At 70.0% G+C, this 55,645-nt stretch carries 59 protein-coding genes and 3 pseudogenes (1 of these 62 cut by a window edge); 35 read left to right on the top strand and 27 right to left on the bottom strand.

Annotated elements, in window-relative coordinates; translation table 11 throughout:
• Positions 1-94, top strand: a pseudogene (locus ABT118_RS25090) (IS5 family transposase); the annotation flags it as partial.
• Between the two features lie 43 nt (positions 95-137).
• Here ABT118_RS25090 and ABT118_RS25095 read toward each other — a convergent pair.
• The 3 genes from ABT118_RS25095 to ABT118_RS25105 form a co-directional block, all read right to left on the bottom strand.
• On the bottom strand, positions 138-566 hold the full coding sequence (locus ABT118_RS25095; protein WP_350672993.1) for a DUF4240 domain-containing protein: 429 nt from the start codon (positions 564-566) through the stop codon (positions 138-140).
• Between the two features lie 91 nt (positions 567-657).
• The gene (locus ABT118_RS25100; RefSeq protein ID WP_350672994.1) at positions 658-1,467 is read right to left on the bottom strand and encodes a hypothetical protein; all 810 of its coding nucleotides are present in this window, start codon (positions 1,465-1,467) and stop codon (positions 658-660) included.
• 316 nt (positions 1,468-1,783) lie between these two features.
• On the bottom strand, positions 1,784-2,356 hold the full coding sequence (locus ABT118_RS25105; RefSeq protein ID WP_350672996.1) for a P-loop NTPase family protein: 573 nt from the start codon (positions 2,354-2,356) through the stop codon (positions 1,784-1,786).
• A gap of 163 nt (positions 2,357-2,519) precedes the next feature.
• Between ABT118_RS25105 and ABT118_RS25110 the strand changes: the two genes are divergently transcribed.
• The 3 genes from ABT118_RS25110 (at position 2,520) to ABT118_RS25120 (ending at position 3,734) form a co-directional block, all read left to right on the top strand.
• Entirely contained in the window at positions 2,520-2,774 is a 255-nt protein-coding gene (locus ABT118_RS25110) for a hypothetical protein (RefSeq protein WP_350673000.1), read from the top strand.
• Positions 2,771-3,034 carry a hypothetical protein gene (locus tag ABT118_RS25115; protein ID WP_350673002.1) on the top strand — a complete coding sequence of 88 codons (264 nt, stop codon included), beginning with the start codon at positions 2,771-2,773 and terminating at the stop codon, positions 3,032-3,034. Before ABT118_RS25110 ends, ABT118_RS25115 begins: the two co-directional genes overlap by 4 nt.
• A gap of 67 nt (positions 3,035-3,101) precedes the next feature.
• Entirely contained in the window at positions 3,102-3,734 is a 633-nt protein-coding gene (locus tag ABT118_RS25120) for an SMI1/KNR4 family protein (protein WP_350673004.1), read from the top strand.
• Positions 3,735-3,837: 103 nt separating this feature from the next.
• Here ABT118_RS25120 and ABT118_RS25125 read toward each other — a convergent pair whose 3' ends face one another.
• Both ABT118_RS25125 and ABT118_RS25130 read right to left on the bottom strand, forming a co-directional pair.
• Positions 3,838-4,365: a barstar family protein gene (locus tag ABT118_RS25125; protein WP_350673007.1), complete on the bottom strand. Its 528-nt coding sequence runs from the start codon at positions 4,363-4,365 to the stop codon at positions 3,838-3,840.
• Positions 4,366-4,479: 114 nt separating this feature from the next.
• A complete protein-coding gene (locus tag ABT118_RS25130) occupies positions 4,480-4,743 on the bottom strand; it encodes a hypothetical protein (protein ID WP_350673009.1) in 264 nt (87 codons plus the stop codon).
• Positions 4,744-4,825: 82 nt separating this feature from the next.
• On the opposite strand from ABT118_RS25130, the gene ABT118_RS25135 reads away from it, so the two are divergent.
• On the top strand, positions 4,826-4,984 hold the full coding sequence (locus ABT118_RS25135) for a hypothetical protein (protein ID WP_350673012.1): 159 nt from the start codon (positions 4,826-4,828) through the stop codon (positions 4,982-4,984).
• A gap of 794 nt (positions 4,985-5,778) precedes the next feature.
• On the opposite strand, the gene ABT118_RS25140 is transcribed toward ABT118_RS25135, so the two are convergent.
• Positions 5,779-6,216, bottom strand: coding sequence for a hypothetical protein (locus tag ABT118_RS25140; protein ID WP_350673014.1), 438 nt, complete (start codon positions 6,214-6,216; stop codon positions 5,779-5,781).
• Between the two features lie 229 nt (positions 6,217-6,445).
• On the opposite strand from ABT118_RS25140, the gene ABT118_RS25145 reads away from it, so the two are divergent.
• Both ABT118_RS25145 and ABT118_RS25150 read left to right on the top strand, forming a co-directional pair.
• The gene (locus ABT118_RS25145; RefSeq protein ID WP_350673015.1) at positions 6,446-6,877 is read left to right on the top strand and encodes a DUF6228 family protein; all 432 of its coding nucleotides are present in this window, start codon (positions 6,446-6,448) and stop codon (positions 6,875-6,877) included.
• Between the two features lie 185 nt (positions 6,878-7,062).
• Complete coding sequence (locus ABT118_RS25150) at positions 7,063-7,578, top strand: hypothetical protein (protein WP_350673017.1); 516 nt, start codon at positions 7,063-7,065, stop codon at positions 7,576-7,578.
• On the opposite strand, the pseudogene ABT118_RS25155 reads toward ABT118_RS25150, so the two are convergent.
• The 3 genes and pseudogenes from ABT118_RS25155 to ABT118_RS25165 all read right to left on the bottom strand — a co-directional run.
• Positions 7,545-8,246 (bottom strand): annotated as a pseudogene (locus ABT118_RS25155) (transposase); the annotation flags it as partial. The gene ABT118_RS25150 and the pseudogene ABT118_RS25155 overlap by 34 nt on opposite strands.
• Before the next feature lie 252 nt (positions 8,247-8,498).
• The gene (locus ABT118_RS25160) at positions 8,499-9,548 is read right to left on the bottom strand and encodes a DUF4034 domain-containing protein (protein ID WP_350673018.1); all 1,050 of its coding nucleotides are present in this window, start codon (positions 9,546-9,548) and stop codon (positions 8,499-8,501) included.
• A 349-nt stretch (positions 9,549-9,897) separates the two neighbouring features.
• Positions 9,898-10,026, bottom strand: a pseudogene (locus ABT118_RS25165) (IS630 family transposase); the annotation flags it as partial.
• A 139-nt stretch (positions 10,027-10,165) separates the two neighbouring features.
• Here ABT118_RS25165 and ABT118_RS25170 point away from each other — a divergent pair.
• Positions 10,166-11,116, top strand: coding sequence for an endonuclease/exonuclease/phosphatase family protein (locus ABT118_RS25170; RefSeq protein ID WP_350673020.1), 951 nt, complete (start codon positions 10,166-10,168; stop codon positions 11,114-11,116).
• Positions 11,117-11,280: 164 nt separating this feature from the next.
• On the opposite strand, the gene ABT118_RS25175 is transcribed toward ABT118_RS25170, so the two are convergent.
• From ABT118_RS25175 to ABT118_RS25185, 3 genes are all read right to left on the bottom strand, one after another.
• Positions 11,281-11,979 (bottom strand): hypothetical protein, encoded by a 699-nt coding sequence (locus ABT118_RS25175; RefSeq protein WP_350673408.1) that lies wholly within the window; start codon positions 11,977-11,979, stop codon positions 11,281-11,283.
• Between the two features lie 237 nt (positions 11,980-12,216).
• On the bottom strand, positions 12,217-12,564 hold the full coding sequence (locus ABT118_RS25180; RefSeq protein ID WP_350673022.1) for a hypothetical protein: 348 nt from the start codon (positions 12,562-12,564) through the stop codon (positions 12,217-12,219).
• A gap of 138 nt (positions 12,565-12,702) precedes the next feature.
• Positions 12,703-13,455, bottom strand: a complete 753-nt coding sequence (locus ABT118_RS25185; protein WP_350673024.1) for a hypothetical protein — start codon at positions 13,453-13,455, stop codon at positions 12,703-12,705.
• 270 nt (positions 13,456-13,725) lie between these two features.
• Here ABT118_RS25185 and ABT118_RS25190 point away from each other — a divergent pair, with 270 nt between their 5' ends.
• The gene (locus ABT118_RS25190; RefSeq protein WP_350673027.1) at positions 13,726-14,334 is read left to right on the top strand and encodes an Imm21 family immunity protein; all 609 of its coding nucleotides are present in this window, start codon (positions 13,726-13,728) and stop codon (positions 14,332-14,334) included.
• A 139-nt stretch (positions 14,335-14,473) separates the two neighbouring features.
• On the opposite strand, the gene ABT118_RS25195 is transcribed toward ABT118_RS25190, so the two are convergent.
• The 3 genes from ABT118_RS25195 to ABT118_RS25205 form a co-directional block, all read right to left on the bottom strand.
• Positions 14,474-14,833 carry a hypothetical protein gene (locus ABT118_RS25195; protein WP_350673028.1) on the bottom strand — a complete coding sequence of 120 codons (360 nt, stop codon included), beginning with the start codon at positions 14,831-14,833 and terminating at the stop codon, positions 14,474-14,476.
• Positions 14,823-15,086 (bottom strand): hypothetical protein, encoded by a 264-nt coding sequence (locus tag ABT118_RS25200; RefSeq protein WP_350673030.1) that lies wholly within the window; start codon positions 15,084-15,086, stop codon positions 14,823-14,825. Before ABT118_RS25200 ends, ABT118_RS25195 begins: the two co-directional genes overlap by 11 nt.
• A 243-nt stretch (positions 15,087-15,329) precedes the next feature.
• Positions 15,330-15,911 carry a hypothetical protein gene (locus ABT118_RS25205; protein WP_350673032.1) on the bottom strand — a complete coding sequence of 194 codons (582 nt, stop codon included), beginning with the start codon at positions 15,909-15,911 and terminating at the stop codon, positions 15,330-15,332.
• Positions 15,912-16,125: 214 nt separating this feature from the next.
• On the opposite strand from ABT118_RS25205, the gene ABT118_RS25210 reads away from it, so the two are divergent.
• The gene (locus ABT118_RS25210; protein WP_350673034.1) at positions 16,126-16,683 is read left to right on the top strand and encodes a winged helix-turn-helix domain-containing protein; all 558 of its coding nucleotides are present in this window, start codon (positions 16,126-16,128) and stop codon (positions 16,681-16,683) included.
• 164 nt (positions 16,684-16,847) lie between these two features.
• On the opposite strand, the gene ABT118_RS25215 is transcribed toward ABT118_RS25210, so the two are convergent.
• Positions 16,848-16,997 (bottom strand): hypothetical protein, encoded by a 150-nt coding sequence (locus ABT118_RS25215; protein ID WP_350673036.1) that lies wholly within the window; start codon positions 16,995-16,997, stop codon positions 16,848-16,850.
• 80 nt (positions 16,998-17,077) lie between these two features.
• Between ABT118_RS25215 and ABT118_RS25220 the strand changes: the two genes are divergently transcribed.
• Entirely contained in the window at positions 17,078-17,791 is a 714-nt protein-coding gene (locus tag ABT118_RS25220; RefSeq protein WP_350673037.1) for a hypothetical protein, read from the top strand.
• A gap of 60 nt (positions 17,792-17,851) precedes the next feature.
• On the opposite strand, the gene ABT118_RS25225 is transcribed toward ABT118_RS25220, so the two are convergent.
• The 3 genes from ABT118_RS25225 to ABT118_RS25235 all read right to left on the bottom strand — a co-directional run bounded on the left by ABT118_RS25225 (position 17,852) and on the right by ABT118_RS25235 (position 20,611).
• Positions 17,852-18,595, bottom strand: coding sequence for an SOS response-associated peptidase (locus ABT118_RS25225; RefSeq protein WP_350673039.1), 744 nt, complete (start codon positions 18,593-18,595; stop codon positions 17,852-17,854).
• Between the two features lie 477 nt (positions 18,596-19,072).
• Positions 19,073-19,600: a ferredoxin gene (locus tag ABT118_RS25230; protein WP_350673041.1), complete on the bottom strand. Its 528-nt coding sequence runs from the start codon at positions 19,598-19,600 to the stop codon at positions 19,073-19,075.
• A gap of 264 nt (positions 19,601-19,864) precedes the next feature.
• Positions 19,865-20,611, bottom strand: coding sequence for an NUDIX hydrolase (locus ABT118_RS25235; protein WP_350673043.1), 747 nt, complete (start codon positions 20,609-20,611; stop codon positions 19,865-19,867).
• Positions 20,612-21,169: 558 nt separating this feature from the next.
• Here ABT118_RS25235 and ABT118_RS25240 point away from each other — a divergent pair.
• Positions 21,170-21,499 (top strand): trypco2 family protein, encoded by a 330-nt coding sequence (locus ABT118_RS25240; protein ID WP_350673047.1) that lies wholly within the window; start codon positions 21,170-21,172, stop codon positions 21,497-21,499.
• A gap of 49 nt (positions 21,500-21,548) precedes the next feature.
• On the top strand, positions 21,549-24,746 hold the full coding sequence (locus tag ABT118_RS25245) for a tetratricopeptide repeat protein (protein ID WP_350673049.1): 3,198 nt from the start codon (positions 21,549-21,551) through the stop codon (positions 24,744-24,746).
• Positions 24,747-25,045: 299 nt separating this feature from the next.
• Here the strand turns inward: ABT118_RS25245 and ABT118_RS25250 are convergent, their stop codons facing one another.
• On the bottom strand, positions 25,046-25,612 hold the full coding sequence (locus ABT118_RS25250) for a GNAT family N-acetyltransferase (protein WP_350673051.1): 567 nt from the start codon (positions 25,610-25,612) through the stop codon (positions 25,046-25,048).
• Between the two features lie 11 nt (positions 25,613-25,623).
• Positions 25,624-26,943, bottom strand: a complete 1,320-nt coding sequence (locus ABT118_RS25255) for an NsdA family TPR-like regulatory protein (RefSeq protein ID WP_502884663.1) — start codon at positions 26,941-26,943, stop codon at positions 25,624-25,626.
• 343 nt (positions 26,944-27,286) lie between these two features.
• Between ABT118_RS25255 and ABT118_RS25260 the strand changes: the two genes are divergently transcribed.
• Positions 27,287-28,189 (top strand): TauD/TfdA family dioxygenase, encoded by a 903-nt coding sequence (locus tag ABT118_RS25260; protein ID WP_350673056.1) that lies wholly within the window; start codon positions 27,287-27,289, stop codon positions 28,187-28,189.
• 47 nt (positions 28,190-28,236) lie between these two features.
• Here ABT118_RS25260 and ABT118_RS25265 read toward each other — a convergent pair whose 3' ends face one another.
• Positions 28,237-29,010, bottom strand: a complete 774-nt coding sequence (locus tag ABT118_RS25265) for a glycosyltransferase family 2 protein (RefSeq protein WP_350673060.1) — start codon at positions 29,008-29,010, stop codon at positions 28,237-28,239.
• A gap of 31 nt (positions 29,011-29,041) precedes the next feature.
• On the opposite strand from ABT118_RS25265, the gene ABT118_RS25270 reads away from it, so the two are divergent.
• The 5 genes from ABT118_RS25270 (at position 29,042) to ABT118_RS25290 (ending at position 33,490) form a co-directional block, all read left to right on the top strand.
• Positions 29,042-30,295 (top strand): nucleotide sugar dehydrogenase, encoded by a 1,254-nt coding sequence (locus tag ABT118_RS25270; protein WP_350673064.1) that lies wholly within the window; start codon positions 29,042-29,044, stop codon positions 30,293-30,295.
• A 42-nt stretch (positions 30,296-30,337) separates the two neighbouring features.
• Positions 30,338-31,720, top strand: coding sequence for a hypothetical protein (locus tag ABT118_RS25275; RefSeq protein ID WP_350673067.1), 1,383 nt, complete (start codon positions 30,338-30,340; stop codon positions 31,718-31,720).
• Positions 31,717-32,868, top strand: coding sequence for a glycosyltransferase family 4 protein (locus ABT118_RS25280; RefSeq protein ID WP_350673068.1), 1,152 nt, complete (start codon positions 31,717-31,719; stop codon positions 32,866-32,868). Before ABT118_RS25275 ends, ABT118_RS25280 begins: the two co-directional genes overlap by 4 nt.
• Before the next feature lie 89 nt (positions 32,869-32,957).
• Complete coding sequence (locus tag ABT118_RS25285; protein ID WP_350673070.1) at positions 32,958-33,140, top strand: helix-turn-helix domain-containing protein; 183 nt, start codon at positions 32,958-32,960, stop codon at positions 33,138-33,140.
• Positions 33,141-33,205: 65 nt separating this feature from the next.
• On the top strand, positions 33,206-33,490 hold the full coding sequence (locus tag ABT118_RS25290) for a hypothetical protein (protein WP_350673072.1): 285 nt from the start codon (positions 33,206-33,208) through the stop codon (positions 33,488-33,490).
• Between the two features lie 276 nt (positions 33,491-33,766).
• On the opposite strand, the gene ABT118_RS25295 is transcribed toward ABT118_RS25290, so the two are convergent.
• Positions 33,767-34,582: a hypothetical protein gene (locus ABT118_RS25295; RefSeq protein ID WP_350673073.1), complete on the bottom strand. Its 816-nt coding sequence runs from the start codon at positions 34,580-34,582 to the stop codon at positions 33,767-33,769.
• A gap of 267 nt (positions 34,583-34,849) precedes the next feature.
• Between ABT118_RS25295 and ABT118_RS25300 the strand changes: the two genes are divergently transcribed.
• From ABT118_RS25300 to ABT118_RS25330, 7 genes are all read left to right on the top strand, one after another.
• Positions 34,850-35,643, top strand: a protein-coding gene (locus ABT118_RS25300; RefSeq protein WP_502884670.1) for an IS5 family transposase whose coding sequence is annotated in 2 segments (ribosomal slippage) — positions 34,850-35,183 and positions 35,183-35,643 — 795 coding nt in all. Because the reading frame shifts where the segments join, the coding sequence is not laid out codon by codon here.
• Between the two features lie 384 nt (positions 35,644-36,027).
• Positions 36,028-36,228, top strand: a complete 201-nt coding sequence (locus ABT118_RS25305; protein WP_350673075.1) for a helicase associated domain-containing protein — start codon at positions 36,028-36,030, stop codon at positions 36,226-36,228.
• Between the two features lie 31 nt (positions 36,229-36,259).
• Positions 36,260-36,736, top strand: a complete 477-nt coding sequence (locus tag ABT118_RS25310) for a hypothetical protein (protein WP_350673077.1) — start codon at positions 36,260-36,262, stop codon at positions 36,734-36,736.
• A gap of 282 nt (positions 36,737-37,018) precedes the next feature.
• Positions 37,019-37,510, top strand: coding sequence for a plasmid transfer protein KilB (gene kilB / locus ABT118_RS25315; protein WP_350673078.1), 492 nt, complete (start codon positions 37,019-37,021; stop codon positions 37,508-37,510).
• Positions 37,507-37,968: a helix-turn-helix domain-containing protein gene (locus ABT118_RS25320; RefSeq protein WP_350673081.1), complete on the top strand. Its 462-nt coding sequence runs from the start codon at positions 37,507-37,509 to the stop codon at positions 37,966-37,968. The genes kilB and ABT118_RS25320 overlap by 4 nt, the downstream gene beginning before the upstream one ends.
• Complete coding sequence (locus ABT118_RS25325) at positions 37,965-38,333, top strand: hypothetical protein (protein WP_350673083.1); 369 nt, start codon at positions 37,965-37,967, stop codon at positions 38,331-38,333. The genes ABT118_RS25320 and ABT118_RS25325 overlap by 4 nt, the downstream gene beginning before the upstream one ends.
• A 270-nt stretch (positions 38,334-38,603) precedes the next feature.
• Positions 38,604-39,974, top strand: coding sequence for an SMI1/KNR4 family protein (locus tag ABT118_RS25330; RefSeq protein ID WP_350673085.1), 1,371 nt, complete (start codon positions 38,604-38,606; stop codon positions 39,972-39,974).
• Positions 39,975-39,984: 10 nt separating this feature from the next.
• Here the strand turns inward: ABT118_RS25330 and ABT118_RS25335 are convergent, their stop codons facing one another.
• Together ABT118_RS25335 and ABT118_RS25340 are read right to left on the bottom strand one after the other, a co-directional pair.
• Complete coding sequence (locus ABT118_RS25335) at positions 39,985-40,308, bottom strand: hypothetical protein (RefSeq protein ID WP_350673087.1); 324 nt, start codon at positions 40,306-40,308, stop codon at positions 39,985-39,987.
• Between the two features lie 28 nt (positions 40,309-40,336).
• Entirely contained in the window at positions 40,337-41,155 is an 819-nt protein-coding gene (locus ABT118_RS25340) for a Pycsar system effector family protein (RefSeq protein WP_350673090.1), read from the bottom strand.
• A gap of 6 nt (positions 41,156-41,161) precedes the next feature.
• Between ABT118_RS25340 and ABT118_RS25345 the strand changes: the two genes are divergently transcribed.
• Entirely contained in the window at positions 41,162-41,632 is a 471-nt protein-coding gene (locus tag ABT118_RS25345) for a hypothetical protein (protein ID WP_350673092.1), read from the top strand.
• Between the two features lie 375 nt (positions 41,633-42,007).
• Here the strand turns inward: ABT118_RS25345 and ABT118_RS25350 are convergent, their stop codons facing one another.
• On the bottom strand, positions 42,008-42,622 hold the full coding sequence (locus ABT118_RS25350; protein WP_350673094.1) for a hypothetical protein: 615 nt from the start codon (positions 42,620-42,622) through the stop codon (positions 42,008-42,010).
• A 286-nt stretch (positions 42,623-42,908) separates the two neighbouring features.
• Between ABT118_RS25350 and ligA the strand changes: the two genes are divergently transcribed.
• The 3 genes from ligA (at position 42,909) to ABT118_RS25365 (ending at position 48,122) form a co-directional block, all read left to right on the top strand.
• Positions 42,909-44,957 carry an NAD-dependent DNA ligase LigA gene (gene ligA, locus ABT118_RS25355; protein WP_350673099.1) on the top strand — a complete coding sequence of 683 codons (2,049 nt, stop codon included), beginning with the start codon at positions 42,909-42,911 and terminating at the stop codon, positions 44,955-44,957.
• Positions 44,958-44,971: 14 nt separating this feature from the next.
• A complete protein-coding gene (locus ABT118_RS25360; protein ID WP_350673102.1) occupies positions 44,972-45,538 on the top strand; it encodes an SMI1/KNR4 family protein in 567 nt (188 codons plus the stop codon).
• Between the two features lie 1,702 nt (positions 45,539-47,240).
• Positions 47,241-48,122, top strand: coding sequence for a hypothetical protein (locus ABT118_RS25365; protein WP_350673104.1), 882 nt, complete (start codon positions 47,241-47,243; stop codon positions 48,120-48,122).
• Positions 48,123-48,393: 271 nt separating this feature from the next.
• On the opposite strand, the gene ABT118_RS25370 is transcribed toward ABT118_RS25365, so the two are convergent.
• Positions 48,394-49,887: a hypothetical protein gene (locus tag ABT118_RS25370; protein ID WP_350673106.1), complete on the bottom strand. Its 1,494-nt coding sequence runs from the start codon at positions 49,885-49,887 to the stop codon at positions 48,394-48,396.
• A gap of 508 nt (positions 49,888-50,395) precedes the next feature.
• Here ABT118_RS25370 and ABT118_RS25375 point away from each other — a divergent pair.
• From ABT118_RS25375 to dnaE, 5 genes are all read left to right on the top strand, one after another.
• Positions 50,396-50,920, top strand: coding sequence for a hypothetical protein (locus ABT118_RS25375; protein WP_350673108.1), 525 nt, complete (start codon positions 50,396-50,398; stop codon positions 50,918-50,920).
• 480 nt (positions 50,921-51,400) lie between these two features.
• Positions 51,401-51,574: a hypothetical protein gene (locus ABT118_RS25380; protein ID WP_350673110.1), complete on the top strand. Its 174-nt coding sequence runs from the start codon at positions 51,401-51,403 to the stop codon at positions 51,572-51,574.
• 420 nt (positions 51,575-51,994) lie between these two features.
• Entirely contained in the window at positions 51,995-52,207 is a 213-nt protein-coding gene (locus tag ABT118_RS25385) for a hypothetical protein (protein WP_350673112.1), read from the top strand.
• Between the two features lie 17 nt (positions 52,208-52,224).
• Positions 52,225-53,529 (top strand): non-homologous end joining protein Ku, encoded by a 1,305-nt coding sequence (ku, locus tag ABT118_RS25390; protein ID WP_350673115.1) that lies wholly within the window; start codon positions 52,225-52,227, stop codon positions 53,527-53,529.
• Between the two features lie 105 nt (positions 53,530-53,634).
• Positions 53,635-55,645, top strand: the 5' portion of a protein-coding gene (gene dnaE, locus ABT118_RS25395; protein WP_350673118.1) for a DNA polymerase III subunit alpha. 1,403 nt of this gene lie beyond the right edge of the window; only the first 2,011 of its 3,414 coding nucleotides appear in the window; its start codon is at positions 53,635-53,637; the stop codon falls past the right edge of the window.

The raw sequence follows: 55,645 nt of genomic DNA on the forward strand, positions 1-55,645 counted from the left end.
CACCAACGTCCCCGCCTCCGAGCAGGGCATCGACGCCGGCAAGAAGATCGTCGGACGCAAGCGCAGCATCGTCATCGACACCGTCGGCCTGCTCCCGACCGGTGAAGATCTCGGGAGTATTCATCTCCGGGCGGCGCTCAGCCTGCCCAGTCCTCGGCATTCGAGTACGACTCGAAGGAGTAGCACGTATCGCGGCCCCACTCCTCGCCGGTGATGCGTTCGTATGCACGGTCCGGCGCGTAGAGCAGGCTCTCGGCCCAGACGCCGTCGATGACGAACGGGGCGAAGGCGGAAGCGTCCTGCAGGACCCTGCCGAATACCGCTCGGCCTGCGGCGACGATCGCGGCGCGCGTGTAGAGGAAGGCGTCTCCTGACAAGCCTTGTCCATTCTCTTTCCGGTCCAGTTGGTAGAGCGCCCAGGACAGTTGCTCCGCGAAGCCCGTGACCAGCTCCAACGAGGACCGGGCGAGGCGATCGGTGATGTTGGCGGCGAGCAGTTCAGCCTCAGGGTCAGGTCCCGCGGGCCTGCAGTCTTCGATGATCTGCCAGAAGGTGTCTTCGTTCATGCCGCGAGCATGACGCAGACGACAGACACTCCGACCACCGAACTACCTGGTGCCGCCGTGGAACTGATGAAGATCACCGACAGAGTCAAGCTCAGACGTGGCAGTGCACGTTGACCAGGAGTGTGCCGCCGGGCAGCGCCGCCAGGTAGCTGTTGACGTGGCCGAAGCCCGGTGCCAGATCCGGCTCGTGCGGGCAGGCGTCGCTGTGACAGGCGCCGTGCACACCCGGGTCGCCGTCTTCGTACCACCAGCCCTCCAGGGTGAGGACATTGCGTCGGCGCAGAGCGTAGGGCGTGCAGCGGGCGATGAACTCCTCGCGGGAAGAGCCGCCCACCTTCGCGACCGGGTCCGCCAGGAAGAGGAACGCCGACGAGAAGCGCTCCGTTGGCAGAACCTTCAGATAGTCGGTGAACGCCCGCACGAGGGGCTGGGCGACGTAGTCGGCATGAGCCTGCTGGGACGAGTAGGTCATCGCCTCGGCGAAATGGCGGGCGAGGTAGAAGTCCAGGGAGCGGGGTGGCGGCAGTTCTGCCGCGAGTTGGTGCCACCGCTGCCACACCGCGTCGGCCAGCTCGCACGCCGCCTCAGGAGAGGCGGAGAAGTCGAGGAGTTCGCGAGGCCCGCCCGCGCACCAGCCGAAGTCGTTGGGAACCGGCACGTGCCCGGGCCACCACCGGTTCGGGAACTCGTGGAGCAGCCTGGCATCCCCTTCATGACCGGGAAGGACGTTGAACCCGCCACCATGCGCCGTGCCACCAGTGATGCGCCAGGAGTCCCAGATATCCAGGTCCTCGCCGCGCGTGTAGTCGATCTCGAAGGGTGCCATCGCCTTCGCGACCGCCTCCTCCACCCGGCCGTCCTCTCGCGAAGGCAGACACACCGTGATGCTCATTCCGGCCATGACGACATCAGATCACTCGTCCTGCACCGTCGACCAGCGGATTTGTCTGGCCGAGTAGTCCCTCACACTGCTCTCCCGGTCGCTCGCCCTCGCTTCGCGCGGGGCTCATCCAGCCAGCGGCGCCGCCGACGGCATCAACTCGCAACTGTGACGAAGGGTCACCCGAGCTTCCGCCGGGCGGTGCGCCCATCAGACCTCGCAGCCGATCGCGGTGGTGTCCCCGGTTCTGGAGCAGCGGCGCGCCCAGGACGGCGCCGTCGTCCACGGCGCTGGCGGCTGGACGCTGCTCACCAGGCGCCCGCAGGGGCGAGCCGGTTCAGGGGCGTGGTGTCCAGCCCGGCGGGGTGAGTGCGGTGTCGGTGAGGATCCGCGTGACGGTGTCGTCCAGGGTGCTGTCCTCGCTGATGACGTGCTCGACGCCGCCGGGCAGGAGGTCCAGCGGCCGGTACCAGCCGGCCATCTGCTCGGCGCTCACCTCGGCGGACAGCGGCCGGGTCGCGTGCCGACGCACCGTCTCCTCGAAGCCGACGTCCAGGTAGTAGAGGTAGCTGCGCCCGCGGTGGGAGGCAACCAGGTCGGCGAGCATGGCGCCGTACCGGTCGGCGTCGAGAATGCCCTCGACGATGGTGTGGAAGCCGGCATCGAGGGCGTGCTGGGCGACCAGGCCGATCAGGGGGATGTTCGCGCCGCCGGGCACGTCCCGCTCACGGAGCACATCCCGGCGTAGATGGTCCTGTCCGACGATGGCCAGGCCGCGGCCGTAGGCGGAGCGGATCCGGGCGGCGGTGCTCGACTTCCCGGCGCCGCTCGGTCCGCGTACGACGATCAGCACGGTGTCGGTGCTGCCCGTCCCGGTCCCAGCGGTGGTGTGCTTCACGCTGTCGTCCACACCGCCGTCCGTACCCGCGGTTGTGGCGGGTGACTCCGCCGGGCTGGGTGTTCACCGGGTGGAGCGGCCCCCAGCCGCCGCAGGCCGCACGGGCGCCCGAGCGGACGGCGCGAGTTCCCCCGGCCCCCTTCGCCGGGGCGCGCCCGGGCTCTACCATCGGCTCATGACCGTAGAGCTGACGACGAGTCTGGACGACCAATTGGTCCGCGGCTTGCGTGAGCGGGCGGCGAGCGCGGGCATCGACGTCAACACGCTGATCGGCCGGGTCCTCACCGCGGACCACCTGGCCGCCAGCGGCACCCGCGAGGAGCGCATCGCGCGCGCCACCGCGCTGGCCGCCGCGGCCGTCCATGACTGGAACCGCGCCGGCCGCCCCGAGGCCGACGGCGTCGACTTCGACGACCTGTTCCCCCGGTGACCGCATTCCCCTTCCGGGCCCGGCTGTCCGCCGAGGCAGCCGCCCTGGTGCGCACCGTCCTGACGGACGATCAGGTCAAGCAGCTCCAGGACGGCCTGGAGCGCGCGATGGCCGATCCGTGGTCCTGGCCGGCCGGCGACGGTGACGACCTCGACGACAGCATCCGGCAGATCGTCCTGCCCGACCTGATCGCCCACTACGTGATCCTCCCCGACCCGCCCGCTCCGCACCTGTGGGTCATCACCCTCACCGTGCTGTAGCCGGCGGACAGCGCTCGCTGCCAGGCTCTCGATCTACCTTGTCGGGCACGTACGGCAGGATGGCGCCATGACTCAGCAGATCTTGCCCCCGTCGGAGTCATGGCGCCGGATCGATGCCTGGCTGGCAATGCACTCGGCTTCCGACCTCGCAGTGCTCAACCCACCGGCAACGCCGGAGGAGGTCCGGGACGCAGAACGGATCCTCGGCATCCCACTGCCCGGTGACCTCGCCGAGTCCCTGCAATGCCACAACGGGCTGAGCACCTGGGCGACCCTCCTGCCCGAGCAATCCTCCCTGTCGGTGAGCGGAATCGTGGACCGCTGGCAGACCTGCATGGACGTCGCGGCCGAGAACGACGGCCTGACCACCCGTCCCTGGGACGACGAGCCCTGGTGGCACCTGCTCTGGGTGCCCTGGGCCGAGAGCGCCGACGGCGTGGCACAGGTGATCGACCAGCGTTCCGGCCCGGACGCGGGGCGTCTCGGCTGGGCCGGCCACAGCGGCGGCGGCGACTTTACCGACTCATGGCCCGGCCTGGCGCATCTCCTCCACGCCGTCGCACGAGCGCTTCACGACGGCGGAGGCGTCCGCGGACTGCACCCCTACCTCACCGAGCAGGGCGATCTGTGGTGGGACGAGAAGGACTCCCGCGAGCTGAACGGTCAGCCGCTGAGGCCAGCCCCGATCGGACTGCCCTGACGGCCAGCCGCGGACTCGAACTCAGCCAACCGCTCTTACTTCTCAGGCGCTGGTCCAACTCGCTCGGCTCGGGTTGTGCCTGCCCCGCGCCGTTGACGATGTCTCAGGTGGCGAGCAGGCGGCCGTCTGCCAGGGCTACCACTACATCGGCGCGGTGGGCCACTGCCTGTGTGAAAGCGGAGGGTGAGGTGTGGTTCAGAAGAAGGACGAAGTGCTGGGCGATCCGGGGCTGCCACTCATCGAGGTTGCCGTCCCCGTCGAGGCGCAGGTTGGACTGCTCGGCTGCCTGGGTCAGCACCGAGACCAAGAGTCCCAGGAATTCGGAATGCTGAAGGCCATCGGCGTGCTCGATCACAATCGCGAGGTCCTGGGTACCGTGGCCCGGGCCGTGCCAGTCCTGCAGGCAGTCCACCAGCGCGTCCCAGTTGTGGCCGAAGTAGGTGGGGAACGCCAGCTCTCTGGCGAAGGCCCGAAAGAGCGACGGTGCGTCGCGAAGTTCTCGGCCGTCCAGCCGGAGGACCAGGCCGTCGCGGGCGACGAGCGTGGCGACCTCCGACCTCAGCCAGGGGTCATCGGCAGAGGTGAACACGACCCACGGGGAGCGGCGTTCGGTGAGGGTGGGTTTCGGCACGGCCAGATCCTTACACAGCCTGGTTCGGAGAAGGCACGTCAGCTTGTGACACCCTGCTCGCCGCGCCGATCACCGTCCACGCGGCCGACACCGCCGGGCACAGCGGCACCACCACTAGCCGGCGTTCAGCAGGTCACGATTGACGAGGACCTGGTTCACGAACTGCCGGACCTGGGCCACCCGCAGAGGATCACCGTCGAAGGTGGCGAACACCAGCGTGAAGGAGCGTTCCCCGAGCAGGCCCCGCCGGTCCAGGTCGGCCAGAACTGCCCGTGCCTGCGCGGTCGCGCGGACGCCGAAGCCGCGCCGGTTGTGGTCGAGGGCGGCGATCTGCTCGGCTGCCTGCCGGATGGTGAGGGGCTGCTGACGTGGATTCATGGGAACTCCGGATCGGGTGAGACGCCAACCCTGCAACGGCGTGCCCCGCCGGGCAAACCCTTTTTTGCAGGTCAGCGTCCCAGTGTGGCCACTCTTCGGTCGGGCACGGGCCGCGGCGCTCGCCGACCTGGACCTCAACCCGGCCACCGCTGCGGCCGCCCTCACCCAGGCCGCTGAACTCCGCGTCGAACTGGACGCCCAGGAGGCCACCTTGACCGGCAAGGCCCGCCGACTCGCATGACTTCCCGGCTTCGCACCCGGCGGCCTGTAAACGGCGGACACCGCGGCCGGTGCGGCGTGTGCGCACACTGGGAGGCGGGGGAGCAGCGGAGGATCAGCCCGGCGGCGGTCGGGCCGGATGCCGGAGATCACTGGCACGGACCAGGTGTTCACCATCGATCAGGACGTGCCTGCCCCGCGCATCGCACGCCCTGCCCGTCCGAAGTGATCCCACGGCCCTATCTGCCCGACTGAGCAGGGCGGCTGCCCGCCCGGTGGCCTCTTCCCGGGGCAGCGTCGGACGGTGTGCTCCGTCGGTTCCCCTCGGCCGACGGCTTCGAGGGGTCAGGAGGGGCAACGCTGCGACGATCCAACGCCCCCGAGTGAACGGCAGCGGGCCTGGGCCAGGTTCGGTCTTGGGCGAGGTGCTGCTCAAACTCTCCGGGCGGCAGCAGCTTCCCCCGTCAGCGACAAGGAATTTGGCAGTTCAAAGGCGGTGACATGCGGGTGAGAGCGATCTACAGTGCGCTGTACATGATCAGCGAGAGCGGGGAGGCCGGTCCATGAAGGGCACACGACGCCGGGACAGCATGTGGGGTGCAGCACCGGACTCCGGCTGGGACGCGGTGCTGCGCGACAGCATCTGGGGACTGGCCGACACCAACTGGGGCGGGTAGGCTCCCGCCACCACACCGCCGGCGAGCCCCACACCGCCTCGCGGTTCCGGCGCCTGGCCGAGCAGTAGCCAGACGCCGCAACGGCCGGCCACGGACACTGCCCGTGGCCGGCCGTTCGCGTTCTCAGAGGCCTTCCCACTCACGCTCGACGGACCGCCGGTGCCGGATCAGCGCCACTGTGGAACTTGACGGTCAGGCCGTACTCGATCGCCGACACCGTCTTGCGCTCCGAGTACGGCTCCACCGACGCGATCTCCTTGGACCCCGCCGCCACGATCCCCGCGGCCAGCGCCTGCTCCACCGCCGCGGTGCGCACCGGCTGGGCGGTGAGGTCCGGCATCTCGCGGGGTTCCGGAGCCGCACCGGTGACCGGCTGCCCCTCCTCGTTGCCGTAGACATCGCCGGTGGTGGAGACGGCCGTGATCTGCCACCACAGCTGCGCACCGGAGGCCAGCTGCAGGGCCGCGCCCAGTGGGTGGGCGGTGTGGCCGACGTCCGCGAGGGCGGCTGCTCGCTGTACGCCGGGCAGGCCGGCGGCGACGTCCACGAGCAGGGTCTGGAACCGGGTGGGGCGCACGTGTCTCCTCTGTACCGCCGTGCGGCGGCGCGCCGTCCGGTACGGCTCGACCTACCGTTGCGTTCGCACGCGCCAGCGACCAGCACGCCTGGGAACGAAGAAGGGTTGGTGTCGGCAGCTGGCAGCGCTGGGCGGCTGATGGATCATCAGCTGTTGGTGAGTAGTAGGAACGGCTCCGACGCCTGGGAGTGTTGGTGACGCCGGCCGGGGTGTCCGTATTCTTCGCGGGGTGAGTCTGATCGAGATGGTTCCAGGGCAGGTTGAGCTCGTCGTTCAGGGGGCAGGGGCGTCGTCGGCTTCCGTCCGGTTGTCCGACTGGTCCCGGGCGGAGTACGAGGTCACCTTCGCTGTGGAGGCCATCGATGACGGTGTGCGGGCGCGGCTCGACACCGTGACCGTGACTGTCTGGGACAGCATGGGCGAGTTCTTCGATGGTCTCGCGCGCGACTTCCGTGGTTGGGAGGGTGAGCGGGTCTGGGTCAACAACCACCTGGTCGTGACGGCCACGTTCGGCTCGGGTGGTCATGTGTATCTGGGCTGGACTCTGCGGTCCGGGTTCTTCCCCGGCGACTGGAGTTGCACCGTGACGACCGTGATCGAGGCCGGTGAAGGGATGACAGTGGTCGCCGCGGACCTGCGGGAATTCCTGCGCGAGGAGTAGGCCGCCGGCAGTCGGCCCGTCCCGGGCACGCACTGCTGGGCCCGTGACCGGCCGGATCGCCGGGGCGGTTGCACCGGTGTGACGGTGTCTGCGAACGGGCGAGGTGGCCAGGCGGGGGGTGCCTCTATGGGGTTCGTCAAGGTAATCGGGCTGCGTTTGGGCGGGCTGGCGGGCAGCATGGCGGGATGTCGGATCTGCTGTGGGATGACGTCAGGAACTTCTTCGACCCTGACCTGATGGGTGCTCTGCCGGATGTGTCCGTGGCCGACGCCTCGGTCGAGGACTGGCAGATGGTGTTCGACCTGGTGCGGTCGAGCGGATGGACGTGGGAGTACTCCGAGGGCGGCGTTGCCGGGCCGCTACCCTCGGCGGCGGAGGTGCTGGCGCGGCCGGCCGATGCGGAGACGGTCGATCTGCGGGTCTGGCCGGTCCCGGAGGTGTTGGCGATCTTCCGCCCGATGTCTGCTGACGAGATTGACTTCGACGTCGACCTTCGTGAGCTGCAGGGCCAGGAAGGGGTGGACGTCCTGTGTGGTTTCCTGGGTGCGATCGGGGGCCGGTTGGGCAAGCCCGTGCGGATGACCGCGGAGGGCGACTGGGGGAACCCGGTGCTCGGGTTCGATCCGGCGGCGGACTGCGTGGTGCTGCTGGCAGATCCCCTCGGAGTTCAGCTGCTGCCCGGTGCAGGCCGGGACTCGTAGAAGGTGCCGTCGCGGAGCATGGCGAACAGGACGTCGACCCGGCGTCTGGCCAGGCAGAGGAGTGCTTGGGTGTGACGCTTCCCCTGGCTGATCTTCTTGTCGTAGTAGGCCCGCGAGGCCGGATCGCTGAGCGAGGCGAACGCGGCCAGGAAGAACGCCCGTTTCAGCTGCTTGTTGCCTCGTCGAGAAGGTGGCTCGCCGCGTATGGAGGAGCCGGAACTGCGGGTCGCGGGGGTGAGGCCGGCGTAGGAGGCGAGGTGGGCGGCGGTCGGGAACGCGCTCGCGTCGCCGACGTCGATCAGGACCCGGGCGCCGGTCCTGGTGCCGATGCCGGGCATGGAGGTGAGGACCTTCGAGAGCGGGTGCTCGTCCAGCAGCTCCTGGATCCGCTTCTCCAGGAGCTTGCGCTGGTCCAGGACGGCCCGCAGTGAGCCGGCCAGGCTCGGCACGATCAGCGCGGCCGCCTCGGTGCCCGGGACGACGGTCTGCTCGTCGAGCGCGGTGAGGATCTCCTCGACCAGGCGCTCGAACATGCGCGGTGCCAAGGGCCGGGCGACGCCGAGCAGGCGGCGGCGTCCGGCTTTGCGCAGCGCAGCGGGTGAGCCGAACCGCTCCAGCAGGGCCAGCACCGCCGGGTGGTCCAGTCGCGGCCCCAGGACACGTTCCAGGTGCTCGCAACCGTCCAAGGGAGACGTCGCGCTTCGGTGGGGCTGTTGGGTGGACGATAGATCCGGTGCTGACCCGACAGCAGCGGGCAGCGCGGCGGCCCAGCTGTCCTGTCGGGTGGGCGCCGGGCTTCACCGATCCGTGTTCTCCTGCCCGTTCATCCCAGCGAAGATCGCATCAATCGCTCACAGGCCAGGAGCGGCCAGACGACCGCGCACCCGCCGGTCCCCGCGAGCAGCCAGCGCGGGGCTGGGTCAGGCCGCTGCGCGGGCGGCCTTGATGCGGGCGGTGTCAAAAACGGCGGCCTGGTTCTCGTAGTAGGTCCACGGACCGGCGATTTCCCGGCCCATCCTGCGGAACAGGTCCAGGGCCTGCGCGGGGCGGGCCGTTTCGATCAGGCCGTGGGCGATCCAGCCACTCGCCGCAACGACGCCAGGATGGGCAGGGTCGGCGGCCGCCAGGTCGGCGAGGGCCGCGTCCAGGGCGGCCGTGAACTCGGCGGAACGGTACAGCGAGGCCCCGGAGTTGTCGCGCAGGACCTGCTCCCAGTACGCCCGCAGCTTCAGCACCGTCAGCAGGCTGCCCGCCGGCGCGCCGGCGATCGCATCGTCCGCGAACGCGTGCATCAACTCGTCGCTGCCGCGCCACTTCTGGCACCAGTACTGCAGCGCGCCACTGTGCGCGCCGAAGTGGTGGGGCTCGCGAGCCACGATCTCCGCCCACAGTGCGCGGTAGCGCTCGTGCGACCAGCCCTGGCCCAAAGCGACCGACAGCTGCATCACCCAGGCGTTCGGGTCCCCGGCCGGGGCGAGTCGGATCGCCTCCTGCGACACCTCGGCTGCCTGCTGCAGCACCTGGTGAAAGCCCATCGCCTGCTCGCGGGTCACCTCTGAGGCGTACCTCCCGGTGCGGATCTCCCACGCGCGCCTGACCAGGGCGTCGGTGTGCACCTGGGCGGCCTCGGGGCTGTCCGGCTGCTCCTTGCGCCACTGCCTGAGCCAGATGTCGTCGGTGGCCGCGAGGTGGCTGAAGGGGTTCATCCGGGCGTAGCGGGTGCTCCAGTCACCGTTGCCGTCCGAGAGGTAGGCGGCAGCAGGGCGCCAGTTTCCCGACTTGGCCGCATCCAGGGCGGCCCGTGCCGCCGGGTCGGCGGGTTCGCTGCCTGCTTCGACCAGTTCGGTGCGCGGCACCAGCCCTGCAGCGGGTGCGCTGTGGACCGCGGTGGCCTGGCGGCGTTTGTTCAGCCAGAGGGCCAGCCTGATGAGGAGGACGAGGAGAGGGATGATGACGAGCGGGTGAGTCATGGCCTGTTTCTCTACAGAACTTCGTCGCACAGGTGTGCATTCGGCGAAGATCGTATCGTTCGGCCGTGGAGCCGTGAACTGGATATCTGGACAGGTCCGGGCTGCCTCCCTGGCGAAGTCCTCCAGGCTTCGGCTGCGGTACTGACTTCGGCTTGTCAGGGTGAGATTGGAGTGTCGAGGGTCAGGCCGGTTCCGGCACGCCATGCTGGGCCCGTGACTGGCCGGACCGCCGGGGCGGTTGCACCGGTGTGACGGTGTCTGCGAACGGGCGAGGTGGCCAGGCCGCGGGGCGGGCGCTCGGGCCGGTGGCGGCCCGGGTGCTGGCAGAGGCGTGAGCGCTCCCAGCCAGCCGGTGTTGGGCGGCTAGGACGTCGGGGTGGCGGGCGTTGGTTGCGCCAGCGCGGGTAGGCGTGCGGCGCCAGGTCTGGACGGTGTGGTTGCGGTTCGAGTTCGCGATCGTGAACTGTCGCAGCGGCCCGGAGCGGAGGCCGTGGCCCGATCTGCTCTGGGTGGGTGATGAGGCGGCGGGTCTCCACGTACCACCGGTTGCTTCGTGTGCGTCTGCGGGAGGATGCCGGGCGTACGGGCTGTCGCGACCGGCGGGAGAGTGTGTGGCCATGACGTTCATCCTCGGAACCTGGAACCTGGAGAACCTCTTCAAGGCCGGCGGACCGTCAGGCCCCAAAACGGAGGAGGCCTACCAGGCGAAGCTGGCGGGTCTGGCGGCGACGATCATCCGCATCGGCCCCGACCTGCTGGGCGTGCAGGAGGTCGGTGACCCCGAGGCGCTGGACGACCTGGTCGCCCTGCTGGACGGCGAGTGGCACACCGCCCTGTCCGAGCACCCCGACGGCCGCGGCATCCGCGTCGGGTTCCTCAGCCGCCTGCCCTTCACCGGCGTGTCGGACACCACCGAGTTCCCCGAGGAACTGCTCCCGGTGCAGACCGGCGACCAGGGCGAGGAGGCCGCCGCGATGGGCCGCGGCGTCCTGACCGTGCAGGTCGAACCCGCCGACGACCAGACCCTGACCGTGGCGACGTGCCACCTGAAGTCCAAGCTGCTGTCGTTCCCCGGCGGCCGGTTCAACCCCCGCGACGAGGGCGAGCGTGCCCGCTTCGGCGCCTACGCGCTCTACCGCCGCGCCGCCGAGGCCACCACGGTCCGCGCCCTCGCCGACGAACTCCTGCAGGGCGACGGCCGCACCCACGACGTCGCGGTCCTCGGCGACCTGAACGACGAGCCGCAGGCCGCCACCACCCAGATCCTCTACGGGCCGCCCGGATCCCAGATCGGCACCGGAGGGTTCGACCGCCCCGACCGCGGCGACGCCATGCGCCTGTGGAACCTCGCACCCCTCATCCCCGAAGAGCAGCGCCGCTCGCGCGTTTTCGAGGGCCAGCCCGAACTGATCGACCACATCCTCACCAGCCACGCCCTCCTGCAGCGCGTCGAGGAGGTCTCCACCGGCACCGGAGAGCAACTCGACTCCATCACCGAGGACCCGACCGGCCGACGCGACGCACCCGCCTCCGACCACGCACCCGTCATCACCAAACTGAACTACTGACCACATGGTCGGGGACTTTCAGCGTCAGGGGCGTTCACGAGTGCACCTCACCAGCACGGCCCTCGCGTCGAGTCCTGTACCTCTTGGAGGTCCAGAATCATGCGGGGGCGGCGTCGCTGTCCTGGAAATCTCCATGTGGGTGACCTGCGCTCGCTGTCGGGCCACTACTGCGGCAGGCAAAGGTCCCCGGTCGGCGGCTTTCTCCGCTCGCCCTCAGGGGTGAAGGTCAACGACCCGCGGAACAAGCCGCCGCCGAAACGCACTGCGAGGAGCAACGGTTGCGCATGCTCGGGCGGCCACGGTTCGGCCTCCGGTTCACTGCCGTTCCACAGGTGGAAGACCACCATCGGCTGCTCCGGATCCTCCGAGAGGTAACCGAGCGCCTTCCCGTACAGAGGATTGTTCCCTCCGAACAGCACAGAGGGAGGACCGAACTCCGCCGTCACGTCAGCCCAGGTGCGGTCAACCGCGGCCCACACCCGGGCTCGGCCTGTGAGGGCCTCGTACTCCTCACTTGTGAGAACCCGATCGGGCTTGAGCCAGCCGCGCCGGTGCGCGAACTCCGCGTATACCGAGGCGACTTCGCAGCAGTCAGCCTGCGCGGGGAAGACATCCTGGAAGGCCCCGCTGGGGCCGATGGGGGTCCAGAGTCCCTGTCCTTCCCAACTCTGCTTCAGCTGGTTCCACGCCTCGGGCTGGCGCTCGACGAACAGCAGGTGGTCAAGCAGGAGCCGGAAAGCCACCTCGCCCCCGTGCATCCCGGGCCGGCGCAGGGCGAGGTTGAGCTGATCAACGAGGTGATCGTGGATCACTTCAGCAGCGGCAAGCGGAGTAGGACGCGTCACGTACACAGTCTTCCGCATGATGATCACAACGGATCACCTGTTCCACTGGCGAGGACGAGTGGATAAATTACAAGCTGAACGGGCAGCTGGTGACTCCGTCGGCGAGCAGCCGATCGGTGAGCCGTGTTGGCCAGGTGGAATCAGCCAGGCGGATGCGGCCTGGGTGCTCCGGTGGTGCACGAGTCAGGGGGCCTGGCACCGGCGAGCGCTGGTCCTGTCCAGCGCCGACTTTGGCTCAGCAGCTGGTCGTTGAAGTCAGGACGCCGGGTCGAGGGCATCGGCACGCTGCCGTAGTTCGGCGGCGATCCGGTCCCAGTCGGGTCCGTGGAATTCAAGACTGCTCGCGGCCTCGCGCATCAGGTCCGGATCGTCGGGGCGTTGCAGCAGGAGCAGCCGGTAGGAGAGGTTGCGGACCCACACCGGGAGCAGGCCGTCGACGTACTGCGGGCAGAGCTCTCGAAGCATGGCCAGGATCGTGTCGGCGTCGGCGAAGGTCAGCTTCTCGGTGAAGTAGAACTCCTCGTGGCGGCCATCGCACTCCGGCGTGGGTCGGTACTCATCGCCGTAGAGGCACCGGGCGTGTTCCGTCAGCGTGCTGTGCATCCCGCGGAGCCTACGCGGCTGTCACCAGGTGCAGTACTCGGACCCACGCCCGCGGGCAGGGGAGGAGCCGCGCCGGTGTTGAGGCCACCCGTGGCAGGTCGGGTCCGGGACCTCCTCTGGCCGGCCCTCCTGCCTGCGTCATTCCTTTTCGTCGGCAGTGAAGGTGGCGCGGCCTGGGGCGAGGGTGGCCTCAAGCCGCTGTTTGAGTTCCGGCGGGCAGGCGGGGTGGGCTGCGACCTTGCGGCGGACCGCGCGTGACGGGTCTTCGGCGAGCGTCGTGAGCACGTCGAGCGGGAGGTTCGGGTTGCCGGCGAGCCAGCTCCGGTTATCCGTGTCGGCGGACGTTGCCGCTGCCCGCATCAGCTTCCGGCTGCTCGTCTGGTGCAGGGCCCACCAGCGGACGTGGTCCCGGCGGCTGAGCGCTGCTCTGTTGACCAGCTTGGGCGGCGCCGAGGGGTTGAGGACGGCGTTGACCGCCACCGTCTGGTCCCGGTCGCGGGCGAGCTCTTCAAGGAGGTCGGTTGGGGAGCTGGGGTTCGAGGCCACGGCGACGCGGACGTGCCACTCGTCGCGGGCCGCCGACCGCAGTGCTGCGACGTCGCTGGTCCGGCGGACGGCGGTGCGCCGTACGTCCCAGTTCGGATCGTCGAGCATGTGGTCCACCAGGTCGGAAGGGACGTTGGGGTGGGCGAGCACCGCGACGCGGACGTCCGAGGCCGGGCTGGCCGCCAATGAACGCAGGAGGTGTTCGGGCAGCTCCTCCCGGAGATGCGGACCGGTTCGTCGGCCGCAGTCAACGATCCACTCGTCCCCGTGATACCAGGCGGGCGCATGAAGCATCCGTTCGCAGCCCGGCGAGAAGATGGTGCTGCAGCGCAGCGGCTCGTCCACGATGTCCTCCTGGCGGCGGGAAGCCCTACCAATTTAGCGTCAGATAGACGATAACACTTTTCGTCTCCTCGACGACAAGGGCGTCCAGGGCCCCGGCCCGGGCGGGCCCGTGAAACCGTGAGCACCTTCAGCTGTACCTCCCCGAGACATACCGGCGTACGCCGACAACTGGGCTCCTTCCCCGTCCTGAATGGGCTTGTCGAAGCGGCAGCGCAGGTGCGGCGGGTGGTGCTCACCCTCCTTGTCACTGGTCAGCGACACAATGCGCGCATGAGCTCTGATCAACATGCTGTCCGGCGGTCCCTCGATCCGACCTGGGTCGAGTCCATGGGCGGTCCGCTGATCGTCGTTCCGGTCTCCGCGCTGCAGTACTGGGGCGGGTGCACCGAGGAAGGCATGATCATCGGTGACAGTGATCAGCCGGACGACTACGACAAGGCCTGCCAGGTCGAGGGCCTGGCCGAAGCGATCACCCTGCACGGGCACGACGCCGTCACCGCGCTGGTGCTGGGCGACGAGCCCGCCACCACCTGCTACCTGCCTGAGCTGAGAGCCTTCGTACGCTGGCTCGCTGCCGACTCCGACGCCGAGCTGCTCGCCGCCGCCGAGGCCGCACTGAACGATCCGTCGACGCCCTGGGAGGAGTGCGGGGTGTGGCAGACCGACGGCTCGGCAGTTCTCATGGACTCGGCCGAGGCCGGTCAGCATCTCGGCGTGCCCTACCCGGACGGCCGAGGTCAGCCAGCTCAGGCCCCGGTCCCCGTGCCCGCAGGACGCTGGAAAGTCCGCGCATTCCACAAGTCAGCCGGCGAGTCCGCCTGGGTTGGTCTGGTTCAGCTCCTCCCGGAGGCTGAAGGCCACCCGGCAACGGCCCCTTGATCCTGACGCTGCGCCCGCACCGGAACTCCCTGAACATGCGGACGCTGCATCCCGCTGCGCGCTCAGCAGTTGGAGGTATCCAACTCCAGTGGACCCGGAATCGACCCGGGCGTCTGAGCGACGCGCTTTGGGTAAGCCGTCACGGGCCGGGGATCACCCGGACGGTGCCGATGCCGCCGGTCGGCCGGTGCACCCGGGCGATGACCGACATGGTGGCGCCGGTGGCGATGATCAGCGCTCCGTGCTCGTCGGCGGCGAGGCGGGTGATCCGCACCCGCTCGGGATCGTGGGCCTCAGCGGGCCGCTCGGTGAGCGGGTCGAGGGAGAGACGGGCCGAGATCGCACCCAGGGCCTGCCGGTAGCCGAACGGCAGCCCGCGGACCTCCTGGGCGAGCTTCTCGTCGGCAACCGAGTCCCGTTCCGCGCCCGTGCCGAGCTGGACGAACCAGCGCACCCCCGGTGCGGGCTCGTCCCACCAGGCGCCCCCGTCACTCGGCACCGGCCAGGACGTCGTCCAGGCTCAGGCCCGTGGCCTGCGGCACGCACCGCTCGGCATCCGCGGACGTGCCCGGATCGGCGAGGGTGTCGGCGATCCGCCCGAAGTACTCCAAGACCCGCGGCGCACCGAAGACGTCCGCGCTGTGGAACTCGTCCGTGAACTGCTCCACCAGCGCCGGGGGCAGCGCCGCCGCGATGGTGTTGTAGCTACGCCGGACGGTCCCCGGCCCGAACTCCGCAGGCTGCGCAGACACGACGTCCCCTCTCGGTGGTCCCCGTAGACGCTACCGGTAGCAGACCGACCATCGTCCGCGAAAGCAACGAATCCCCGGCTCCCCGGGACCGCACCGCATCCTCGGACAAACCCACCACCGCCTTCAGCACCACGAACGCTTCGACAAGAACACCGCCATCCCCAGGCCCTCACCGCAGCGGCCGCCTGACCAGCCACCTCGCTGTGAGCGGGGCGCCGCAGCGACCTCCTGGCTACTGGTGGCTCAGTAGAAGAAGAGCAGCAGGTCCTCCAGCGAGCCCGGGCCGGTAAAGAACCGCTCGGCGGCGGCCAAGTCCCTTGCGAACCGGGGCTCACGCTCGGCGAGTGCCTGGTCAAGATCGCCTGGTCGTTGCTGTGGCTGGCGACGGGTCTTGGCGTTGAGGTCGTCGATGGTTGTCAGCATCAGCTGCTGCCACCGTTCGCCCTGCTCCGCGAGCGCATAGATGCCCGACAGCAGATCAGGCATGCCGATGGGCCGGGTGAGGAACGAGGGGTCGGAGCCCACAACAGGATGGAGGTCCCAGCCCCCGGCACGTGCGGCGAGCCGCAGCACGCCGGCCCAGTTCCTGATGCGGCCGAGACGCACGTGCACCGACTCCCCGTCGTGCGGCGGCAGGCGGCCACCGTGCAAGGGATTGGTGGCCACCACCACGTCGGCCAGGACCCGGCGCTCCGTCTCGGTCAGGGCCCACAGCCCCTCCTGCTGAGCTCCCAGCGCGGCACTGGTCCACTCCTCGGCCGCCGCCAGAAGGGACGCGAAGTCCGCAGGGTCATTGACGGGTGAATGCGAGGACTCAGTAATCACACCAGCCAGTATCCGACCCCACTCCCCGCCGCAGGTGACAGCACCAATCGACCCAGCGCCGCCGCAATGGACAGCGCGCTCGATCTCACCTGGCAACCCAGCGCCCCCCGGCTGATGATCGGCCCCACCCCACCTGATGCCCAAGCCGACCACCGGGCGACGCTGCGCCCGGGACTACGGTTGACCCCGTCACCCGAGGACCAGGAGGGGTTCGATGGCGCCGCGCCAGCAGCCGGCCAGCACAGCCGTCACCGACGCCCTGCGCACGCGAATCACTGCCGGGGAGTGGCCGCCGGGGACCAGCCTGCCCTCCCGCGCGGCACTCGCCGCCGAGTACGGCGTCAGCGACGCGGTACTCCAACGGGCCCAGGAGACGCTGATCCGAGACGGCCTGCTGGAAGGCCAGACCGGCTCCGGCACGTACGTGCCCGAAGACCGCCCGCGTCACCAGCTCCACCTGGACGCCGACGCCCGCTTCGGCGTGCGCCCCGCCCCGGCCGGGCACTGGGCGCCGCTCTGCCGCCGGGACGGCCCGCTCGTCCTCGCCTACTTCGTCCAGGACCGCCCGCTGCTCCTGGCCCGGCCCGGCGGGCAGGCCAGCCGCAGCCCTGCGGCGGGGTACCGGGCCCGGGCCGCATCGGCCGGCAGCGAGGACGCCCAAGTGCTCGGCCTGCTGCAGGGGGAAGCGGTGACCCTCATCGAGTACTGCGGCGCGGCGGAGGAGTCCACGGTGCTGGCGCCGGGCCGGCTCTGGGACCTGCTCCTGCCGTAGGTGCCGGTCGTACCGCCCACCTGGCCGAGCTTCGGCCCGGGAACTGCGGCGGACCGTGCGGCACGGCCCGAAAATCCTCAGCACCGACCGGAACCTGCCCCCGTTCGCCACCGGGCCGACCGCGACCCCCTGGCCGATTGGCGACCGCTCGCTGCCGGGGCTGCTCAGCCCGCTGACGATTCCTCAGGAACAAGCCGGGCCCACCACCGCTCCCAGAGTTCCCGGGCGGCGGCGAGCCCATGTTCGGCTCCGTCCGCGAGCAGGTCCTGCGCCTGGCGGCTGACCTCGTCGGCGGGCATGTCGGCAGTGATCATGCCGGGACAACGCCGTTGCGGGCCGGTGGGTCACGAATTTCACCCGAGGCGGCGGATCTTCGTGCGGCATCATTTGCGAGGTGACCTTGACGCAGCCTGATGACCTGATCACCCGCCTGATTGAGGCCGAGAAGCCCGCCGATGCCGTCCATGCCGGGGCCGCTTGCCTGGCTGGGATGCTCGACGGGTTCGGGTGGGTCAGGTCTCGGCATTCGCTGGAGCGCCGAAAGTCGGTGCGTCGGGAGGTGCTCCGCCTTGAGAAAAGTAAGTGGAACCGATCGGGACACTTGATCAAGTTCACAGTGGCGAGCCTGACCGTCTTCGACGACGACCTGGGCCGGTGGCGCCGGGCCAACCCCGAGTTGACCGTTCGCCGACCCGAATCCATGGAGTCGATCGTCTGCCACTCCAGCTTCCTCGACATACCCGGTCAGCACTTCGTGGTGCTCACCCAGCCCGAGGAGCGCCCGACGAAACTGGAGCGGTTCGCAGCTCACCTTCGTGACACCGCGCTCCCGTGGTTCGCCAGTACCGCCGATCCCGAGCAGACGCCGCGGACAGCTCCTGATCCCCTTCTCACCGGGTGGGGGTTCGCGCAGGATCTGGCCGAATTCCTTGTCAGCACCGGCCACCACCCGCAGGCGCAGGCGCTCTGGAGGAGAGTCCAGGAACGCCAGCCGGCCCATCAGCAAGCGTTCGCGGCAGGCCGGGGCATGGCCGGGACACAAGAGCGACCCCGTTGGCACACACCCGAGGCCCTCGGGTGGAGCGCCTCCGTCCTTGGTCTGCTGTAGGAGCCCCGTGCGGCGGGTCAGGGCCTTAGCCACAGGCCGTATTGCGCCGGCAAGGCGCGCTCAGGCGGGCAGGGGGTCCTCGACCTTGGTCAGGAGGCTGACCCCGTCATTGCGGACGCTGTTGACGTCGGTGCTGACCGCGGTGACGGTGAGCTCGGTGCCGGAGGGGGTGTGCAGGAGCGCGCGGAGACTGTCGGGGTCGGTGTGGTCGGGGTCGAGCCAGGCGTCGCGGTTGGCGGCGGTGATGGTCAGCGGCATGCGGTCGTGGACGCGGCCGGCGGCGTCGGTCGCCTCGGTGGTGATGATGGTGCAGGTGGTGAGCCAGGCCAGGGGGTCGTCGTCGGGACGGGTCCTGTCCTTCCAGAACTCGTAGAGCCCAGCCATGCCCAGCAGACTCCCATCGGCCGCGGCGAGATAGTAGGGCTGCTTGTACGGTTTGCCGGCCGGCCCGCCCGGGGCCTGGCGCCACTCGTAGTAGCCGTCGCCGGGGATGATGCACCTCCGCGCGGCGAAGGCGCGCCTGAAGGACGGCTTCTCGTGGACGGTCTCAACACGGGCGTTGATCATCCGTGCGCCGCCTGACGGGTCCTTCGCCCAGGACGGTACGAGGCCCCAGCGCAGCGCCCGGACCTGCCGGGCGATCTCCCCGCTGTCTCTGTCCAAGCGCTCCAGCACCGTCAGGACATCGCGGGTCGGCGCGATGTTCCAGCTCGGGACGAAGCCGGTGTCGGACAAGGCCGTCGAGGCGTCGAAGAGACGGGCCAGGTCGACCGGCCCGGTGGTAGAGACGAACCTTCCGCACATGGCCAAAGCGTTGCACAGCAACGGCCAACTGCCACGGGCCGGGACCGCCATGTCGGCGTCCTGGCGGGTCAGAGCGGCGAGTGTCGGCGGCGGGGCGCAGGGCCCGCCACTGTGAATGGCAAGATCACGGACATGGCATCGCCGGGACAGGTGGAGACGCCGGTGCTGGACGCCGTCTTCGAGCCCGTTCGCACCGGCTAGTGCCATGACCGGGATAGTTCACCGGCTTGGCGGTACGGTCAACCCGTAACTGACTCCCCAGCAGCTCGGACGCGTTGGTGGCGCGTAACTGCGGGTCTCCGCCGGGGCTAGGGCCTACTACAAGCGGCAACGAGCTCGCGGCATCGAATTCAACGCCGCTCTGCGGCAACTCGCCAACCGGCTCGTCGGTATCCTGCACGGCTGTCTCAAAGCCGGTACACCGTACAACGAGGCAACAGCTTGGTCTCAGCGGGCTCACGCGCTCGCCGCGTGAAGCTACAGCTTGGGCAACTGGTCAACGGGTGTGGGGGACCGCCGCTCTTCCAGCCAGTAGAGGTAGATCCGCAGGTCAGTTGCCAGATCACCGGCGATGTAGAGCTCGAAGTCGCGAACGGCGGCGGCTATGTCTTGGCCTGCCCAGGTATCGCCCTCATCCCACTTGCTCCGCTGATCGGACAGGTATTGCACGACCTGGTTGCGGTTGCGCCACCACTCACGGACCGTTTCCGGTGTCCATCGCGAGTCGCCGTCACAGCCGTACCCGAGGAACGGGTCGTCGTCTGCCGCGTCTACCAGCAGGGCCGTCTCCGCAGGCGTTCTGGGCTGGCGGTAGACGTACTCGCTGAGGTACTCGCCTCCGTAGAGGACGTGGGCGGGCGCCGAGAGCCGTCCCGTCCAGCAGGTGTCGGTCTCCCCGCCGTAGAAGGGCCCGGGGACGTTGAGCCAGAGTCGGTCTTCCCAACGGCCCTGAAAGGCATCGCGGTCGTTGCCGAGGATGGCCAGCGGGTCGAAGTAGAGCGTCATCCGTCGAGACTAGGGCATCCGTTCGAGCCGAGCGGCGGACCGCCGACGGGTAGGGGACTGCCCGGTCCCCCTGGGGTCACACACTTGCCGTTTGACTCTCCAGCTCAGGGGATGTCTGTCCGGGAGCTGGTCGATCCGGGGCTGAGGGATTGGTCCTCCCAGGTACAGCCGAACGACGGGGTCGGACCACAGTGTCCTCAGCAGCAGATGATCACCCACCTCGACAGGGCGTAGCCGAAGCCGGGCGATGGTGAGAACTGTCGGTTAGTTGGCGGCCGGTCGCATGGTCGAGCCAGCGGCGGTTACCTGCGCTGTCCACCGGGCGAGCAGCGGGGCCAGGTAGTCCACGGTGGGTCCGAGAGCGGCCAACTTCTGTGCGGAGTCCACGATCTCGATCTGCTCCAGTTCCGGTTCGACGCCGTCGCCCAGGGAGGACAGCAGCTCCCGGTGGTGTCGACGCACCAGGGTTTCGGGCAGTGGCCGGCTCGCGAAGTGGATTCCGACGTTGCCGTGCTCGCCGCGCGACACCGCCCACAGCTTCAGGGTGTCGGCTTCGACCTTCAGTCCGACTTCCTCGGCGAGTTCGCGAGCGGCGTGATGGCGAAGCGAGTCCAGGTCGAGGGGCTGCTCGGCCGGCGAGGGTTCGACGGAGCCGCCGGGGAGTTGCCAACGGCCCGGGTGCGCTGTCCATCCCGCCCCGCGCCTCACCACCAGGCCGCCGCCGAGCACCGGCTGCAGGACGGTGACGAAGACCGAAGACGGTTTCCAGCCTGCGCTGCGGATCCGGCGCAGTGCGCGGTACCGGTAGGTGACCGGGGCCCAGGACAAGGCCAGCCGGCCCGAAGGGTCGGCCTGCAGCGAGACGCAGGCGACCGCCGGCCCGTCGAACAGGGCCGGGTTCGCGGCGGTCTCCCGGTCCCAGATCCGGTCCATGGCGTAGCGTTCCTCGGCCGAGACGGAAGGCATGGCGGCTTCGACCAGCTCCAGGTGCCGGGCGTCGAAGAACTCCACGGCGGGGTTCACCGCAGGGCGCCGGACGCGTGGGTGCCTGCGCTGCGAGGAAGGTGCGGGTTAGGCCGGCATCTCGTCGGCCCGACCTTGCCGTGAACGACAATCCGGCATCGGTGGGTCGTTCAAAAGATCCGCTGACCTGCAGGTACGCCGTGGGATGGGAGTCGACTCCCCGGGGGAGTAAAGATCATTCCCCGTATGCTTCATTTGCTGAACTATCTGGTCCGACGGATGGCTCGATCAGCTCGTTGCCATCGCGCGTGGTCGCCGCGAAAGGGAGGCCGTCCGTCAGTGCCCGACACCCAGGCTCGTGCCGTCGTCGGTCGTGGCTGGCCGGGTAGTTGATTCACTGGACAGGCCTCGCGATGATGACCGCCGTTGCGGGCATGCCGTAGGTCGACAGTATCGGGCGGCATGGCGTCGGCGTCGGCCGTGGTGGGAGGCAGGGGCCCGAATTCGGACGTGCCCCATGCTCTCCAGTGTTTGGCCGGCTGGCGGCGGGCAAGGAATCGGGGGATCCGGGCCGGGCAACGGCCAGACGGCAACAGGGGGTTGGGCATGGCTGATGCGCGCGGTGCGGATGAGCAGGGGATGGACCTGGCGGACGCGGTCACCCTGCTGCGAGACCAGATCGCTGAAGCCCAGAGCCGCATCGCGGACCCCGCAGGGCCGGGCGAGAGGGGCGTGCTGTTCACGCTGGGGGAGATCACGGTCGAGCTCGGGCTGGAACTGACCCGCAGCACCGGTGTCAACGGCGGGCTGCGCTGGAGTGTGATCAGCCTCGGCGGGAAGAAGGAGAGCAGCACGAAGGAGTCCCACAAGCTGACGGTGAGGCTGAACCCGCACACGCCGAGCGGCGGTGACGTGAACATCAGCGACGAGGAATAGCACCTCGACGGGAGCAGGTGACCGGTGACCGGAATTCGGGGAGGCAAAATTGGAATACGACCGCCGGGTGCAGATCCGGGTGGACCGTCTGAAGGGCGGGCGGAAGGTAACGGGTTTCGGGTCGGGCTACCTGGTCGCGCCACGCCTGGTGCTGACCGCCGCCCACGTTGTGGATGACGCGGACCCGACCGTCACGGCGCCAGTGCGAGTGAGCCTGCCCGGCGCGGGCGAGAACGAGTTCACCGCGACCGTGCGCTGGCGACGCCAGGACGGCACGGTGGACGCCGCGCTGATCGAAATCCCAGAAAGCCACGAATGGCGAATACCGCCGTCCCTTGGTGACCTGCTCACCCGACCGCCCCAGCGATACGGCCTGATCATCGGTCACCGCCCTCAGCCGGTGATCGCGACCGGCTTTCCCCGCCTGCAAAAGGACTCCGAGGACGGCCGCCGCCTGGACGAGCAGCTCAACGGGCATATCGCTCCGGGAACCGGCGCCCTCGCAGGCCGTTACGAGATCTCCAGCATCGACCCCACCCCGAGCACCGGGACCGCAGGCGGGACACGCTGGTCAGGGATGTCCGGCGCCAGCGTCCTCACCGAGGACGGCTTCAGCGGCGACCTGCTGTGCGGAGTCGTACGCCGCGACCGACTCGCCGACGGCGGCACCCGTCTGACCGCCACCACCGCCGCCAGTCTCCTCGCCGACAGCACCTTCCGCGCCCTGGTCACCGAGCACACCGGCTGGGAACCCGTCCTCGAACCCATCGAGCCGGCGCACCTGCTCACCCCCGCTGCAGTCGAGCGCAACTTCCGCTCCCCAGCCGCGCTGCTGCGCGCCGACGCCGAGGCTGTCACCTTCCATGGCCGAGACACCGACCTCGCCAACCTGAAAGCGTGGTGCGAGAACGGTCCGCCCTCGATCTCGATACGGGTCATCACCGGTCCCGGCGGCCAGGGAAAGACCCGCCTCGCCCGCCGCCTGACAGACACTCTTGGCCGGCACGGCTGGGTCACCGGCCACCTGCGCTCCGATCTCACCGACGACCCCACGCTCGACGGCAGCCCACCCGACTTCACCACTCTCAACACCGCCCTTCCCCTCCTCCTGGTCGTCGACTACGCCGAGACCCGGCCCCGACTGCTACGCCGCCTGATCACCCACCTCCACCTCTCCCGGCACCGGGTCCGCGTGCTGCTGCTCGCCCGGTCCGACGGTCAGTGGCGCACCGGGTCCCTTCAGGCCGTGCCCGCCGTACGGGACCTCTTCGAGGAAGCGCCGGTCATTCCGCTCGCTCCACTCAGCCCCGCCGGCCAACCCGTCGGCGAACGACAGCGGGCTTATCACCGCGCCGCTGCCGATCTGGCCCGGTTCCTGCCGCTGGTCCCGACCCTTCCCACGTACGACTGGGTGTCCCTCGCGGCCCGACTCAGGCCTCCCGAAGACCTGCACGACCTCCGTTACGACAACGTCCTTACCCTGCAGATGACCGCGCTGGTCAGCCTTCTACAGCACGGACCCCTCCCCGTCGAAGAGGTCCCGGGCGCCCCGCCGGAGCGCACCCTCCTCAAGCACGAGGACCGCTTCTGGGAGGCCAGCGCTAATGCGCCGACCCACCGCCTCGACCTCGACGCCTCGACGCTGGGCGCCGCCGTCGCGGTCGCCGTGCTGTGCGGAGCCGCCACTCGGGACAATGCACTTCAGGTGATCGCCAGCCTCCCCGGCCTGCCCGCCCACCAGGCGGAAGCCATCGTGGACTGGCTCGCGATGCTGTACCCCGCGATCGGTCACAACTACTGGGGGTCCCTCCACCCCGACCGCGTCGCTGAGTACCACGCCTCCCACGTCCTCGAGAGCGGTGCCATCTCCCTGCCTCCGCTACTCGGGGTGGGTTCTCCTGCCCAGCAGGCCCAGACCATCACTGTCCTGGCCCGCGCCGCCATCGCCCACTACAACAGCGGGCGCGGCAGCGCCAGCGACCGTGTCCTCCAGACTCTCGATGCTGCCCTGGACATCACGCCTATTGCGTTCCAGGCGATCGAAAGTGTCGTCAGTGCGCTGCCATATCCTTCCAGTGTCACTGCGGCCCTAGCCCTGGAGCTGAATGGCGCACTGACGCAGAAAGATCGTGACCGCGCCGCGAGAGACGCCGCCAACAAGCCCAACTTCGCGTACTCGTTGAACAACCTTGGTGTCAGGTTGACCGAGGCAGGGCGCCATGTGGATGCCCTGGAGGCCACTGGCAAGGCTGTGGAGATCTACTACGAACTGGTGGCCACCGACCCCATCACCTACGAACCCGATCTCGCCCGCGCGTTGCTGAATCTCGGCAGCAACCTGTCGCAGGTGGGGCGGCGGCAGGACTCCATGATCGCCTCTGCAAACGCGGTGGAGCTCTACAACCGGCTGGCGGCCGCCAACCCGGATGCCTACGAACCTGAACTCGCGACCGCCGCGTCCAACCTCGCCAACCGGATCTCAGCGGCGGGATACCCCGCCGAAGCTCTGACCTGCGAACAGCAGGCGGTGACCATCCGGCGCAGGCTCGCGGCAGGTAACTCCGCTGCCTACGGTCATCACCTCGCCCACTCGTTGTCCAACCTCGGCACTCACCTGTCTCAGGCCGGGTTTCCTGAGGACGCCCTGGGTGCCGCTTCGGAGGCGGTGGAACTCTGGCACGAGTTGGCCGCGGCCAACCCCGCCGCCTATGAACCAGATCTCGCCCGCGCGCTGTCGAATCTTGGCAGCAGCTTGTCGAACGTAGGACGTCAGGACGACGCCGTGGCCGCCACGTTGCAGTCGGTAGCAATCTACCGCCGCCTGTCGGCCGCTAGTCCTGACGCGCACGAGCCCTCGTTCGCCACCGCGTTGTCCAACCTCGGCAACCACCTGGTGACGCTCAGGCGACCGGCAGAGGCCCTGGCTCCTACCGAGCACGCGGTGGAAATCAGACGCAGGCTGGCAGCCAACAACCCATCCGTCTACGAACCTGCACTCGCCGGCACACTGCATGTCCTGGCAGTGGTGGCCGCGATGAGGGGCGACTATCCCGCAGCTCTACGAGCGACCGAGGAGGCCGCGAACCTCTACAGGCGTCACATCGCCACCTCACCCGGCCTCGACCCCCAACTGCAGACGACGCTCCACCTTGAGAAGCAGGTGATCCAGGCCTTCGCCTTCCAGATGCACGCCGAGATCATGCGCCCGGACAATCAGGAGCCGCGCCCGTCCGGTTCCTCGGACTGACCATGATCCACTGCGCCGAACCAGGCGGCTGAGACAGCTGGCCACGTGGGGCATGGTCTTAGCGCTCGCCGGTCAGCCGTCGAGGCCAAGCACGGTGCGGCCAGCGCTCTCCGGCTGATCGTCGTCGCACACGGCTCGACGGGCTCGGGCCAGCTTGTCCCCGGGCAATGAGGGTGCTGGCGTCGCCCTCACCAGGAGCAGCACATCGGTCGGGCGTCCCGGGGATGAAGGGGCCCCTGTCGAAGGTCATTGTGCTCCTGGCTCTGATCGAGAACGGGTTGCGCCCCGGACGGTGGCAGTCAGCTGGCGTCGCCAGTGCGCAGCAGAAGGAGGTCGAGCACCGGGCCGTCGGCGCCGGCCTGGTACGGGCCGGCGTACCGGTAGCCGAGCTTTCGGTAGAGGCGCTGCTCCGGCCGCTCGCAACCGGGCATGGACAGGAGGGAGACCCACTCCGCTCGCAGTGCCTCCAGTAGGCCCGCGTGTATGCGGGTTCCGGCGCCGAGTCCCTGCCAGCCGCCCCGGACGGCGAGTTCGCAGATCCCCGCCAGCGACGTGGTGGTCTGTGCCTCCCTGGGTTCAATGTGCGGGAGGAGACGCTCGCCGAACCAGTAGTCGGGGCTGCAGCGGAATCCGTAGCCGAACCCGATGATCTGCCCGGCGGCGTACGCGGTGATGAGTGTGAAGGCCTCGTGTTGGGCGTGGCCGGTGATCTGGCGGCGCAGGGTGGCGGGGGTGAACCCGGCTCGTGCGACGTCGTCGTGGCCGGCGTGGGCCTCGGCCCAGACGTCGGCGAGGGTGTCGAGCAGCGGTTCGGCGTCGCTCGCGCCGTAGCGCTGCAGCGTCGGTGGGGAGGGCGGTGTGCTCACGGGCTGGCCCTTCACGCCGCACGGACAGCGGCTCGGTAGGAGTCGAGGTAGGCGGACACGCACCGGACTTCACCGTGGCTCTGGAGAGCACCGGCGATGTCGCGCAGGGATCGGATCAGGCGTTCCGAACGGACATCGGGCAGGTGGACGAGAGCCCGGTGGGCCGCGTCGGTGGCGGCGTCGAGATCCGGCCTGGCCTGTCGGGTGTGGTGCAGGGCAACGTCCGCCGTGTAGAGCGCGCGGTTGCGCGGATGCCCGCTGCCGAACAGCATCACGGCCTGCTCGGCACCCGCCACGGCCCGATCATGCTGCCCCAGGTCAGCGCGGCACAAGGACTCCAGTCCGGACAGCTCAGCAGGGACGAAAAAAGCCAGCCACTGGGGGTCGGCGTCCTGGGGGCCCCTGGCGTAGAGCTCGTACGCCCGCACCAACGCCTGCTCGGCCAGGGTGCGGTCACCCTGCAGCGCCCAGCCGCGGGCCTCGCGCATCGCCAGCAACGCGAGCCAGCGCGGTGAGCCGAGCCCGGACGCTGCCCGCTGCGCGACCTGAGCGGTGGTGACGGCCTCGCGCGGCCGGCCGGTCGCGTGGGCGAGCAGCGACAGGCAGGCGAAGGCGTGGGCCTCCAGTCCCGGGTCATCGGCCTGTCGGGCGTTGGCTAGCGCCTCGGTGTAGAGAGAGCGCGCATCGGCTGGTCTGCCGGCATCGAGGGCGAGCCATCCGGCGGCGACCGACAGCATGCCGGTGGCGGTGTGGAGCTCGCGGCCGAGACCTGCCCCGTAGCGGCCCTCCGCGAGCCAGGAGTAGGCGGTGTGCAGTGCGTTGGTGGCCTGTTGCCCGAGGTCGGCGGATCCGTGGTCGCGGTCCTGGGCGTACAACTGCTGCTCGATCTCCAGCAGGGCCCGCAGGTGGTCCTGGCCCAGGGCCGGGCGGAGGTGGTCGGCGGCCGGAACTGCGGTGGTGAGTACGGCGGCCCCGGCTCCGAGGAGGATGCTGCGTCGGGGCACCACTTCCCCTCCTTGCCCCACTTGTCGGCCAGCCGCAGGCTCTGCCGCAACTCCTACCCGGCGTGCTGGGGGTGTGAAGCCCAGCTCTTCGACGGTTCGGTCGGTCACCCGGTGCAGAAGGCGCCGGTAGCGCGCCTGCGGCCAAGAGGTCATGCCGTCCTCCCAGGTCGCGATCGTCCGGGCCACCAGGTAGACCGTCATGCCGCACTTGGCGCCCTCCGCCACCAGGAACTCGGCGGCCTCGGTGCGGCTCATGCTCCACTCGCGCTCCCGAAGGCGCCGGAAGGTGTCATTCGGTCCGCTCACGTCCGCCCCCTCGGGGTGCACGAGCCCAACAGGTACACCCAGACCGTAGCGATTCAGGCACGCTCAGCGACAGTGCCCGCGATTCGGAAAATCCGGTGCCCGAGGTTCTTCATCAGATTTTCCAGCTCACCTGACATCGCTTCGACGCCCTCCTGAACGGTTCCCTGGTGGACCCAAGGGACCGCGAAACCCGTACTGCCGGTGAGTCCTCGCCAGCGGCCGCTGTTCCTACCTTGAGTCCGGACAGCGAACAGGCGTAGCAGCGATCCACTGCCACGCCCACCGCTGGCCCATCCCTGCCGGACCACCTCCGGCGCCGGACGCCAGCCGCACCCGGCAACCCCACGAGAGAAGGAAGCTCCGCGTGATCATCGAACTTTCGAGCGGCCTCGAAGCCGCCCTGCTCGACCACTCGCTCCCGCCCTGGCACCTGGACGGCTCGTTCCTGTCGCGCTCCACCATCGACGAGTACCGAGCCGGCCTCTCGGCCACCCCGCAGATCGAGGAGACGGTCTCGGCGCTGCGCCACGCCCTGACCGGCGAGGGGGGTGGATACGCCGTGCTGCGCCTGGGCGGCCTCGCACGGGCGATGGGGATGGGCGAGCCGTTCCTGCGGCTGGCGACCGCCTTCGCGGCCGAGGTCGCCGTCCCCTTCTCACCGTTCCCGAAGTGGCCGCTGTGGAAGGACATCGGGGTCAAGCCCGACAAGGACCCGGGGAAGTCCAGCGGGATCGGCTACAACGCGTTCCACATGGACCTGGTCAACGCCACCCAGCCGCCGGACTTCACCACGCTGCTGTGCGTGCGCCGCGACCCGCTCGGCGGCGGCCCCAGCATCCTGTCCGACCCACACACGGCCCTCGCCCGGTTGTCGCAGGAGACGCGGGCCGTGCTGTCGGAGGCGGCCTACCACTACGGCACGTTCTTCGACCTGCACGGAGTCGGCGAGGAGTGCAAGCCGTTCCCAGTCCTGGACAGCGCGGCCGAACCGGGGGAGGGGTTCGTCCGCTTCACCGCCAAGATGCTGGAGCGCTCCCGGCTCGGTACCGAGCACGCCGCCGCCGCCCGGGAGCTCGCGGAGGAGCTGGTCCGGGGGCAGGTGAGGTACATGCTCGAAGCCGGGGACTACCTGATCGTCAATCAGCAGCGCTTCCTGCATGGCCGGGAGGCGTTGCAGAGCGGGCAGGAGAACGTCCCGGAGGCGGAGCGGAGGTTGCTGCTTCAGCTGTTCCTGCGCGACCGGGGCGGTGCCGAGCCGGCCTCGTAGTCGGCGGGCCGCCCTGCTGATCCGGGGCCGGGTGCTTCCGGGGCCGCCTAGATGTGGGACTTGCGCACCGAGTGCCACGCCGCGCCGGCCAGAGCCCGGGTCGACCGGACCAGCCCCAGCCCTTCGTGCTCCCGGTACAGCCGCCAGTTGTGCTCGACCAGGTCGAGCTTGTTGGACGACAGCGACCCCGCCCGGCCGGCCCGGTAGACCGCCAGCGGTTCCTGCAGGCCCCGGGCGGGGTGCCCGTCCCGCATGATCTCCAGCCACAGCGCGTAGTCCTGCCGCTTGGGCATGTCCGGCATCAGCCGCGTGCCGAGCCGTTCACGGGAGTACATGGCGGTCAGGGCCCCGATGTGGTCCTGCACCAGCATGTCCCGGTACGTCACTCGCTCGCGCGCCCTGATCACCCGGCCGTTCGGCACGAAGTCGCGGGCCTCGCCCTCGTAGTCGCCGTCGACCTTGTAGTACGAGGTGAACGTCAGCGGGGCGTCGCCTTCGGCGGCGAACGCGAGCTGCCGCTCCAGCTTCTGGGGCAGCCACATGTCGTCGCTGTCGAGGAAGGCGACGAACTCCCCGCGTGCCCGCTCCAGGGCGAGGTTGCGGGCCCGGGCGGCGCCGCCCTGCTCGGGCGCGGCTTCGGGGAGCACCCGCTCGTCCTCGCCGGCCAGATCCCGCAGCAGGTCCATGGAGCCGTCGCCGGAGGCGTCGTCGGTGACCAGGAGCTCAACGTCGGCGTGAGTCTGCGCGAGGACGGAGCGCACCGACGCGCCGAGGGTGGCCGCCGAGTTGTGGACCGGCATCACCACAGAAACCAGGGGCACAGCAGTGCTCCTCACCCGAATTGGAGTCGTCATGGACGTTGTCGTCGCTGGTCAGGGCTACGTCGGGCTGCCGCTCGCGGTGCGCGCCGCCGAGGTGGGCCACCGCGTCGTCGGCTACGACGTGGACCAGCACCGTATCAAGCAGCTCACCGCCGGTGAGTCGTACGTGGAGGACGTGACCTCCTCCCGGCTGCGCGCGGTCAACGGCTGCGGGGCCTACCGGGCGAGCGCCGACGACGCCGCGCTGGCCGGCTTCGACATCGCGGTGATCACCGTGCCGACCCCGCTGCGGGGCGGAGTGCCCGACGTGTCCTACATCGAGGCCTGCGCCCGGACCCTGGGCGGGCACCTGCGTCCGGGCGCGACGGTGGTGCTGGAGTCGACGACCTACCCGGGAACCACGGAGGAGCTGCTGCTGCCGGTACTGGAGCAGGCCTCGGGCTTGACGGGCGGCGTCGACTTCTTCGCCGGGTTCAGCCCCGAGCGGATCGCCCCCGGAAGCACGCGGTGGTCGTTCGAGGGGACGCCCAAGCTGGTGTCGGGGATCGACGCCGCGTCACTCGAAGTGATCAAGAGCTTCTACGACGGCATCCTCCACACCACCGTGCCGGTGTCGGGCACACGGGAGGCCGAGCTGGCCAAGCTGATCGAGAACACCTTCCGCCTGGTCAACATCTCTCTGGTCAACGAGCTGGCCACGGTCGCCGCCGCCCTGGGCGTGAACGTGTGGGAGGCGATCGACGCCGCCGCGACCAAGCCCTTCGGCTTCATGCGCTTCACCCCGGGCCCCGGGGCCGGTGGTCACTGCCTGCCAGTCGACCCCGCCTTCCTGTCCTGGAAGGTGCAGCAGGAGCTCGGCGCCCCGCTGCGGTTCGTCGAACTGGCCAACGACGTGAACCGGCAGATGCCCGCCCACGTCGTCCAGCGCCTGGTGGACGGGCTCAAGGGGCGCGGCCGGCCCGTCGCCGGGGCCCGGGTCCTGCTCCTCGGCCTGACTTACAAGATCAACGCCACGGACCTGCGCGAGTCGCCGGCCGCCCGCGTCGCCGCGCTCCTCACCGGCCTCGGCGCCCAGGTCCGCGGAGCCGAACCCAACCTCCCCCACGGCACCACCGCGTTGGGCGTACCCCTGGTGGACGCGACCGAGCAGGAGCTCGCGGCCTCGGACGCCGTGGTGCTCCTCATGGACCACGACCGGTTCGACCTCACCGCGGTCGAGAAGCACGCGCGCTACGTCCTCGACTGCCGAAACCGGCTGCGCGGCCCGAACGTGGAAGTCCTCTGAATTCCCCTGGCATCCGTCTGATTCTCTATTCCGGGAGAAAATGTGCGCGACGAATGGGAAAACGCCCACACCGATTACACGGCGCCCCCGCGACGCCCGATTCCCTCATCCCTGGCGGAGAGCGAGAGCGACTGGCGCGACCACCTGGAGACCACCGCCCCCAACGGCTGGCTGCTGCGGTCCAACGCGATGACCGAGGCACTCGCCAGCGGCCGCCCGCTGCACCTGCTGCACGTCACCCGGGGCCTCGACGCCATCCGCGCCAGCCACCAGCTGCACGTCTCCACCGGCTGCCTGGTCGGAGCCCTGTACTGCTCACCCCTCACCAGCCGACCCCAAGGGCTGCGCCCCCACAACCTCGGCGCCTACCTGCTGCGGACCAAGCCCTCCAGCACACCGATGATCTTCGAGGTCACCCCGGACGCCCCCGTCCCGCCCAAGGGCGTCGACTACCTGCACCTGGGCGCCATCCACCTGCGCACCTACCGGGCATATCAGAGCTACCTCACCCCGGCCGAGAACGACCGGATCCACCGCGCCGTGCAGGCCGGCCTGGCCGTTGCCGCCCCGTTCCTCGACCTCGCCCTGCGCAACGCCACCGGGCACATCAGCGCGGCGCCCGCGTTCGTCGACCGGCTCGCCGCCGCCGTGGCGCACGTGCCGTTCCTCGGCTACCTCTACTTCGAGGTCGTGTCCGAGTACCTGATGCTCCACTCCGCCACACCGGAGACCAAGGCCTTCGCCCAGGACGGCGAGCTGAATTCCCTGCTGTTCAAGCGCTTGGCCTTCGCCGCCGTCGACGGGATGGACCAGCTCTTCGACCTGGCCCGCTTCCGCCCCGGCCACCGCCGGCTTGTCGAGCTCGTCGGCGGCATCGAACCGGCGCTCGCCGATGGGGCGGCCGAGTACGTCCGGCGGCGGCTGTCCCACCTGCTCGCCGTCACCGTGCTGCACCCGACGCAGGACGCGGAGCGGGTCGCCTTCGAGGGCGCCGGCCTCGGACCGCTGGCGGTGGTTGCGCCGGGGCTGATCGGCCAGATGGTCTTCCGCGAGATCCGGTACCTGCCCCGCTACCCGCAGCTTTACCACTGCTTCGAGAAGGCGAAGGCACTGGAGGTGTGGGACTTCTGGAACGTGGAGGGAATTCCCACCCCGTTCAACGGAACTCTCCCGAAGGGCGAGATCGGCATCAACCCGGTCTATCCCAGATCGGCGGCCCGGGCGTGGACGGCGAGAATCGACGGCCAGGGGTATCTGCACCCCGATGACGAGGTCGAGGCCGACTTCACGTCGCACCTGGCGGCATGGTGGGCCCCGCCCCGCGAGTGCGGAACCGGAGCCGGCGGATCGCGAGGCGAGCCGGTTCCAGGAGCGCGGGTGCCGACTCCCTCCCAGCGCCTGGCGGCGGACGGGGGCCGGGCATGACCGGCGGCCCTCTGACCGTCCTGACCGGCGTCAACCGCCCCAGCGCGCCCACCTCCGGGGGCATGGTCCTCGTCGGAGACCTCTACCGCGCGATGCCGGCCACCCGGACGGTCTTCCTCGGCCGGACGCCGGCCGCCCAGCAGTGGGTGGCCGCGTTCGACCAGCTGATCACTCTGTCCACGGTGAAGTGCCCGCTCGGCCGGGCCTACGACGCCTACGTCGAGGAGCTGACGGACGAGGTCCGTGCGCTCATCGAGGAGGTCAGGCCGGACGCGATCCACGCCCAGTACCCCGGCCTGGCCCTCAGCCTGGCCCTCACCCGGGCCGCCGTCCGCATTCCGGTCGTCTCCATCGCCCACGGACCTGACGTGATTGCGGCCGAACGCAGCGCGGACGAGCGGGCCCGTCTGGAGGAGGTCGCCGCCGCGAGCGCCGCGATCGTCGCCCCCACCCCCGCACTCGCCGACCGCCTTGACCGCCTCACCAGGCACCGGTTCACTGACCGGCTAACCGTGATCCCCTGGGGCATCCCACTGGAGCGGGCCCGGGCGCGCGACCGGCCGCCGCACCGGTCCGGTCCCCTGTCCCTGGTGCACGCCGGCCGCCTGGACGACAACAAGTCCACGGTGACCGTGATCGAGGCCCTCGCCCTGGCCGGCCAGCGGCACCGCCTGACGGTGATCGGCGAAGGGAGCCTGCGCGGGGACCTGGAGCGGCGGGCGCGCGCTCTGGGCCTCCGCGACCGGGTGGTGTTCGAGCCGTTCCTGCCCCGCGGCGAACTGTGGTCCCGGCTGCCGGGCTTCGATGCCTTCGTCTTCACCACCAAGGGCATCGAGGCGTTCGGGCTCGTCCTCATCGAGGCCCAGGCCCACGCACTGCCCGTCGCCTACTCCGACCTACCCGGCGTTCGGGAGACCCTCGGCGGCGCCGGACTACCGTACGTTCCCGGCGATCCGCACTCACTGGCCCGGGCGCTCGACGAGCTGGGCCAGGACACCGGCCTGCGCGCGGCCCTGGCCGAGGCGGCCGTGAAGAACGCGCGCCGGTACGACATCGCGACTACGGGCCGCCGGCTCCAGGAGCTGACGCTCCGCCTCACCCCCCTGAACCCCGAGGCCGCGACCGCAGCTCCAATTATGATCAGATAATCACTCAACGTCTCTGCTGATCAAGGAAGTTGGTCACGGTAGGCTCAGGCGTGGCGCCGGCCGCGGCCCGGCGCGGGAAGGTGAGGCGGGTGACGGCAGGACGAGGCCGGGCCGAGACCGGAGTCGTGTCCGGCTTCCTGCTGCGGCTGATCCGCGGGAACATCCCGCGCACCCAGAGTGCCTTCGCCGAGGACATCAGCCGCGACGTCGGCAGTGTCCAGGGCTGGGAGTCCGGCCGCCCCCGGCCAACACCCGCACCGGAGACCTCCTGACCCTGCGCCGCCACCTGTCCCTGCTCGGCGCCGACCACGTCCTGCTCTCCCTATTCGGCGCGGCGATGGACGCTGACCGCGTCCTCACCGCGGTCCTGAGCCCGTCCGCCGACCCGGCCGGCCACCCGCTGGCCGGCTGGGTGCAGTCCCGCGAGACCGCGCACCTGGGCGTCGACGCGTTCGACCGGGCCGATGCCGACAGCAATGCCCTGCCCGAGGCCCTGGGCTACTACCAGGCCGGGGTCGCCGTCGTGGAACTGTCGCTGCCGCCCCCGTTCGCTGGTGTCCTCGCGCATGGTCGGAGCTGGACAACCGCCCCTTCCACTAGGCGCTGCACGGCCTCGGGCTGACCTGGTGGCGCTCGGAGAAGCGAGGAAGGCAGTAGAGGTCTTCAGCAACAGCTTGTGGACCAACCCTGACGACAACCAGGGCATCCGCTACCTCATCGGACAGGCCAGGGCGGGAGTCCTGGGACCGTGCCCAGGGGGTCTGACCCGAGCCCAGCTCGGTGGGGAGCGGTTCCTGCCGGCCGCGTACTGGGCGCTGGCCGGGGACGGGCAGCGGGCCTGCCGTGCCTCGGACTTGGGTGCCGGCGGATTGTGACCGCCACCCTGCCGGTTGTGACATCAGGCGTGGCAGTGGAGCCGGACGAGGATGGTGTCGCCGGGAAGGTTCGCAAGGTACGCCTCGCTGCCGTTCCAGACGGCGGGCGTGGGAGGGTCGTGAGGGCAGGAGTCAGGATCACAGGAGGCGTGGACGGCGTTGACGTCGCCCTCCAACCACCAACCGTCCACCGTGAGCACGTCCGTGCTCTGCGGGTTCGACGCAGTGAGCCCACGGATGTACGCGGCACGGGTTCCGTCGAAACCGATCACCGGGTGCTCCAGCGGATCGTCAGGGCCCACGAACCCCAGGTACCCCATGTTGAGGCTGAAGGGGTGGTCGAGGTAGGCCTTGATCAGCGGCTGGTCCCGGTAGGCGGAGAGCATCTCGTCTCCCCATCGGTCATCAGGGAATGCATCCGGATCATTGCGCCAGCGGTCGACGAAGACTGCGAGGCGAACGGCCGGAGGGTGGAGGGCGGACAGGCTGTTCCACAGGTCCCAGGACGCGGCGACCGCGCGCTCGTGGGCGAGGTTCCGCTGCGAGAAATCGAGCAGAGCGCGCGGTCCTCCGGCGCAGACGCCCGGGACGCTGGGACGGAGCGAGCCGTCGTGCCTCGGGTCGTCGTGGATGAGCCTGGGGTCGCTCATGTGTCCGGGGGCGATAGCGAAACCCGTGCCGTCGCTGCCTCCGCGGATGCGGCGTGTGTCCCACATGCCGCGGTCGACGGGGTTGTCAGCCGTGTCCAGATAGAAAGGCGCGAGGGCCTTTCCAAGCGCTCCTTCGATATCGCCTGCGGCCTCGGCCGGCAGACACACCGTCACCCATACGCTGGCCATCACCCCTCCTTGCCCCGTCGGCGAACAGCATGATCGCACGCGTGCCGAGACTCGCCACGAGCTGGGTCGTCTGCCGGCGTTGGGCACGTCGGCAGACAGGCGTAGACAGGAGCCGTGCTGCCCGAACCCGGCTCTCGGTGAACAAAGCCAGGTCGATCAACGGCAACAGCTACCGTCTCAAGAACCGCCTCCAGGCCATCGGACGGGAGAGTGACGTGGACTAATAAGTCATCTCATTTGGGCTTGTAGGCTGCTCGCGTGACGATCGTGGAGCGCCTGGTGCCGGACGAGTTGTGGGAGTTATGCCAGCGGGTGGTGCCGGTAGCACCAACCCGGCCGCAGGGCGGCGGCCGACGGCGCCACGGGGACCGGGGGGTGCTGGCCGCGATCGTGTTCGTCGCCACCTCGGGCTGCACCTGGGCCCAACTACCGCCCTGCTTTGGCCCGTCCGGGCCGACTGCCCACCGCCGGTTCGCGGAGTGGACCGCGGCCCGCGTCTGGGCAAAGCTCTACCGGCCGGTCCTGGACGAACTCGGCGCGCGAGGCGAACTGGACTGGTCCAGGTGCGCGGTCGACTCGGTGAACATGCGTGCCGCGAAAAAGGGGACCTGACGGGTCCGAATCCTGTCGATCGGGGCAAGTTCGGGTCGAAGATCCACTTGCTCACCGAACGCACTGGTTTGCCCATCTCGCTCGCGGTCTCCGGCGCCAACCTGCACGACAGCCAGGCCCTGATCCCGCTCGTCGAGGCGATCCCACCGATCCGCTCACGCCGCGGACCGCGCCGACGCCGGCCCGCAAAGCTGCACGGCGACAAAGCCTACGACCACCGCTTCATCCGCTCCTACCTGCGACAACGGAAGATCGCTCACCGCATTGCCCGCCGAGGCGTCGACTCCTCGGCCCGCCTCGGCCGCCACCGATGGGTGATCGAGCGCACTGTCGCCTGGCTCGGCGGCTTCCGTCGACTCCACCGCCGCTACGAGCGCAAGGGCACCCACTTCGCAGCGTTCGGCACCATCGCCGCCACCCCCATCTGCCATCGCAGAATCACCAAATGAGATGACTTCTAAGGAGCTCAGCACTGTCGCCGCAGCTGCCCTCGTGATCTGGCTCCGTGCCTGATTGGCACGGGAGGGTCTAGTCCAAGCGTTGGAACGGAGTCCGGTGCCAGGGGGCGCCAGGCGCATCCCGCTCAGCAGCCCAGCCAACCGGCAGGTCCGCGAGTTCTCGCATGCTCGAGTTGTGCTCGATCGCTGCCCAGATGCACATGGCCGCACACGCGCCGGTGACATTCGGGTCGTTCACACCATCGCCGACAAGCCAGGAGTTCGCCTCTGTGTGACCAACGTCAGGCCGATCTCACCCCCCATCAGGCCAAGCTCCTCGACGAGCTGGACCCGCTATGGCGGCTGCACCCGGACTGCAACCGCTCCTACCGGCGCATGGTCGCCTACCTCGCGGACGGCGGGACGCTGGCCGGACCGGTGAACCGCACCGGCGGGGAGGCCGACCCGACCTTCCGCCCCGGTAGCTGGCTGGGCAAGCAGGGCAAGGCCCGCACGGCCGGGAAGCTGACGACCCAGCAGATCAGCCTCCTGGACGCCCTGTACGAGCAGCACCGCACGAGTGAACCGACCCGCTGAGCCCCGCCCCACCCGACTGGAGGCAGACCCGATGAACGGCTACGGCCGGTACCTGCTGGCGCAGCACCTCATGGACGCCGGCCACACCCGCGACTACGCCTTGGCGGCCGTCGCCCGGGACGAGTTCGACGTCCTCGACTGGGCGGCCAGCGCCGCGGAGTCGGCCATGTTCGATGGCCCCAGCGACGACTACGACCAGGGGTGGATGGACGGCGCCGCCGCTGTCGAGGAGCGGCTGGTGGTCGAAGCCGAGCGGGCCCGCCTCGAAGCCGCAGCTGGCGGCGTCTCCGTTCCCCCGGAGTCGCCGTCGATCACCCCCGAGCTGGCCGCGCGGGCCGCCGCCCGCGTCGCCGAGCGGAAGGAGCAGCTGGCCCGCGCCATGACCCCCCGAAAGCCGCAGCTGCCCCGCAGGCCGGACGGGCAGCCGTTCGTCGAGGACGAGTACCGGCAGCCCTTGGACGGCGACGGGGAGCCGGTCCAGCTGGCCGTCCACCAGGTCGACGACTAGTCGATGGTCCCGGCTGATCAGGTGACCGCGTTGGTGAGGGGCATGGCCCAACTCTGGAGGCCGTGGCGGGGCGGGGGAGCGCCGCTGGACCTGGAAACCACTGCCCGGCTCTGCCAGTCCCTGGACGACTACGCCGATGCCATCGAAACCGATCTATCCGCTGCCACCGGGCTTCCCAGCGCCCCGCGCTGACACCGGCCCACGGTCAAGGCCCGCCGACGGCGGCCCGCACCGCGCGCCCGCACAGCACATCCGATCGAAGCCGTACACGGAGGGGACCCCATGGACAGCACCGCGATCATCACAATCGGCACCGCACTCGTCGGCGCCGGCGCCGCGCTCGGCGGCACCCTGCTCGGGCACCTTCTGCAGCAGCGGGCCTCCCGCGCCCAGCAGCAGGACCAGAACGCCCAGGCCCGCCGAGCCGAGATCCTCGCGGCAGTGACCGCGCTGGTGAGTGCCCTCGACGACCACCGCCGTGCCCAGATCATCCGGGCACGCGCGCTGGCGCTCAACCCCCGCGACCCCGAGCAGGTCGACCGGGACCACTCCCCGGCCGTCCACGAAACCCGCAGTGCCCTCACCACGCCGCGCCTGACCCTGCGGATGATCTGCCCGGCTCTCACCCCGGCGGCCGAAGCCGCCGTTGCCGCCACCTTCGCCCTGCGCGGCGCCCCCACCCTCACCGAGATCGGCCACCTGCGCGTGCGGGCGAAGGCCGCAGGCGACGTCCTGGTCGAGGACGCCCGCGCCCAACTGGAGATCGCTTCGTGACCCCGCCCGCGGACACCTCGGTGGAGAGCCCGGTGCCGACCGCCCCGCCCGGTGCGGCACGCCGACGGCCCGCACCCCGCGACGACGCCGACGAACGCCGCGCCCTGGCCGACCGCATCCGGGCAGCCAGGCACTCGCTCCGCGCCTCCCAGGACACCATCGCCCGAGCCGCCGGCGTGTCCCGCACGGCGGTCAGCAAGATCGAAAGCGCCCACCGGGGCGTCCAGGCCCTCGAACTGAGGCGACTGGCCACCGCGCTGCGCACCAGCCCGGACTGGCTGCTCGGCCTGGCCGACGAAGGGCTCCCGGATCTGGCGGCCCTGCACCCCGACGACCGCCGCTCCGCCCTGCTGTACGCCGAATTCCTGCTCTGGTTGGCCAACCGATCGCTGGCCACCGCCCGCCCGCCCGCTGAGCGGTGCGGCGCCCCCGGCTCCGCCTTGGAAGGACACCGTTGAACGACCGCCCCAGCGCAGTACCCCTCACCCGCACCTTCACCGTGGCCGAGCTGCAGGAGGCCGGATTCCCCGATGACCTGCCCGAGGGCGATCTCGTCTCGGACGAGCCGATCGGGCCCACCAAGTACGGCCAGAAGCGCCGCGCCGTCTTCTGGTTCGGGGAGGAGGGCGAGGAGAACAACCCGTACCCCTGGCAGCTGGAGTACGAGGCGGAGGTCGCGGATGTCTGGCCGGTCGAGGACTACGGCTTCTTCTTCGGAACGGCCGAGGCCGTCGCCGGTGGCAACAGGGACCGAGAAGGTTCGCCGAGCTGGCGCTGGCGAGCCCTGCGGGGCGGTGGGCACCCAGAGCAGTGCCGTGGCTGATCGGAGGCGGCAGCAGCGGCCCGTCGGCGCCTGCCGACTGCCGATCGCTCTGTCGCAGCCTGCTGACATGATCATCCGAACAGCACGGACGAGGGGACAGGCATGGACCTGACGGTGGAACAGGCGGCACGGCAGATCACGGCGGAGATCGTCGCGCAGGCGCCAGAAGGCTGGACGGAGTGCGTGCTGCGGGCGCACGGGGGCAGGAGGGGCACTGGCATGTACGGCAGCGGGTACGTGGTGCCAAGCCGTCCGGGCTCATACTTCAGCATGCCGTCCCCGCACGAGAGCCTCGCCTCCCTGGCGTCCCGGTTCCGGGACAGCCACGGCTGGGAGGCCATCGCCCTGGAGTTGATCTGCCGACCGTCCGGTGCCTTCGAGCTGGTGGTGTTCCGGGACACGCTGGAGCCCGAGGGCCGCCGCGAGGACGGCTGGACACTGACTCTCGACCCCGACTTCCGGCCGTCCGAACCGGGCACGGCCGACGGCGCAGAACCGTCCGAGCTTTCCCCCGCCGGGGACCCGACGGAGGCGGTCGAGCGGCTGCGGGCCATACTCCGGCAGCACGCCGAACGCTCCAGCACGGAACCGCAGATGCCGGCGCCCGTCACCGAGGGACAGCTCGCCGCCGCGGAGCTCCGCCTCGGGCAGGCACTCCCCGCAGACCTGCGCGCGCTGTACCTAGAGGCCGACGGGGACGGCGGCAGCGAGGCACTGGACGGGTACTGCTGGCTGTCGCTCGACTCGGCGCTGGCCGCACGTGACGAGTACATCGGCGTCCCGACCTGGTTCGGCTGGCATCTCGGCTGGAGCCAGGTCATCTTCGACGCCGACCCTCCGAACACGGTGCGCCGCAGCTCGGGGCATCCAGGCTGGCTCCCGTTCGCCACCTGGTTCGACGGCAACTACTTCGCCGTCGACCTCGCGCCGGCCACGAACGGCCGTCCTGGTCAGGTGATCGAGGTCGGCCGGGACTTCAACCACGGTCCGCGCTACGTGGCTTCTTCTGTCACCGCCTGGCTCGGCCAGGCTCTGGGCCAGCCCGATCCGCACGCCCCGCAGCAGTCCGGGAACGGGTCGTGCCAGTTGGTGGTCTCCGCGCTGGACGACCGGCTCGCGCCGGGCGTCCAGGCGGTTCACCTCAATGACGCCCCGTCACCCGTCGACCTTGGCCCGCTCTCCGCCACCCCGCAGCTGCGGCGCCTGCACCTCAACCGCTGCGCCACCACCGACCTGTCGCCCGTGGCAGCACTCCCCATCCAGGATCTGGCCGTCGGCCTCGCCGCCGAGGCCAACCTCACCCCGCTCACCGGCCACCCGCACCTCACCTCACTCGCCGTCGACTCCGAGACCCCGATCGACCTCGCCCCGCTGCGTACCCTCCCCGCGCTGCGCTCCCTCGACCTATCCTCTTGCGCCACGTCGGACTTGGCGTTGCTGGCCGACCTCCCCGGCCTGCACTACCTCGCCCTCTCCGCCACCCAGTGGACAGCCCTGATCGCCGCCGGCCGCCTCCCCGTCCACCTTGCCGCCGCTCGCACGGCCGGAGCCCCGCCCCTCACCGCCGCGCTCGACCTGCTCGCTGCCCTCGGCGTCGCCACCTCCACCGCCTACCACCTCTCCGGCACCGTCGCCGAATAGCAAGCCGCCATCAGCTGACCAACAGCGGCGCTGGCGCTCCCGTCTCGTTGCCCCTACCGCGTGGGAGGCGGGCAGCGCTAGAGGCGGCGCGGTGTGCGGCGTCGTGGGCCGCGTCAGCGGCCAGCTGCTCCAGGCTCGGGATCGGGTTGGCGAACTGGCCGGTGCCGTCGTCGAGGGTGACTCGGGCCCAGTCGTGCTCGGCCTGGGTCGTCCGGACGTCGATCCGGACGTCGATCCGGACGATGGTGCCGCTCACGTCGGCCTCACCGGCGGTGCGGCCGGAGGCGAGCAGGTCGGCGATGCTCTCGCGTGCGGTGGAACGGGCGGTGTCCATCAGGCCCACGGGGGGCAGGTGGCGCCGGTCAGCGGGCGGCGGGGAGGACGGCGGCGGCGGCGGAGACGGTGAGCACGGCGACGGCGGCGCAGCGGCAGGCCCACTGGAGCATCCGCATCTTGCGCTCGCACAGCACGCTGAGGGGGTGGAGGTGGGCGGGGCGGTGGTCTTCGACGGCTAGGTCTTCGCGGATCTGCTCAGGGGTGCTGACCGCCCAGCGGGCGAAGCCGTTGCTAGGGCTGGGGTCGAGGCGGGGCGAGACGGCCAAGAGCGCCAGGAGGGCGCTGGCGGCGGCCGCCGTGATCCCGACGGTGGCAAGGGCGAGCGCGATCGTGGGTGCCTTGCCGAGCGCGGTCGCGCCCGCGAAAAGGGTGCCGCCGGTCAGCGCGAGTAGGAGCGAGGACTTGTTGTCCGTCCGGGCGGAAGCGCGTGGTTTCGCGAAACCCCGGAGCGCCAGCCACGCGAACCTGCACGTGGATGTCGATATAGAGGCCAGCGCGGTGTCTGTTCCGGTGTGTGGTGGGACCGGGGGGCGGTGGGCGGATGTCAGGGTTCGGCTGACGGGATCGGTGCGGGCTGGTAGCTGTGGAGACCTTGCGGCCGGTGGGGTGGTCTCGCTTCGTGGGGGTGGGTGTTGTGGCGCGGTTGGTGTGTGTGCACGGGATCGGGCAGCAGGTGCAGGGGGAGGAGCGGCTGCGGTCGGTCTGGTGGCCGGCGCTGAGCGATGGGCTGCGCCGGGCCGGGGCGGAGGGCCTGGTGTGCCGATTGGATCGGGGCACGCAAGTTTCGAAGGCGGTATGGCGACGGCCCGGGTCAGCCCGGCACCGGGATCGAGAGCTGCCATCATGGCGCGATGGCACCCGATATAGCGTTCTTCCTCGCTCCTGACGACCGCAGCGCCGCCGTAGCACGGGTCCGCAACCTGGACCGGTTCGCCTCGGTGACGGGCGAGTGGTTCTCCGCACCCTGCGCGGTCGAGGAATGGGACCTCTACTTTCTCGGCCCACTGCCGGATCCCCCACGACGCAGGCTGGCCTTCTGGCGGCGCCAGGAGCCGTCGACACCTGCGGCACTGCGGTGGATCGTGCCACTGGCCCATGACGGCACCGGAGTGTTCGCCCTCCCACCCAGGTTGACTCGCTCGCTCGCTGGCGCCAGCCCCGAGGAACTGGAGGAGCTTGCCGCCCGCTGGGCCGAGAGGCTCCGCTCCGAAGACGGCGACGAAATGACCAAGGATGACGTCCCAGCCCTCGTGCGAGCCGTTGCCCAGCTCGCAGAAACCGCAGTGGCCACCGGAGGCAACCTCTACTGCTTCTTCTACTGAGCATCCCGGTGCCGGCGTACTCCCGAGGTAGCGTCCACGGATAGGCACCACAGATCTCCCCCTGCACGACCTGGTCGGCGCCGCGGCTAAGGACCTCGTCGCAACGGCAGAACCGGACGCCGGCCGATGGCTGACCAGCGAACTGGAGAACCGGGGGCCCGAGGAGATGTGGTCCGCGGCGCTGCAGCTGCTGCGCCCGCTCGCCGCGAGGCGGGCCTACGGGCTGCCCGAGCACGAAGGTGCCATCCGCCTGCGGGTCAACGCCAGAGCCGCCGAACCCGCCACCGCCCTGGTGCTGGAGATCCGGCTCGCACTCTGGGAGCAGGGAGAACTTGTCGGTGCACCCCGCAGCCGTGGGACCCGGTGTCCATCAGCTCAGATTCGAGGTGCCTCTGTGACTGCAGTGCCTCGGAAGCAGGACTCAAGCCGGTCCAAGGCATCGAGCACCTGGTCGAAGACGAAGGTGGTCGGCCAGGGCGGCGTCTCAGCCTGCCGTGACCATCCCAGGTGGACAACGGCAACCTGATACGGGGTCCTTCCAGTCCGGGCGATCTCATCGTCGAGCCGGACGAGTACGTCATCGCAGGCCCCGCACTCCAGCCAGGGAGTCAGCAAGCTCCCGTGGAGAATGTGCCCCGGTGCGATCTCCTTCGCGAGCTCGCCTGCGACAGCCGAGGCACGGGGCATGCCTTCGATCTCATGCCACCACACGTCCTCGGACTCCAGATCCGGACACCACCGCAGCGCGGGCACGGCCCGCTCGGACACGTCAACAGCATCGGCCAACTCCAGTACGACCGCACGGTCGGCTCGCAGCAGCGGCGTGTGGTGGTCGGACATGTAGTTGACGAGTTCCTCGACCGCGAGGCCCGACTCGTTCGCGTCCCAGGTCACCAGCATGTCGGCTGCAAGCTCGGCCGGTACGAGAAGACCCGAGAGCCGCATGAACTCAGCGCGGTGGAGCTGCGAGGGGATTGCCACATCGGTCATTCCATCAGATCCTTCCCGCCTCCAGGCATGGCTGCTAACAAATCTGCAGGTCAGGACCTGAGGTCCGCCTCATGTGCGGTGACGTCCATGATCGCGGGGAGGTCGGCACCCGCTTGCTCCAGGGCTCGCCGGTCGGGCGCCGTGGCACCGTGCTGGCTCCCCGGCTGCTCCCTCCGCGGACACTGTGATCGGCGTAGCCACCTCGCCCGAGCGGGTGGAACCGCCGGTGCCGGACGCCGTCTCCCAACAGCCGCAATGTGTCAGTGCAGGACGGGAGAATACCTTCATGACGACCCCCGCTGAGCTGGCAACTCCTGCCGCCTACGCCACTGCCGTGGCCACCGCCGTGAGCGCCTCCGCCGCGTACTACACCGATGGCTCCACGCCGCTGGGCGACGACGAGTACGACGCGCTGCTGCGCGCCATCACCGCGTACGAGCAGGCCCACCCGGACGAGGTGCTGTCGCACTCGCCCAGCGGCAAGGTCGCGGGCGGTGCGGTCAGCGGCGACGTCCCGCACTCGGTGCCGATGCTGTCGCTGGACAATGTCTTCGACGCCACCGAGCTCGCCGACTGGGCGGCCGGTCTGGAGCGGCGCCTGGGCCGCCCGGTCGCGGCCTGGTGCGTGGAACCCAAGCTCGACGGACTCGCGGTCGCCGCCCGGTACGAGGGCGGCAAGCTGGTGCGGATGCTCACCCGGGGCGACGGCCTGGCCGGCGAGGACATCACCCACGCCGCCGACGCGATCCTCGGCCTGCCCGCCGTCCTGACCGAGCCGGTCGACGTCGAGCTGCGCGGCGAGGTGCTGCTGACGACCGTCCAGTTCGAGGAGGCGAACCGGATCCGCCTCGCTCACGAGGCGTCCCCGTTCGTCCACCCGCGCAGCGGCGCGGCCGGCACCCTGCGGGCGAAGGACCGCCCGTACCAGATCATGCTCACCTTCTTCGCCTACAGCGCGATCGGCCTCGACGGCCTCGGCCACAGCGCCCTGCTGGAGGCCCTGGCCGCCCTCGGCGCCAACACCGCGGCCACCACGGCAGCCGCACCGGTGCGCTGCGAGACGGTCGAGCAGGTGCAGCAGCGGATCGAGGAGATCACCGCGCTGCGCAGCGCGCTGCCGTTCGGCATCGACGGTGTGGTGGTGAAGGCTGACGCTGCCGCTGACCAGGAGCAGGCGGGGAACGGCTCGCGGGCCCCCAGGTGGGCGGTTGCGCGGAAGTTGGCGGCCGAGCACAAGGTGACGCGCCTGCTGGAGGTGGAGTGGAACGTGGGCCGCACCGGGATCATCGCTCCGCGCGCGGTCCTGGAGCCGGTGGTGATCGACGGCGTCACGGTGACGTACGCGACCCTGCACAATCCGGCGGACATCACCCGCCGCGGCCTGATGGTCGGGGATCTTTGCTACGTCTACCGTGCCGGCGACGTCATCCCGAGAGTGGAGGCTCCGCTCGCTGACCAGCGCACCGGCGCCGAGACACCGGTCGTCTTCCCCGAGGTCTGCCCGCGCTGCGGTGACGAGATCGACCGCTCCGAGCAGCGCTGGCGCTGCGTCCGGGGGCGCAACTGCCAGGCGGTGGCCTCGGTCATCTACGCGGCCGGCCGCGACCAGCTCGACATCGAGGGCCTCGGCGGCACCCGGGCGATCCAGCTCGTCGAGTCCGGCCTGGTGGCCGACATCGCCGACCTCTTCACCCTGACCCGGGACCAGCTCCTCACCCTGGAGCGGATGGGAGAGACGTCCGCCGACAACCTGCTCGCCGCTCTGGAGACCGCCCGCAGCCAGCCGCTGAACCGGGTGTTCTGCGCCCTCGGCGTCCGGGGCACCGGCCGCACCATGTCCCGCCGCATCGCCGCCCACTTCGGCAGCATGGCCACGATCCGCGCCGCCGACGCCGAAGCGCTGGCCGAAGTGCCGGGGATCGGCACGGAGAAGGCCAGGGTGGTCGCGGCAGAGCTGCTCGAACTCGCCCCGCTGCTGGACAAGCTGACGGCCCAGCAGGTCGGCACCGAGGTCTCCGAGCCTCAGCGCCCCATCTCCGGCGCGGCCGGGAACGAGACGGCTGACCGGGGCGAGGGCGGGCCGCTGGCGGGGGAGGCCGTGGTGGTCACCGGCAGCATGACGGGTGACCTGGCCGAGCTCTCCCGGAACGAGATGAACGAACTGATCGAGCGCGCTGGCGGCAAGGCCTCCGGCAGCGTCTCGAAGCGCACCACTCTGCTGGTCGCGGGGGAGAAGGCGGGCTCCAAGCGGGCCAAGGCCGAGGAGCTCGGCATCCGCGTCCTCACCCCCGAGGACTTTGCCGCCCTGGTCGCCGACCACCTCCCGGCGGTCTGACCGTGGACACGAGCATGAGCCGCCTCGGCGAACTGCTGGGCCCTCCGACCCGCCGGCCTGCCCAGGTGCCGTGGGAGAGCGCCGCTGACGCCCATCCCGGTCTCCGGTTCCCGGCGGACTACCGCTGGCTGATCGACACCTACGGCTCGATCCGGATCCACGAGGACCTGTTGGTCAGCGGCCCCACCCGCAGCGGCTTCTACGGGGAGGGCTTCGCGGGCTTCCTCGCGATGACGGCGGACGCCTACGACCAGGCGGAACAGTTCCACGAGGAGCCCCGGTTCCCCGAGATCGCCCCCGAGCCCCCGCACCCGATGTTCCCGGAACCGGGCGGGCTACTGTCCTGGGGCGGGGACACCTTCGGGAACTACTACTTCTGGCTGACACAGGACCCCGACCCAAACCGCTGGCCGGTCGTCGTCTGGTTCGGCGAGAACGAGGTCTGGGACGTCTTCGACGGCGGGCTCGCCGCCTTCCTCGCCGCACTCCTCGCCAGCGAGTACCACATGACCCACGAGATCCCGCTGCGCAGTGGTCCGGTCCACCGGTTCGCCGGCGACTGGGAAGGGTTCGTCGGCTGAGTGCCTCCGGGCGCGGGCTGGCCTGTCAGCCACCTTCTGCCCAGGGGGTAAGCCCGACCAACGGCGCACCGGACGGGTCCGTCGCGCACCGTGGGCGGACCGTACGGTGGGCTGTTGCCGATCGCGCGCAGCGTCGTTGGACCGTCTGAGCGATGCCCCCATTTCGCTCCCGGTCCTCCGCACCAGACCCGTCACCGCCGGCCCCGGTGCGGTGCTGCTGGTGGCCGGCCCTGGCACAGGTTCGGCCACCGAACCTCCTGGGCCCACCGGCTCTTGCGGCCTTCACCCGGTCACCTCGGCGGCGGTCTTCAGCGGCGGAACGGGCTGCCGCGCTCGCCGGCGAGGGAGGCAGGGACCATCTCGTCCACCTCCCTGCGCACCCAGGTCGGTGACCGGGGCACGCACCGAGGCAGCCGGGGCTGTTGACTGTTAGTCAATGTCCTGGCGATCACTGGCGAAGCTGGATGGCAGGTGCAGCTACGGTACCCGGCTCGGCGCGAGTCACTGAGCCTTCCGGCACCCACTGTATTGAACGCGTTCAATATAGTGTCATGATGGGGGCGTTCGGCCGGTCGCTGGCCCATCAAGCGGGCGGAGCGGTACTTCGTTGTGCGCGCGGCGGGAAGAACGCATCACATGGACAGCACGGCAACGGCCGACCGACGGCTGCACAGCGCGCGGATTGTGACCTGGCTACTGGTGGTCGGGTCCATGGTTGCGGCGGTGCCGGGCTGCGGGGCTCTGGGCGGAGGTCGGCCGGATGAGGTGCTGATCAACGCTAGCGACCTTGCCGGCATAAGGGAATAGGCCCACTCGGCATGGGTGCGCTCATGGGGGCTCCCATGGATCTGGCCGGCACTTTCACCAATGGGGCGGGGCAAGTAACTACGCCGGTGCCGCCATCGGATCATTCCCACTCCATGGCCACGTTGTCCCTATTGGGACTGCGCCAAATGGGTTCAGGTGTGTAGACATTAAATATCGAATTGAGAATAACTGGGACTGGCACTCTGTCATCAAAATAGTTCCACGGGGGGCGCATGTTCCACGAGCGCACTTCGGTGAGCTCTACGTCCCGGGTGACTACCTCATCAAGGGCCAATTTAGCTGGGGTGAACGATCCATCCATCTAGTCGAGGGATGATGCTTTTTCGGCATCGGAGGGTGATCAGTATGGCTAAGTACATGTGGACTACTCGGGTGGTTGCGGTGGCCCTGACGGTTGGACTGGGTTCCACTGGGTGCGCGAATAGCGGAGGGGATGCGGCGGAGATCCGGGCTGCTGATCTAGTGGGCAGCTGGTCCAACTCAAAGGGGGCTCGTATGGAATTCGCGACGGATCATCGCGTGTCGGCTGTCGGGTTGGATAGGGCGCTACCCTACGGCAGTTGCCCGCCGACCCTGCAGTCCGGAACGTGGCGATTCTATGTGCCGGGTCACGATCCCAGCGTGCTTTCGCCCTCCGTCGATGCCCAAGAGGGAAATTCTCTAACGATCTCTGCTGATCTTCACCGTGATCCGACTGAATCCTCATGCGACCTCGAAGTTGCAGTGCAGCGCGATAAAGAAGGCTATAATATCTGCCTCTCTGCCGATCCGGACGACACCTGTACTTCCGATGAGCTCTTGCGGAAGTGAGTCGGATCCTTAGTCATAGTTGGCGATCAGGGGTCCCGTTGCTGTCAGTGACAGTCCGCCTTGGTTGAATCAGCGGATGAGTGAAACCTCTGTCGACCTGGGAGTCGTCACCGCGCCGTCTGGTGTGCTGGTCCTGGGCATGGGCGGCTGGATCGATCACTGGTCCGGGCTCGGCGACCCGTTGTCCGTGCGGGCACTGGCCGCCGCGAAGCAAGGTGGCGGCCACCTCCACGAGCCCGCGGACGGCCCGAGCCGGGACTGGTTCTGCGAGGCGGTCGCGGTATCGGCCGCTGCCGACGGGCCGCTGAAGGTGCGCGCCGAAACGGGGGAGTCGTACGACGGGCCCGTCGTCACGGTCCTGGAGGTCGACCTCGGCGTGCCTTGGCCGGGCAACCCCGACGGAGAACCGATCCGACTCGGTGACCTGCCGATCGACCGGTGCGGCATGGTCCTCGGGGACGCCCGCGCCCTCGACTCGTTCGTCGGGCTGCCGGGCGAGTCGATCGACGGACTCGCCGACGTCACATACTGGGGGAAGTACGAGGACGACGCCCACGCCCGCTTCGGCGGCGAACGGACACCCCGGCACGAGGTCGAGGGACCTTACGGGCGCCTCGACCTCCCCCTGCACGAAGCCCACGAGTTCGCCAGTCAGCTCCAGAACTGGCTGGCGGAAGGGCCCCGAATCGGCCTGGTGGTCGCCGTGGACGCGCACACCCACTTCCACCTCCTCGACCGGGCCGGCCAGACTCACCCCCTGCTCGCCGGACAGATCGAGATCGACGAATGCCAGGTCCTGGGCCTGGGCTGGGATCCCGGCGACCACTCCATGCGTCACCACGGCGAACGAGCCTGGAACCAGGTCTACGCAGTCACCCTGGAACAGCGCGGCACCACCACCCTGCTGCGTTGGACGATCCCCGCAGAAGCAGAAGAATCCGAGTAGGCCGAGGGGAACGCTGCGCCCCGCCGTGCAAGGGGGCTCTACGGTGTGCGCTTCTCGGCAATGAGGTCCAGCAGGGTGCTGGCGAACTAGGCCGCGCTGCGCCGCCATCGCCAGCGCCGCTGGCAGAGCGTTCCCAAGGCCCGCGACCTCGTCAACATCATCAACCGCAGCACAGGCATCCCGGTGAGCGAGGAGCTGGAACCGCATCCTGCCACCGCGCGCTGCCCGGCCCGTGCCGACGGCCGGGCAGCGCCCAGACCCCCAGAAGCGGCTACGCCTCGTCGGTGTGCTCGCTGATCAGTGCGGCTTCAAGGAGGACCAGCTGCCGGAGCTCCACCGAGCTGACGACTCCGCGGTCGAAGGTCTCGGTGTAGCCGCCCTGGGGCATCTGCTCCTGGCGCACGAAGTGCAGCAGGCCCAGTTCCTGCTTGAGGTGGCGCAGCACGGCCTGCTCGATGCGGTAGGCGATGTCGCCGGTCGGAGTGTCGTGGGTGCTGTCGAGGTGCCAGCCGTGCCTGAGGTGCTGTTCGGTGCGGCTGCGGCGGGTGTGCAGGCCGCCGATGCCGATCTTGACGGCGCCGAGCTCGTGGTTGGTCATCACGTACACAGTGCTGGGTGCGTTGTGGTCGAAGCCGTGCTCGGCGCAGAACCGGCAGCCGTAGCCGGAGCGGACGTTGCTGTAGGTGGGGGTGCTCTGCTTGCCGCACTCCTGGCAGGTGGCGGTCCAGGGTTGCATGGCGCCTGGGTAGGGGCCGTGCGGTTCGAAGCCCTCTTCGCGCATCAGGTCGGCGGCCTCCTCAGGGGCGACCCAGTGCCCCGAGCAGTAGTTGCAGCGTTTCCCGTCCATCACCCCGGCCAGTGAGGGGTTGCTGTCGCGCTCGCACACGTGGCACTGGCTGAGCCAGGGCCGGAACTTGCCGCTGAAGTCTGCCTTCGGCGTGAACCCGTTCTCGTGCATGATCGTGATTGCGAGCTGTTCGTCGAAGCGGCGGCCCAGGCCGCGGCGGCGGTGGGCGCAGTCGACGCAGCCCCGGCGGGCCGGTGAGGTGGCGTAGGCGTGGTACGAGACCTTGGTGGTGGTGGTTCCGCACTCGGTGCAGCGGCACGGCCAGGGGAGGATCGAGCCGGGGTAGGGCGTCAGGGGCTCCAGGCCCCGGGAGAGCATGAACTCCGCTGCCTCGGCGGGGACGACGGTGTGCCGGCCGCAGTAGCGGCAGCCGCTGCCCTGGCTGACCGAGGCGTACATCGGGTCGGACTCCCGCCCGCAGGTCGTGCACCGGCACCGCCACGGCGCGAGCGCTCCCGGGTAGGGAGCAAGGGGCTCGAAGCCGCCTTCACGCATCACCTGGGTGGCCTGGTCCGGGTCGAGGCGGTGCGCGGCCACGGTGCGCTCGCGGCCGCACGCCATGCAGCCGTAGCCCTGGCGGACGTTGTCGAGCGTGGGGGTGCCGACACTGTTGCACGAGCGGCACCGGCACGGCCACGGCGTGCCAGATCCCGGGTAGGGCGACAGCGGCTCGTACCCGCCGGCCCGCATCACGTCGACGGCGGCATCGGGGTCGAGTCGGAGTGCGGCGGCGGTCCGCTCACGACCGCAGAGCAGGCAGCCGGCGTTGTTGGAGTTCACCGAGTGGTAGGAGGGGGTGACGATGCCGCCGCAGGTGGTGCACTGGCAGCGCCAAGGCTTCGTGGAGCCGATGAACGGGTCGAGGGGTTCAAGGCCCGCCACGCGCATCCGGGCGACGGCGGTCTTGACCGGGACCACCTGCCCTGCGCAGAACCTGCAGCCATGCCCCTTCCTGACGGTGCCGAGCCGCGGCTCGACCTCATTTCCGCAGACGGTGCACCGGCAGAGCCACTTCACACCCACGCCCGGGTAGGGGACGAGAGGCTCGAACCCTGCCCTCCTCATCTCAGCTGCGGCCTCAACCGGATCTATTCGCTTACCCATGGGAGGCAGATGAACATGCAGGTCAGACACATGATGCATGGCTTCGTCGAGGTAGCCGCGTGAATGCGGCTGATGATATTTCAGCTGACGAGAAGTCAGTTGCTGCTCGCCATGGCGACGTTGCAGGCCTCGAAATGGATCATGCGCATACGCCCGATCTGCCCTGTTCGGGCAGTCCGGCGTGACCAAGGTCACTGCCGCCCGGTCGCACTTCCGCGGGCCGGCCGGACGGTAGGCGGACCGGGGGCGCCGGTTCGCTTGCATACCTTCTTCGACCGTTCACGACACGGGACGGTCAGGACACCCGGGGTACGGTCACCGGATGGACAGCGAAGACCCTCGACCTCCCGAGCCCCGCCCGGCCGGCGAGATGCCCGTGGCGGATCTTGTGGCGGACGTCGTGGACGACGTGGTGCGCACCGCCAGCCTGTCCGCCGGCCGATGGCTGGCTGACGAGCTGGAGCAGCGGGGTGATGTCGCGCTGTGGGAGGGGATGCTCACCCTGCTGCGCCCGCTGGCTGCCCGCCCGGTGTACGACCTGCCCGAGCGGGAGGGCATTGACCACCTGCGGCGGATCGCGCGGGGGCCGGCCGAGCCGGTGACGGCGCTGATCATGGGGGTCTCGGCCGCGTTCCGGGAGTTGGGGGAGCAGAGCGCCCGCGAGGTCTGGCAGCACGCGCCCGCCGAGCTGCGCCACGTAGCCGTCCTGCGCGAGCTGATCTCCCGCGCCTATTCGGTCGGTTCACGGGGGAGCCGTCTCGCCGCCGTCCAGGTGGTGGCCCTGGTCCGCGAGACGCTTCGTCCTGTCCCGGTCGGACACGACGGTCCCCTGTCCGGCGGGGGCTGAGCCCGCACTCGGTCTGCCGAGGTCCACTCCAGCAGTCAGAACAGGCCGTCGGCACCCCTGCGATCATCAACGTCTTAGACGAGCCGCCGTTGCCCGGCCGCGGTGGCCGCTGGGTTCCGGTTGGAATGTCCTGAAACACGCGTATTCAGAGGAGATCTACTTGGAGGCCGGATGCCCCTTTTTGGGGTCATGTTCGGTGGTGGCCGCGGTCTAGGAGACCGTCGGCACGGCTGGTGGCCTGCTGCGCCAGGGCCCTGGGGAGCAGGGCAAATGGCTGACGCTGTCGGCGTGGTGGGGCTCTCCGCGGGGCCCATCACTACATGCGGGTGGGGTTTAGGCGGAGGTCACTACAACTAGAATCGTTCGCAGCTGCAGAGCTACCTCAGTTCGTCGACCTGTTCGCTGGGTCGGCCGCCACTTTCCCCTCTCCATCGGGGGGAGGGGAGCCGATGGGCGAGAGCCCGGAGATCGAGGTGGCCGATGCCGCACCCGAAGCGCGAGGACCGGGCCAAGAGCCCGGACCGGCGGGAACCGGACCGCAAGGACCGGGGCCGGCCGACCGAGGGCAAGGGTCGCGGCGGTGGGCTGGACTGGCTGGCGATCATCAACGCGGTGATCAACGCGATCCGGCTCGTGCTGGAGTTCCTGGGGTGACCTGGGGGTGAAAGCGCGAGGGCGCCTCAGGTGAACACTGAGACGCCCAGTACCGCAGCAACCATGAGGTCAGGGGCCCTTCACCGTACGGACTGCAATCCTGCGGAGAGGGGCCTCTGTCGTTCACCCGGCCGTTCGGCCACCGTATGCCGGTGGTCCAACAGCCGCATGACCTGTTTGATGTTCTCACTTTACTGCGCGGCGAAGAAGCGGTTGTCCAGCATGTCGAGCTGCGCGGCCCTGGTACTGATTTGAGCCTGGTTGCTGTCCCGAGGGCCGCAGTGCCAGGTTTGCTGCTCTGGCCTGCCAGGCCGAGGTTGCGTCGCTGTAGTTCCGGTTGTGCAGCCGCTCCCGAGCGGCCGTCGCGGAGGTCGCCTGGTCGAGGCCGGGGAGCACACTGGGCTGCAGGAGGCGGTGGTGATGCCGGTATCTGACGGCCCGAGCCTGCTGGCGTTGGTGGTGTGCGAGAACTGCGGCCGGCCGATGCTGGCCCACGAGTTCGGGGCCCGCTGCTCGTGGCCGTGCTACGACCAGCCCCGCGGCGACCCGGAGTCGGACGCGCTGATGATCGCGCGGGCCCCGGCGGCGTTCGCGTTCTTCATGGGTCTGGGGCCGGGTCGCCGCGTCGCATAGGTCCGGAGGGCCGCTGAGTGGCGCTGGTACCCGTGCCGCAGTCGATCGCGAGGAAGATGGTCACCTTCTCGCTGGTGTCCATCCCGTGCTCGGTGTGCGCCGCGACCGAGCGCCACGGCGTTTTGCTGCACCTGGTCCACGACGACCTGATCGTCCAGCGCCGTGTGTTCGAGCTGGACGGCCAGGACGTCGCGCAGGGCCACATCGCCCGCGGCTTCGAGCTCCCCTCGGGCGACACCCTGGTACTGACCGACGCAGACCTCGCCGACCTGCCCACCCCCGACTCCCGGGAGATCCGGGTGCTGGGCTTTATCCCGGAGGACCGGGTCGACGTCACCCACTACGACCGCACGTACTACCTGGGCGCCGGCCGGGCCGCGGCCGGCCCGGCGCACTGCTGCATGAGGCGCTCCAGCAGCCCGGCCATGTCGCCGTCGCCTGCACCGCTGCGCACCCGCGACACCCTGGCCGTGCTGCGAGTGCGGGACGACGTGATCGTGATGACCACCATGCTCTGGCCCGACGAAGTGCGCCCGACCACCGGAGTGGCGCCAGCAACCTCGGAGCTGCGCCCCGAGCAGGTGGCGCTGGCCCGGCAGTCGATGGATGCGAGCAGCGAGGGGTTCGAGCTGGAGGCGGAGCGGGACGAATACACGTCGGCGCTGCGCGAGGTGGTCGAGGCGAAGGCGGCCGGGCTGCCCGCCCCGCACGCGCCAGCCGCGAAGGTGCTGCCGGCCAGCGGGGTCGGCGACCTGATGGCGCTGCTGGAGGCGGCGGTCGAGCGGGCCGAGGAGGAGCACCCGAAGCCCGCAGCCCGGGCGAAGAAGAGCACGATGCCGCGGTGCTGCACCAGGACCACCGGCACGCGGTCGGTGAGGAAGCCGGGCCGCCCGTCTCGTTGGAAGTCAGAACGCTGGGTCGCTGCCGAGCTGGTTCATCTCGGCGGCGGCGAGCCGGTCGGCCGCGCCGTCCGGGTCGCCGGGCAGCAGGGTGACGGCCTGCTCAACCAGCTGAGCGGCGAGCAGGCGCAGGCCGCCTTCTCCGAACCGGCTCGTCCAAGCGTCGACCAGCTCGGTGCAGGCGGCCGCGGCGGCCTGCGGGGAGTCGGCTTCGATGCGGGTTCGGAGCAAGGCGAGGGAGGCGAGGGCTGCGTCGGCGTCGAACTTGCCGGGGCTGTACGGGGTCGGATCGGGCACCGGCTCATCCTGGCCGCATTGCTGACGATCCGCCAGGTCCGGAGCCGCGCCGGTCGTAGCCAGTCGAATGCCGCGCGGGGTGTTCGGCGGAGCGTTCCGGTTGCTCTACCTGGGGTAACGCTCTGACGAGCATGGGAACAGTTGTACGAATAAGGGGCTACGCTGGCCGTACCGGAGGGGAGCCGGGCCGACGACGAAGGGGGCTGACCGAAGGGCCGGAGGTGATGCGCGGTGGTCGCGCAGCTGCACGTCGCCTCGGGCTATTCGGTGCGCTACGGGGCCTCGCTCCCGGCCGCGCTGGCTGAGCGGGCCGCCGAGCGCGGCATCAGCGAGCTCGCGCTGACGGACCGGGACACCGTCTCCGGCGTGGTCCGGCACGCGAAGGCGTGCGCGGCCGCCGGGGTGCGGCCCCTCTTCGGCGCGGACCTCGCGGTCAGCTTGGCCGAGCCGGGCACCCCGGCCGGGCGGCGCCGGACCCCGGCTCGGGGCGGGGCCTTCGTGGACGAGTCCGCGCCCCGGATCACCGTGCTGGCCCGCGACAAGGCGGGCTGGGCCAACATCTGCGCCCTGGTCAGCGCGGCCTGGGCGGTGCGCGCCGAGCGGGGCGGCGGCCAGCCGGTGGTGCCGCTGGAGGTGCTGGCCGCCCACACCGAGGGCCTCACCGTGCTGCTCGGCCCCAGCTCCGAGCCGATCCGGGCCCTGGCCGCCGGCCGCCCTGACCGCGCTACCCAACTCCTCGCCCCCTGGCGGGAGATGCTCGGCCCGGCCCTGCGCCTGGAAGCCGTCCACCTCGGCCGCCCCGGCACCGGGCCCGGCTCGCTGCGCCTGGCCGCCCGCACGGTGGGACTTGCCGCCGACCTCGACCTGGAGGCGGTGCTCACCAACGCCGTCCGCTACGCCGACCCCGGCCAGGGCCCGGTCGCCGATGTACTGGACGCGGCCCGGCTGCTGCGCCCGGTCCAGCCCGGCACCACCTGCAACGGCGAGCGGTGGCTGAAGCCGCCGGCCGCGATGGCGCAGCTGGCCGAGGAGGTCGCCGAGGCGGCCGGGCGGGGCCCTGGCGGTGGCCGGCGGCTGTTGGCGGTGACGGCCCGCACGGCGGCCGAGTGCCGCTTGGACGCGGCCTCGGACTTGGGGATCGAGAGTGTGCGGTTCCCGGAGGAGGACCGCCTCGGCCTGGTGCCGGGCACCTCCGCCCGGGTGCTGCGGGAGCGGTGCGAGTCGGCGCTGGCCGAGCGCGGTATGGACCGCGATCCGCAGGCCGTTCTCAGGCTCGCCGAAGAGCTGGAGGTTGCGACGGGCTTGGGCTGGTCGACATTTTTCTTGACGGTCGGTCAGATCGTCGAGGACTTCAAGGCGGCCGGGGTGCGGGTGTCGGCGCGCGGTTCCGGCGCCGGGTCCCTTGTGGTGCACCTGCTGGGCATCTCGGCGGTGAACCCGCTCGAGCACGGACTGATGATCATGGAGCGTTTCCTGTCGTTCCGGCGCCGCTCGCTGCCCGACATCGACGTGGACGTGCCCGCGGACCGCCGGATCGACTGCTACCGCCTGGTGCTGGACCGCTTCGGCACCTCGCGCGTCGCAGCCGTGGCGATGCCGGAGACCTACCGGGTCCGCTGGGCAATCAGGGACGTCTCACTTGCCACAGGCCTGGCTCCCGAGGAGGCCGGGCGCCTGGCCAAGGCGTTCCCGCACATCCGGGCCAAGGACGCCCGGGCGGCGCTGGCCGAGCTCCCGGAGCTGCGCCAGGTCGCCGAGCAGGCCGGCCGGTACGGGAACCGGTTCTGGGACCTGGTCGAGGGCCTCGACGCACTGCCCAGGGGAAGTGCCATGCACCCCTGCGGCTTGCTCCTGTCCGACAACTCCCTGCTTGCCCGCACACCGGTGATCCCCACCCCCGGGGAGGGCCTGCCCATGAGCGTGTTCGACAAAGACGATGTCGAAGATTTGGGCTGCCTGAAATTGGACATCTTGGGCAACCGCACGATGCAGGCCCTGTCGTACGCGCTCTCCGAGATCGAACGCACCACCGGCCGCACGATCGATCTGGACGACCCCGACCAGGTGCCGCTGGACGACGAGGCCGCCTACGCCCTGCTTCGCGAGGGTGAGTCCCTGGGCGTGTTCTCCATCGACAGTCCCGGCCAGCGGAACCTGCTGGGCCGCGCCCAGCCGAAGTCCTTCCTGGACCTGATCGTCCAGCTGGCACTTTTCAGGCCGGGCCCGGTCGCCGCCGACATGA

The organism is Kitasatospora sp. NPDC002040 (assembly GCF_040296785.1).
Taxonomy (GTDB): Bacteria; Actinomycetota; Actinomycetes; order Streptomycetales; family Streptomycetaceae; genus Kitasatospora.

Coding starts and splice junctions, on each gene's coding strand:
- ABT118_RS25160 (WP_350673018.1), bottom strand. CDS start 9,548: ATGACTCACCCGCTCGTCATCATCCCTCTCCTCGTCCTCCTCATCAGG.
- ABT118_RS25305 (WP_350673075.1), top strand. CDS start 36,028: ATGGTCGCCTACCTCGCGGACGGCGGGACGCTGGCCGGACCGGTGAAC.
- ABT118_RS25120 (WP_350673004.1), top strand. CDS start 3,102: ATGACTCAGCAGATCTTGCCCCCGTCGGAGTCATGGCGCCGGATCGAT.
- ABT118_RS25175 (WP_350673408.1), bottom strand. CDS start 11,979: ATGCGGAAGACTGTGTACGTGACGCGTCCTACTCCGCTTGCCGCTGCT.
- ABT118_RS25375 (WP_350673108.1), top strand. CDS start 50,396: ATGGACAGCGAAGACCCTCGACCTCCCGAGCCCCGCCCGGCCGGCGAG.
- ABT118_RS25095 (WP_350672993.1), bottom strand. CDS start 566: ATGAACGAAGACACCTTCTGGCAGATCATCGAAGACTGCAGGCCCGCG.
- kilB (WP_350673078.1), top strand. CDS start 37,019: ATGGACAGCACCGCGATCATCACAATCGGCACCGCACTCGTCGGCGCC.
- ABT118_RS25130 (WP_350673009.1), bottom strand. CDS start 4,743: ATGAATCCACGTCAGCAGCCCCTCACCATCCGGCAGGCAGCCGAGCAG.
- ABT118_RS25345 (WP_350673092.1), top strand. CDS start 41,162: ATGGCACCCGATATAGCGTTCTTCCTCGCTCCTGACGACCGCAGCGCC.
- ABT118_RS25170 (WP_350673020.1), top strand. CDS start 10,166: ATGACGTTCATCCTCGGAACCTGGAACCTGGAGAACCTCTTCAAGGCC.
- ABT118_RS25215 (WP_350673036.1), bottom strand. CDS start 16,997: ATGATCACTGCCGACATGCCCGCCGACGAGGTCAGCCGCCAGGCGCAG.
- ABT118_RS25350 (WP_350673094.1), bottom strand. CDS start 42,622: ATGACCGATGTGGCAATCCCCTCGCAGCTCCACCGCGCTGAGTTCATG.
- ABT118_RS25310 (WP_350673077.1), top strand. CDS start 36,260: ATGAACGGCTACGGCCGGTACCTGCTGGCGCAGCACCTCATGGACGCC.
- ABT118_RS25270 (WP_350673064.1), top strand. CDS start 29,042: ATGGACGTTGTCGTCGCTGGTCAGGGCTACGTCGGGCTGCCGCTCGCG.
- ABT118_RS25330 (WP_350673085.1), top strand. CDS start 38,604: ATGCCGTCCCCGCACGAGAGCCTCGCCTCCCTGGCGTCCCGGTTCCGG.
- ABT118_RS25225 (WP_350673039.1), bottom strand. CDS start 18,595: ATGTGCGGAAGGTTCGTCTCTACCACCGGGCCGGTCGACCTGGCCCGT.
- ABT118_RS25335 (WP_350673087.1), bottom strand. CDS start 40,308: ATGGACACCGCCCGTTCCACCGCACGCGAGAGCATCGCCGACCTGCTC.
- ABT118_RS25380 (WP_350673110.1), top strand. CDS start 51,401: ATGCCGCACCCGAAGCGCGAGGACCGGGCCAAGAGCCCGGACCGGCGG.
- ligA (WP_350673099.1), top strand. CDS start 42,909: ATGACGACCCCCGCTGAGCTGGCAACTCCTGCCGCCTACGCCACTGCC.
- ABT118_RS25190 (WP_350673027.1), top strand. CDS start 13,726: ATGAGCTCTGATCAACATGCTGTCCGGCGGTCCCTCGATCCGACCTGG.
- ABT118_RS25150 (WP_350673017.1), top strand. CDS start 7,063: ATGTCGGATCTGCTGTGGGATGACGTCAGGAACTTCTTCGACCCTGAC.
- ABT118_RS25280 (WP_350673068.1), top strand. CDS start 31,717: ATGACCGGCGGCCCTCTGACCGTCCTGACCGGCGTCAACCGCCCCAGC.
- ABT118_RS25180 (WP_350673022.1), bottom strand. CDS start 12,564: ATGCACAGCACGCTGACGGAACACGCCCGGTGCCTCTACGGCGATGAG.
- ABT118_RS25295 (WP_350673073.1), bottom strand. CDS start 34,582: ATGGCCAGCGTATGGGTGACGGTGTGTCTGCCGGCCGAGGCCGCAGGC.
- ABT118_RS25360 (WP_350673102.1), top strand. CDS start 44,972: ATGAGCCGCCTCGGCGAACTGCTGGGCCCTCCGACCCGCCGGCCTGCC.
- ABT118_RS25290 (WP_350673072.1), top strand. CDS start 33,206: ATGGACGCTGACCGCGTCCTCACCGCGGTCCTGAGCCCGTCCGCCGAC.
- ABT118_RS25110 (WP_350673000.1), top strand. CDS start 2,520: ATGACCGTAGAGCTGACGACGAGTCTGGACGACCAATTGGTCCGCGGC.
- ABT118_RS25240 (WP_350673047.1), top strand. CDS start 21,170: ATGGCTGATGCGCGCGGTGCGGATGAGCAGGGGATGGACCTGGCGGAC.
- ABT118_RS25385 (WP_350673112.1), top strand. CDS start 51,995: ATGCCGGTATCTGACGGCCCGAGCCTGCTGGCGTTGGTGGTGTGCGAG.
- ABT118_RS25230 (WP_350673041.1), bottom strand. CDS start 19,600: ATGACGCTCTACTTCGACCCGCTGGCCATCCTCGGCAACGACCGCGAT.
- ABT118_RS25210 (WP_350673034.1), top strand. CDS start 16,126: ATGGCGCCGCGCCAGCAGCCGGCCAGCACAGCCGTCACCGACGCCCTG.
- ABT118_RS25100 (WP_350672994.1), bottom strand. CDS start 1,467: ATGGCCGGAATGAGCATCACGGTGTGTCTGCCTTCGCGAGAGGACGGC.
- ABT118_RS25340 (WP_350673090.1), bottom strand. CDS start 41,155: ATGATGGCAGCTCTCGATCCCGGTGCCGGGCTGACCCGGGCCGTCGCC.